The sequence below is a fragment of the Aeromonas sp. QDB23 genome (assembly GCF_027707745.1).
GTDB classification, from domain to species: domain Bacteria; phylum Pseudomonadota; class Gammaproteobacteria; order Enterobacterales; family Aeromonadaceae; genus Aeromonas; species Aeromonas allosaccharophila.
Genome location: NZ_JAPCJA010000025.1, coordinates 1 through 57,671, shown reverse-complemented (window position 1 = coordinate 57,671; position 57,671 = coordinate 1). Strand labels below are relative to the sequence as shown.

The window sequence follows — 57,671 nt, the reverse complement described above, 5'->3', positions numbered from 1 at the left end:
TTTATCCCCATCGTCGAGCAGAAGAGCTTTCGCACCACCGCGCCCCAGACCTGGCAGCAGCAGGAGCAGCTCCGGCAGGGGGACAAGCGCCTCAATCCGTGGCACAAGAACTCGGTAGTCGAGCCCTGGTGCGTCTCGGCCGAAGGGTGGGGGGATTTTCTCATCACCATTTTCAACGAGTGGGCAGAGCGGGATCTGGGTCGGGTCTTCGTGCAATATTTCGAGGCGTGTGTCGAGACCTGGATGGGACGCAAGAACCCCCTCTGTACCTTGGGGGAGATCTGCGGCAAGGGGCTGGCAATGGAGCCCAACGGCGATGTGTTTGCCTGCGACCACTACGTCTATCCCAAGTACAAGATCGGCAATATCCACCATCAGCCGCTCAGCGAGCTGGCCTACTCCCCCGATCAGCAAGCGTTCGGTTTTGCCAAGTCACGCAGCCTGACCCGTCAGTGCCAGCAGTGCGACTACCAGTTTGCCTGCTATGGCGAGTGCCCGAAGAACCGCTTTATCCGCACTGACGAGGGGGAGGCGGGTCTGAACTACCTCTGCGCGGGATGGCACAAGTTCTTCAGCCACATCGATCAGTCGATGGCCTATATCCTGCGCCGCGCCGGTTATCCGGTGGCACATGGCAAATACCGCGATGCGGTGATCAACAAGCCGCTGGCGAAATAAGGGGTGAATATGTTGAAGATGCGTGATGGCCGTCGTCCGTTGGCGGGGGCGGTGCGCCCCCTGTGGTTGGCCCTTGGGCTGGTTTGTGCGGGTCATGTGCTGGCAGCCGAGCCGTCGGCTGCAGTGGTGCAGACGCCCCCGGTGGCTGCACAATCTGCGGCGGCACCCTCGGCAGTACAGATCTCGGCAGCGCAGATCCAGCAGTGGGCCTATAGCGCCCAGGATATCTCCCTGCCAGCGCTGGAGCGGGCCGATGCCCTGCGCCAGCTGGCTGCTTACCCGAACCAGAACAGTCTGGTGGCGGTGGCCAGAAGCCTGCGTGATGAGAATGCATTGGTGCGCGAAGCGGCGGTGATTGCCGCCGATCCTTATCAGTTTGCGCACCGCTGGCGGCTGCTCTCGCCGCTGCTCACTGACAGCAGCGCCGAGGTGCGCCGTGCGGTCACAATCAATCTGGCCCGTGATTATGGTGCCATGGATGAGGGCCAACTGCGCGCCATGCGCCAGCCGCTGGCGGAGGTGAGCGATTATCTCGCCAAACAGCCGGATCCGGCGCTGCAGCCGTTGCAGGCGGATCTCTATCGCTGGACCCGCCAATGGGCCAAGGCGCAGGCGAGCTACGAACAGTTGCTTGCCAATCAGCCTGACAATCCCCAGCTCTGGCTTGGCCTCTCTGACAACTTGCGGGCTCAGCAACGGGATGCCGAGGCGCTGGTGGTGCTCGACAAAGGGCTCACCGCGCTGCCGGAGCATGCTGGCCTTCATTACGCCAAGGCGCTGACGCAAGTCCGGCTCGGCGATAAAACCGCGGCTGCGGCGACCATGGAGCAGGCGGCGGAGCTCGCGGGCACTAACAGCTACTTCTGGTATCTCAACGGAGTGCTGCAAGAGCCGCTGGATCTCGACAAGGCTATCGGTTCGTTCGAGTTGGCCTACCGGATCTCCGGTGCGCCGGAGCAGCTCTATGCGGTGTGCGACATCTATCTGCGCCACGCTCACCCCAAGAGCGATGCCTGCATGGGCGAACTTGGCAAGATAGTGCCCCCCGAAGTGCTGGCCGAGCTTAACGGCAAGCGCGCGGGCCAAGCGGGCAATCCTTCGGTTTTTGCTGGCCAATAACGGCTGCGCTCTCTTTTACTGCACAGGTCAGATGATGAACAACACGCCATTCAAACTTGCAATTCCCTTGCTGGCCACCACCCTGCTGGTGGCGGGCTGTACCCTCTGGCACCATGCCAACAAGCCGATCCATCCGCTGCAGCAGAAGATTGAAGCGGACATGGTGTTGGTGGAAGGAGGCCGTTTCGAGATGGGTTCAGAAGAACCGGGCGCCAAACCCGCTGACGGGCCGGTACACACGGTGGCGGTCAACAGCTTCTACATGGCCAAATTCGAGGTGACCCAGGCCCTGTTCGAAGCGGTGATGGGGCCCTCCATCAGCTACTTCCAGTCACCCAGCGTACCGGTCAACAACCTCAGCTGGCAGCAGGCCAATCTGTTTGTGACGCGGCTTAACGCGTTGACCGGTGGCACTTACCGTCTGCCCACCGAGGCGGAGTGGGAGTATGCCGCCAGGGGGGGCAAGCTCAGTCGGGGTTATCGTTACAGCGGCTCCGATCAGATTGACGAGGTGGCCTGGTATAGCGACAACGCCAAGAACCGCGCCTATCCGGTGGGGCTGAAAAAGCCCAACGAGCTGGGGATCTACGACATGACCGGCAATGTGGGGGAGTTTGTGGCCGATGCCTTTGAAGAGACCTTCTACCGCCACAGCCCGCAAGATAACCCGAACAACGCTCAGGAGAGCAAGATCCACCTCGCCCATAAGTCGGTGCGAGGGGGCAGCTACTCCTACGAGGCAGAGCTTTGCGAGAACTACCGGCGCGATTTTGCCAGCCAGTCGGTGATGATGGCTGACATGGGGTTGCGCCTGGTGCGTGATGCCCGCTAGGGCTGATCGATGGAGGGGGTCAGCCCCAGCTCGCTGACCACCTCGAACAGCTGCTGGCGCAACCAGCGGTGGCCCGCCTCGGCCGTCCGGCTCGGGTGCCAGATGGCCGACAGACTGAACACCGACTCATCAAATGGAAAGGGGAGTACCCGCACGTCATAGATGCCGGCAAAGGTCTCTATGGTGGAGTGGGGCAATACCCCGATGATCTCGCTGCGCGCAATGATGGGCAGCATCTCCATGGCGCTCGGTACCCGCACCACGATATTGCGATTGGCCATTTGCGGCAGGTGTTCGGCGGTGATCATGCTGCCCCGTACCTGCCACTGGGCCAGCGCCACATGCTCCTCGGTAAAATACGCCTCCACCGTCAGGTCGCTGCCCAGTCGCGGGTGGTTGCTGGCACACACCACCTTCACCTGCTCGGCATAGAGCACCTCGCTCTTGAGCATGCTGCGCCCGCTCTGGGTCATGTCGATGATGAGGTCATAGCGCTGCATCCGCAGATCGCTCTCCATATCTTCGGTAAAGAGGGGATGAACCTCCAGCGCGATGCCGGGAGCCTGCTCGCGGATCTTGCACAGCAGGGCCGGGATCAGCCGGGCACTGACCAGGGTGATGCAGGCAATGGAGAAGACCCGCTGGGAGGTGCGCGGGTTGAAGGCTCGGGAGGTAGAGAGGGTCGAGCTGAAGTTCTTCAGCGCTGCCGCCATGGCCGGATAGATGTCGATGGCAAAGGAGGTGGGCTCCATCCCCGCGACCTTGCGATGAAACAGGGGATCGTCGTAGATCTCCCGCAGCCGCTTGAGGGCCTTGCTGACGGCGGGCTGACTGATCTCCATGCGCGTTGCTGCCCGCGAGAGGCTGCGCTCTTCATAGATGGCGACAAAGATCGGGATGAGATTCAGCTCGGTACTGCGGATATCAAGCAAAGGGGGCCTCGTTACATGTCCGTGGGATCGATCACGCGGCCGCAAAGGTTGCTTGGTAGCAAGGGAGAGAAAGCGTGCCACACCAATCACTTGGCGCGGCCCGCTGGCCGGTATCCAGTTCCGGCAGTGTAATGAAGAGCGCCTGCAGGTACAACCACAGAAGGGGTTGCGGTTATCCCTCTTTCTTGCCGCTATTGCTGGTGGCCGAGTTGTTGGCCGAGTTGCTGGCGGATGCGTGGCTGGCAGAGTGATCGCCGGTCGTCGTGCAGCCATCTGGCGTTGCCAGGCTTGGCAGGGCCGCTCGCCAGCCAATATAGCGGCGCAGCCGCGCGCCACGCAGGCCTTTGGGCAGTTGCAGGTGCGCCAGCAGGCGCCACCCCATCCTGAGCGAGCCAGCCCGATCGAGCGTCCCTTGCTGGAAGGCGGCCTGCTGCTGTTGCCACGCTGGATCGCGGCTGACTCGGCCCAGCTCCAGCACCCCGCGTCTGGCACGCAGATAGCGATAGGCCAGCACCCGTACCGTTCCCCACTGTTGGCGCCAGATGGCGGCGCCGTATTGCCAGCCGAGCGGACGAGGGCGGTGGCGGTAGTAGCGGGCGATGGCCAGAAGCATCAGCACAAGCAGGGCCAGCGCGCCCGCCACCGCAGCCAGCCCGGGCCCATAGGCCGCCAGCCAGGAGGCGGGCGTGTGGCGCACCCGCAAGGTCTGGCCGGGGAGCGTCAGGGTCTCCAGTTGGCGGGTCTGGCTGTTCCACCATCTCAGCTCCAGCGCGGGCAGGGTCAATTCACCGCCGCGCTGGACGATATAGGTGGTCTGATCTTCGCGCGACGAGAGGTACTCCCCCCGCTCCTGACTGTCGTCTAGCCGGGCTTGCGCCGGATAGGCCTGCACCCGCTCATCGTTATCGATCACCGGGATCAGCGGCGGGATCAGCACCGAGAGGGTATCCTGCCCGCTGGCGGTGACGGTGCGGGTGATGGCATCCCCCACCCGCAGCTCGCCGTCGGCCTGGTCATCTGCAGAGTTCTGCCAACGCTGGCTCAGGGTGAAGTTGCTGGCACTCAGCCAGCGACCGCCGACCGTCAGGGCAGGGTCGGGCAGGGCGGCGGCAAAGCGTTGGGGGCGGGTGGTGAGGGTGAGCGGCTGCGATCGCCCATCAGGCTGGGCGACCGTGACGCGCACCGCAATGGCGGGGATCTCGAACTGGCCGGATTGCTGGGGATAGAGGGTCAGCTCCCAGCGCTGGTGCGACCAGGTTTCGCCATCTTGGCGCTGGGTGAAGTTGGTGGCCAGTGTGCTGCGCTGTTTGACCATGACCCCCGGCAGCTCGAACTGACCGATGCGGGTGCCGGCGGTAAACCAGCGGTTGGTCGCCAGCTCCAGATAGAGGGTGATCTGCTTGTTGACGGCATAGGGGGCGTTGTTTTCTCCCTGATCTTTCAGCCAGCTCTTGAGGGTCACCTGAGCCGCTGGCGCGCGCTCGAGTGCGGCGGCAGTCGCGGGCAGCAGCATGGCCGCGAGCAACATAGTCCCGAGAAACAGGGTGATGGCGAGTGGCGCCCGGTAGTTAGTGCGCATGGGCAGGCTCCTCGTGGCTGGCGACCCGCGGTTGACGTGATCGCTTACGCTGTTGTTGCTCCTGCAACTGCAGGCGGAATTTGGCCTGCAGGAAGTCGCCCGGGTCGGATTCGACCCGGCGTAGCCATTTTTCGGCCTGGGCCGGATTGGCCAGGATCTGATCCGCCGTCAGGGTTTCCCGCTCCATCAGGGCGGCGGGGACTTTCTCTTCGGCCCCCTCGGCGGTGCGCGGTTCATCCTCGGGCAGTTCACGGGAGTGATCCGGGCCGTCCGGGGTGCCGGTCTGGCTCTGGCTGGCACGATTGATCTCGTCGACGATCCCGCACATCACCCGATAGTTGTTGGCGGCTGCATTGCGCACCACGGGGTTGCTCGCCTCATCCGCCAGTTGCCGGAACAGGCTGCGGGCGGCCAGATATTCGCGCTGTCTGGCGAGGGCGTTGCCGGCATAGAGCAGCGCCTGTTCGGAGTCGGCTTGCAGGAAGGCAGACTGGGCCAGCGCAAACTCGGCGCCATAGTAGTAGGCCACCCCTTTGTAGAAGGGATCCGCATAGTGTTTCGCCGCTTCCAGATAGTCGCCCTGCTGGAAGTACCACTGTCCCTGTTGATCAGGGGTGAGCCAGAGATCGAGCCACTGCTGTTTCAGCCCCTGTGCCCAGTGGTTGCTGGTTGGCGCTTGCGGCTCGGGCGGAGCCAGCGAGAAGGTGGTGGCCTGCGCTGGCGTAGTCTGCAACAGGGAGAGACCGACCGCCGCCACCAGACTCCACTGCACCAGCCAGCCCTTGCGAAACCACAGTAGCAGCAGGGCGACCACTGGAAACAGCAGATAGTAGCCCATGTCCTGCCAGGGCATCAGGGAGTCGCTGTGGATCTGAAAGTGGCGAGCCACTGCGCGGTTGATGTCCGCTACGTCCCCGTTATCGACCGTCATGGTAAACAGGGAGCCATCGCTGTCGCTAGCCAGCTGCCGCAGGGAGGCGAGCTCCAGCGGACGTTTGCCGCGTTGCGCCGGATCGCCGGCAGCCAGGATCAGCAGTTGGTGGGATTGGCCACGGAAATAGTCGGCCAGCGGGGCGATGGCGGACGGGCTGATGCCGTCGCTGATCAGCAACACGGTACTGCCTCGCTCATCGGCCAGCAGATCGGTGAGCAGGGGGATCACCTGCTCGGTATGCTTGCCCGCTTTGGGCATGATTTCGGGGCGAATGGCGGCGAGAAAGGGGGCAAACACGGCGGTGTCGCGGGTCAGCGGCATGGCGGTGTGGGCCGAGCCGGCAAACACCACCAGACCGCTGCGTCCGCCGCCGCGGGTCGCCAGCAGGTCGTTGATCTTGTGCTTGGCCCGCGCCAGCCGGTTGGGGGCGATATCCTCTTCCAGCATCGAGTCGCTGTTATCGAGCAGGATCAGCAGCGCCCCCTGATCTTCGCCAAAGGGGGAGGGCTCGCGGCTCCAGGTCGGGCCGGTGCAGATCAGGATGGCGAGCCCCATCAACAGCGCCAGCGCCTTGAGGGGCAGATTCTTTTTCCAGCCGGTTTCACCCAGCGTCAGCGCCTTGCGCAGATGTGCAGGCAGGCGCCGTTGCCAGTTGCCCGCCTCGTCCATGCGCCAGCGCACCACCATGATGGCGATGAGGGGGAGATAGGCCAGCAGCCACCAGGGACGCAGCAAGTGGGCATTCAACCAGAGTTGTTGCCAGAACAGGGTGTCAATCATGGGTGTCTCCTTGGCGAGCAGGGCGCAGGCGATAACGCCTGAGGGTCAACAGGGAAAAGAGACCGAGATAAAGGCCGACGCTGGCGGCGATCAGGTAGTGATGCAGGCTTTCGCGGGTCTGAAAGCGGGTACTTTCGTAGCGTTGTGGCTCCAGTTCACCGATCACTTGATAGGCGCGCGTCAGTTGCGTCTGATCGAGGGCCTGAAACAGCTGGCCACCGGTCAGGGTCGCCAACTGCTGCAGGGTGTCGAGATCGAGGGCCTGTTCGCCGACGGTGGCCGGATCCCCCATGGCGATGGTGTGCAGCCGCACCCCGTTGACCGCCGCCACCCGGGCCGCATCGCGGGGACTGACAAAACTGCCGGTGTCGTTGCCATCGGTGAGGATGATGACGACCTTCTCCCGTTTGCTGGCCATCTGGGCATTCGGTTCATTGCGATCACTTTGGCGAAAGACCTTGATCGCCAGCCCGATGGCGTCCCCCAGATGGGTGCTCTGACCCGCCATGGCGACATCGGTCTCCTGCAACAGGGCTTGCCAGGTGTCGAGATCGGCGGTAAACGGCGCCTGGATAAAGGCGGCATCGCCAAACAGGATCAGCCCGAGTCGATCCCCCTCGCGCGTTGCCGCAAATTGTTCAAGCACGCCTTTGGCTGCGTCCAGTCTGCTGATCGGCTTGCCGGGATCGGGGGAAAAATCGGTCTCGGCCATGGAGCCGGAGAGATCCAGCACGATCATCACATCCCGCCCGAACCGCTCGCGTACTTGCGGGGGGCCATAGATGGTGGGCTTGGCCAGCGCCACCACCGCCAGCAACCAGACGGTGATCAGGGCGACCCGTTGCCACCAGCTGGGGGTGAGCTGGGTCGCCCCCTCTTGCGGCGGCTCATCCAGCAGCTCTATCAGCAGAGTGAAGAAGGGCACCTTGATGGCACTCTGCCGGGTGCGATAGGCCGGGATCAGGCGAAACACCAGCAGGGGCAGGGGCAGCAGCCAGAAGCAGTGGGGATGGGCAAACTCGAGACCGGCATCAAGCATGGCGGGCCTCCGCTGCCCGCGAAGCGGTGTGAACGGGGGGCTGGTGATGGGCAAGCCAGTCGCTGCACAGGGAAACCAGACAGAGCTGATCACTGACGCTCAACACCACCTGATCACACACCAGCGATACCAGCCAGCGCTCCCCCAACTCGGTGGCGAAGCGGGGCTGCCGATCGGGCAGGGCGTTGTCGAGGGTCTGCAGCAGGGCCATGCCAAACAGTTTGGCGTGCCGGGGATCAAGGTGGGTCAACACCGCCTTGATGATATGAAACAGCCCCAGACTGGCCCCGGCATCAGACCAGTTGAGGGCGCGCAGGGCCGCCAGTGCTTCTCGGCGGTAACGCTGCTGCCACCAGCGCTGCACCCTGTGATAGAGCCAGAGCAGCGCCAGTGCGCCCAGGAGCAGGGCAAGCAGCAGCCAGCCTGCGGTTTGCGGTTGCCAGCTGATGGCGTCAGGCACGGTCACATCCTGCAATTCGCGCAGCATATAGGTGCCGGGTAGCTTGTGGATCGTCACTGAGTTCCTCCCAAGGCGGTAATGAGATGGGCGAGGTGGTGGCCACTGGTGTCGAGGCTGATGAGTGGCAAGCCCTTGAGCGCCATCAAGCGCACCAGTTGATCTTTTTTCAGCTGTTGCTGGCGAGCCAGCCCCTGATCCAGCATGGGTAACTGATGGGGGGCGATATTGAGCTGGTACTGACCATCCCCGACCACCCAGGGGGCATTGGCGGTGGTGGTTGTCGAGAGCGTCGCTTCGAGAGGATCGGCGATATGCAGGGCCAGCACATCGTTGTGCTGCTGCAGGTAGTTGAGGCGGGTCAGCTCGGCCTCGGTGACGCCTGCCCAGTCGCTGAGAAAGATCAGGGTGGCATTTTTCAACTTGAGGCGACCCAGCATCGCCAGCAGCGAGCCCAGCCCGCCTGCCTCGCTGTCATGGCTGGTCACCGAGAGGGCATGATTGGCGGCGCATAGCTGGCGCAACCTCGCCAGCCAGTGGCCACGGGATCGCTGGCCACGCAGCCACTCCACGCCGTCGCAACGCAGAATGGCGAGTCCGACCCGATCGTTTTCTTTCAGTACCTGCCAGCCGAGCAGGGCGGCCGCTTCGGCGGCCACCACCGACTTCATCACCTCCACCGAGGAGAAGAACATGCTGCTGCGCTGATCGACACAGAGGATCACATGGCGATCTTTCTCTTCGCTGTAGCTGCGCACATGGGGGCGACCGGTACGCAGGGTCACTTTCCAGTCCAGGGTGCGAATGTCATCTCCCTGCTGGTAGTGGCGCAGCTCCTAGAAGTTGAGCCCCCGGCCGCGAAAACGGGACTGGTGGCGGCCGCATAGGACACTGCCGCTATTGAGCCGTGGCAGCAGCGAAAACTGGCCGACCAGCCCCTGTAGCCGCACCAGCGTCAGGTAATCACAATGAATGCGCGGATCGCCACCGGGCGGCTGCCCGCCATGGGCCAGCCCGTCATGAGATAAGGTGCGAGGATTCATGGCGTCACTTATCCGATGACGACGTGATCGAGCAGCGCCATCACCACCTGCTGGTGATCCACCCCTTGTGCCAGCGCGTCATAGCTGAGGGTAAAGCGGTGGCCAAGCACGCTGGGCACCATGGCGCGCACATCGTCGGGCAGTACGTGATTGCGCCCTTGCAGCCAGGCATAGGCGCGGGCGCACTTGTCGAGCGCGATGGAGGCGCGGGGGCTGGCGCCGACCGCAAGCCACTGCGCCAGATCGGCGTCCGGATAGCGGTCGGGATGGCGCGTCGCCATCACCAGCGCGATGATGTAGTGCTCCACCAGCGGCGAGATGGTCATGGCCGAGAGCTCGGCCCGAGCCTGCAGGATCAGCTCGGGGGAGAGGGGGGCGAAATGTGCGCCCTGCTGGCTGTTGCCACGCTCTTCGGCCCGCACCAGCCGAATGATCGCCAGTTCGGCCTCGTCGTCGGGATAGGCCACCGACACCTTGAGGGCGAAGCGATCCATCTGGGCTTCCGGCAGCGGGTAGGTGCCCTCCTGCTCGATGGGGTTCTGGGTGGCCAGCACCATAAAGAGTTCCGGCAGGCGGTGGCTCTTGTCACCGACGGTGACGGTGCCCTCGGCCATGGCTTCGAGCAGCGCGGCCTGCACCTTGGCCGGTGCGCGGTTCACCTCGTCGGCCAGTACGATGCTGTTAAAGATGGGGCCTTGCTGGAAGCGCAACTGGTGGGCCCCCTCGTGCTCCTGATACATCTCGGTGCCGGTCACATCGGAGGGGAGCAGGTCGGGGGTGAACTGAATGCGGCCAAAGCTGGCGTTGAGCGCCTCGACCAGCGCCTTGACCGAGCGGGTCTTGGCGGTACCTGGCAGACCTTCGAGCAGCACATGGCTATTGGTCAGCAGGCCGATGACCAGGGCGCGGATCACATGGGACTGGCCGACCACGCTTTGACCAACCTGTTCGATGAGTTGAGAGATCTGTTGTTGCAAGGGGTTCATAGCGGTTTCCACTGAGTGCGTATAACGAGGCAAAGCGAGGGGGCTGGCAGGGGGCCAACCGGTTTTCACTTTCCGCACGGTTCGGGGGGAGCGGTGCGGAAAGTGAAAACGCCCATCAATACATTGATGGGCGTTGGCGTCAGCACCTTACTTGATGGTGGCGACTTTTTGCTTGAGTGCGTCCAGCTCTGCCAGCTTGCCCTGCAGCATCAGGCTCTGGGAGCTGATGTTGGCCGGGTTCATCTGGAAGCTCTGCTGCATCGGGTAGCCCGGCAGGGTGTCGAAGAACCCTTTCAGGATGCCCTGTACCGGTACGAACAGCCACATGTTGTCAGCCATCCAGCGCATGTACATGCCTGACTCGTGCGGTGCCTTCTCGAACGGGTCGGCACGCAGGTTGATGATCTGCGGCCAGTTCGGGATCTCGCGGGTGGCATCGGAGATGTTGCCCTGCATGGTGGCGAAGTTCAGCTTGAAGTCATTCCAGCGCACGGCGTTCAGCTCGCCGTTGGCAGAGAAATAGAGCATGGAGTTGCGCGGTGCAGTCTCGGTTTTACCAGACAGGTACGGCATGAAGTTGTAGCCGTCCAGGTGGACGCGCCACTCTTTGCCGTTGGCCTTGTAGCCTTTGGCCAGCTTCTCTTTCACGTCAGGTACGCCGGCGGCGGCCAGCAGGGTCGGCATCCAGTCCTGGTGCGCCATCATGGCGTTGACCTTGGTGCCCGGCTTGATCACGCCCGGCCAGCGAACCAGCTGGGGCACCCGCATTCCGCCTTCCCAGGTGGTGCCCTTCTCGCCGTAGAACGGCGTGGTGCCGCCATCCGGCCAGCTGCCGGTTTCGGCGCCGTTGTCGGTGGTGTAGATCACGATGGTGTTGTTGGCGACACCCAGCTCGTCCAGCTTGTTGAGCAGGATACCTACGTGGTCATCATGCTCCAGCATGCCATCGGCATAGATGCTGATGCCGGATTTGCCCTGATACTTCTCTTGCAGGCGGGTCCAGACGTGCATACGGGTGGCGTTGTGCCAGATGAAGAAGGGCTTCTTGGCCTTGACCGCTTTCTCCATGAAGGCCAGGGAGGATTCGAGGAACTCCTCGTCAGCATGTTCCATGCGCTTGCGGGTCATGGGGCCGGTATCTTCAATCTTGCCGTCGGCAGAGGACTTGATCACGCCACGCGGGCCGTACTTCTTCTTGAACTCCGGATCTTTCGGGTAGTAGTAAGTTTCCGGCTCCTCTTCCGCGTTCAGGTGGTAGAGGTTACCGAAGAATTCGTCGAAGCCGTGCTTGGTCGGCAGGTGCTGATCGCGGTCACCCAGGTGGTTCTTGCCGAACTGAGCGGTCATGTAACCCTGTTCCTTGAGCAGATCACCGATGGTGGGAGTCCACTCCGCAATACCTTGGGTAGAGCCCGGCATGCCGATGGTCAACAGACCGGTACGGAACGGCTCTTCACCGGTGATAAAGGCGGCGCGACCGGCGGTACAGGATTGCTGACCGTAATGATCGGTAAAGACCGCACCTTCGCTGGCGATACGGTCCAGGTTCGGGGTCTGGTAGCCCATCATGCCCTGGTTGTAGGCGCTGATGTTCCAGTAGCCGATGTCATCACCCATGATCGCAAGAATGTTGGGTTTGGCGGCGGCTGCGGCACTCCCGGCAGTGGCCATTAATGCAAGGCTCATTGCTATTTTGTTTAAATTAATGGCCATTATTGGCTCAACTCCTAATCTGATGTGAATGTTTACACAAAGCGGTCTGATGAAAACCGGGAATACCTATCGACAGGGCGGAAATATCAGCCATCACCAATAACATAGGCAGGCGTGGTGTTATCTCGAGGCTCACCTTAACCGGAAAATAGCGGGGTGAAATCCGTCGCGGATGACCCATCAGCTTCCACAAAACAGCGTTCAACAGTTTCACTCTATTGAGCGGTTATCTCCCTGTCGCCTTATAGCGAATATAACTGGTGGTTATCCGGTGTGTTTTTAGCCAATTCGGGTGCGCTACCCCATACAACACAAGGGGCACGGGCTGTGCGGGGCTCTGTCGTCACCAGGGGACTGCTTGATGGGCGGGGTGACGGGGCTCACATCTCGGGTAATAAAGAGGTATTCAAGCCAGGGGAAATAAACAGCCATGTTTATTGGGTATTTTTGCCAGAGCGACACTTTAATTTAAATTAACTGACACTTAAGCAAAGCGGGGTGGTGGTTTATTAAGCTCGCCCGCGTTTTTAAATATGAGTCAGTTAGCCATCGAACAGGCTGCATGGCACGTTCATTATTTAACTGAAAAAGAATGGACAGATTGAGAATGCGGTTTATCGCAAGCCGTGCGCTTCAGTGTGAGTGCGAGGTTGTGAGTGTTGGGGCTGATATCCGCCGAAAAGGGTGAGGCAAAGGCGCGTGCCATTGACTAAATTGATAGACAGTAAGGAGCAAAACGACTCCAACCTTCAACTATCACATCCCATGGGATACGGATCATGGACAGAGTACAACGCGCAGCCCCCTTTTCGTTGCAAGTGGACCTCAGACAGGTGGTTTATGCCCTGTCAGCCTCACTGGATCTGGTGGGCATTGGCGATGTGGCCCACGGTAAACGCGTCGGGATCATGGCCGCCGAGTGCGGTCGGTTTCTGGGGATGAGTGACGCCGAGCGCTGTCTGCTGTTCGAGCTCGGGGTGTTGCATGATATCGGTGTCTCCTCGACCACTACCCATCACCATCTGGTCAGCGAGTTCGATTGGGAGTCCTCCCAGCACCACTGTGAGGTGGGGTATCAGCTGCTCAAGGATTTCCGTTTGCTGGCCCCGCTGGCGCTCCCTATCCGTTATCACCATACCCACTGGTACCTGTTGCGCGAGATGGCCGATGTGGACTCCAGGGTTGCCCGTCAGGCCAACCTGATCTTTCTGGTGGATCGCTGTGATGCGCTGGCAGCACCTCATTACGCGGACGGCTCGCTGTTGATGCACACCGACGAGATCCGCGCACGGCTGCAGGATTGTCGTGACGAGTTCTTTGCCCCCGAGTTGGTGGAGGCCTTTCTCAAGGCATCCTGCTCGGAGGCATTCTGGTTGCAGCTGGAGGCTCGATCCATCAATGACTACATGCTGGAGATGTTGCAGGTGCGGGAGCCCTGTCTGACCTCGAACGGGGAGCTGAAAGCGCTGGCGCGGATCTTCTCCGGCATCGTCGATGCCAAGAGCCCCTTTACCATGACCCACTCTCTCGGGGTGAGTCGCTTGTCTCGTGCGTTGGCGGAACAGATGGGGGTGGGGGCCATCCACTGCGACATGCTGGAGATCGCCGGGTTATTGCACGATCTGGGCAAGCTCAGGGTCCCGGACGAGATCCTCGACAAGCCTGCCAGCCTGACGAAAGAGGAGCGTGCCGTCATCAAGGCCCACAGCTTCGAGACCTACCAGATCCTGCGCCACATCGAGGGATTTGAAGAGATTGCCTGCTGGGCGGCCTATCACCATGAGGAGCCGGACGGGGAGGGCTATCCGTTCCATCTGCCAGCATCCGCCATGGCGCTGGAGGCGCGTATTTTACGGGTGGCCGATATCTTTCAGGCGATGGTGCAGGACCGACCTTATCGGCGCGGGTTGCCAGCTCGTGATGCGCTGGCCTTTTTGCAACAACTGGCGGATCAGGGACGGGTCGATCCCGCCGTGGTGGCAGTGCTGACTGACCACCTGCCGCAGATGATGATGGCGGCGATCCCGACTCGCGAGGAGGTGCATGCAATATGTTGAGGGAGGCTTGGTCACTGAACCATCTTGCAGTGAGCCAGCTATGCTTGGAACAAGCCGTGCAGAATGCCGTATCGGTATGCAGAAGAGAGCTGGAATGACCATTAGGGGACAGATATGGAATCGCTAAAAGCCAAGGATTATATGCAGAGCAGACCCATCACCTTCACAGCCGACATGATGGTGCAATCTGCGGTCGAAAAATTTCTGAACAGCCATCAGCTGGGGGGCCCGGTGGTGGATGAGAAGGGCCATCTGATCGGCTGGATCTCCGAGCAGGACTGCATCGCCGTGATGCTCAAGGAGGCCTACCACTGCGAGCAGGTGGCACAGGTCAAGGATGTGATGCGCAAAGAGGTGCTGACGGTGAGGCCCGATACCAGCATTTTGACCCTGGCAGAGATGATGATGGGGCAAAAGCCGAAGATCTATCCGGTGGTAGAGGAGGGACGCCTGCTTGGGGTCATCAATCGCCACAACGTGATGCAGGCCATTCACGCCCAGCTCACCACCTGTTTTGTCCACAACACTCACGGTTGATCCTCTTTCCCTCTCTTCCAAGGCAAGCTGCGGCTTGCCTTGATTATTTGGAAAACCGCACACTTTTCATGTTATGCCATCTTACTAGGAACGTTTTTCCAGGTATGAGGATCGGCCAATCACGCTGCATTCCCATGACTTGCACTACGTTAAGGCTTGCACCGTCCCCACTCGCTCTTTAGGATCGCTCCCAGCTTATCGATATGGCCCCTCTGGGCACCTATTTAAGGAATTCGTACCTTGTCTCTCTCTATCGAGGCGCTGCGCCGCCGTCTCTCTGCCTGCATGAATCTCGACGCCCGCCGCCTCTCCAGCCGTCTGCACGGGGTCAAGAAGCTGCCTGAAGGCAAACAGGCCGCCGTGCTGGAGACCATCGCCGCCGATCTGGATGCCGCGCAAGCGCGCTATCAAGCCCGTCTGGCCGGTGTACCCAGGGTCACCTATCCGGATAACCTGCCGGTCAGTCAGAAGCAGGCGGAGATCACCAAGGCGATCAGTGAGCATCAGGTGGTGATCATCGCCGGCGAAACCGGCTCGGGCAAAACCACCCAGATCCCCAAGATCTGTCTGGCGCTCGGGCGCGGGGTGAAGGGCTTTATTGGCCACACCCAGCCACGCCGTCTGGCGGCTCGCACCGTGGCGGCCCGTATTGCCGAGGAGATGGCGTCCGAACTCGGCCACTACGTGGGTTACAAGGTGCGCTTTACCGATCAGGTGAGCGAGCAGACCCACATCAAGCTGATGACTGACGGTATCCTGCTGGCCGAGATCCAGAATGACCGGATGCTCACCCAGTACGACACTATTATCATCGACGAGGCCCACGAACGCAGCCTCAACATCGACTTCATTCTGGGCTATCTCAAGCAACTGCTGCCACGGCGCCACGATCTCAAGGTGATCATCACCTCGGCTACCATAGACCCGCAGCGTTTCTCCCGTCATTTCAACAAGGCGCCGGTGATCGAGGTCTCCGGCCGCACCTATCCGGTAGAGGTGCGCTATCGCCCGCTGTTTGCTGATAAAAAGAGCGGCGACAAGAGTGAGGCGCTGGAGGAGCGCGACGAGCTGCAGGGGATCTTCGATGCGGTGGAGGAGCTGGCCCGCGAGGGGCTCGGGGACATCCTCATCTTCATGAATGGCGAGCGGGAGATCCGCGATACTGCCGATGCCCTGCGCAAGCTCAACCTGCGCGATACCGAGGTGCTGCCGCTCTACGCCCGCCTCTCCAACGCCGAGCAGAACAAGGTGTTCCAGCAACACGCAGGTCGGCGCATCGTGCTGGCCACCAACGTGGCGGAGACCTCGCTGACGGTACCGGGCATTCGCTACGTCATCGATCCGGGTACCGCCCGTATCAGCCGCTACTCCTGGCGCACCAAGGTGCAGCGCCTGCCTATCGAGCCGGTCTCCCAGGCCAGTGCCAACCAGCGTAAAGGGCGTTGCGGCCGGGTGGCGGACGGTATCTGTATCCGCCTCTACTCCGAGGAGGATTTCAACAACCGCCCGGCCTTTACCGACCCCGAGATCCTGCGCACCAACCTGGCATCGGTCATCCTGCAGATGCTGGCGCTTGGCCTTGGCAATATGGAGGCCTTCCCGTTCGTCGAGCCGCCGGAGTCACGCCATATCAAGGATGGCCTGACCCTGTTGAAAGAGCTGGAGGCGGTCAAAGAGCTGCCCGGCACCCGGGATCAGGAGCCGAAACTGCAGTTGACCGAAACCGGTCGCCAGCTCTCGCGCATCCCCCTTGATCCACGGCTTGCCAAGATGGTGATCACGGCGGCGCAAACCGGCTGCCTGAGCGAGGTGGTGGTGATCACTGCGGGGCTCAGTATCCAGGATCCCCGCGAGCGGCCCATGGAGAAAAAGCAGGCCGCCGACGAGCAACACAGACGCTTTGAAGACAAGGATTCCGACTTCCTCGCCTTCGTCAATCTGTGGAACTACTTGAAAGAGCAGCAGGATCTCCTTGGCAGCAACCCGTTCCGCCGCATGTGCCAGAAGGAGTTCCTCTCCTACCTGCGGGTGCGCGAATGGCAGGACATTCATTTCCAGCTGCGCCAGACGGTCAAAGAGCTGGGTTTTAAAGCCAACCATGAACCGGCGGATTTCAAGACGGTACATTGCGCGCTGCTGACCGGCCTCTTGAGCCACATCGGCAACAAGGATCTGGAAAAGCCGGAGTTCCTTGGCGCCCGCAACGGCCGCTTCCACCTGTTCCCTGCGTCGGGTCTGTTCAAGAAGCCGCCCAAGTGGGTGATGGCCGCAGAATTGGTGGAGACCTCGCGCCTCTACGCCCGTATCAACGCCCGGATTGAACCCGAGTGGGTTGAGCCGCTGGCGGGCCATCTCATCAAGCTGCACCATAGCGACCCCCACTGGTCGAAGAAAAATGGCGCCGTGATGGCCAAGGAGAAGGTGACGCTTTATGGCCTGACGCTGGTCAATGAGCGCACCATCAACTTCAGCCGCCTCGATCCGGCGCTATGCCGCGAGCTGTTTATTCGCCGCGCGCTGGTGGAGGGGGATTTCGAGACCCGCCACCGTTTCTTTAGCGATAACCGCAAGCTGTTGGCCGAGGTGGAAGCGCTGGAGCACAAATCCCGTCGTCGCGACATTCTGGTGGATGACGAGGATCTCTTCCGCTTCTACGATGCCCGCTTGCCGGAGGAGGTGATCTCCGCCCGCCACTTTGACAAGTGGTGGAAAGAGGCGCAAAAGCAGGATCCAGAGCTGCTCAACTTCGAAAAAGAGATGCTGATGAAGGGGGATGCCGCCCATATCAGCGAACTCGACTACCCCAACTTCTGGCAGCAGGGGCGACTCAAGCTCAAGCTGAGCTACCAGTTTGAACCGGGGGAGGCGGCGGACGGCGTCACGCTGCATATTCCGCTGCCACTCTTGAATCAGGTGGAGGTGAAGGGGTTCGAATGGCTGATCCCCGGGCTGCGTCATGAGCTGCTGGTGGCCCTCATCAAGTCGATGCCAAAGCCGATGCGCAAGAACTTCGTGCCGGCGCCGAACTACGCCGACGCGCTGCTCGCCACCCTCAACCCGGAACAGGGGCCGCTGTTGGACGAGATGGAGCGCCAACTGCGCCGCATGACCGGCGTGACCGTCCCCCGCGAATCCTGGGACTGGGCTGCGGTGCCCGATCACCTGAAACTCACCTTCCGGGTGGTGGATGACAAGCACAAGAAGGTGGCGGAAGGCAAAGATCTGGAGGCGCTGAAAGAATCCCTGCGTGGCAAGGTGCAGGAGACCCTGTCACAAGTGGCGGACGACGATATCGAGCAGTCCGGCCTCACCCTCTGGAGCTTTGGCGAGCTGCCTCAAGAGTACAGCCAGAAGCGCGGTGGTTTTGAAGTGAAAGCCTATCCGGCGCTGGTGGATGAGAAAGATTCGGTCTCCATCCAGTTGGTAGAGAGCCCGGTGGCTCAGCAACAGCTGATGTGGGCCGGCCAGCGCCGACTGGTGCTGCTCAACGTGCCGTCGCCCATCAAGTATCTGCAGGAGAAGCTGCCCAACAAGGCCAAGCTGGGGCTCTATTTCAACCCGTTTGGCAAGGTGGCGGAGTTGATTGACGACTGCATCGCCTGTGGTTGTGACAAGCTCATTGAGCAGCATGGCGGGCTGGCTTGGGACGAAGCCGGTTTCGAGGCGCTCAAGGAGTATGTCCGCGCCGAGCTCAACGATGCGGTGGTGGAGGTGGCCAAGCAAGTGGAAGCCATACTGACCCTCTCCCATGAAATCAAGAAGCGGCTCAAGGGCAAGATGCAGCTCGACACCGCCTTTGCCATGTCGGATATCCAGCTGCAGCTGAGCAATTTGATCCACAAGGGCTTCGTCACCGAGACCGGTTGGCAGCGGCTGCCTGACTTGCTGCGCTACCTGCGTGCCATCGAGCGGCGTCTGGAGAAGCTGGCCATCGATCCCAACCGGGATCGGGTCTACATGCTCAAGGTGCAGAGTGTGGAGTCAGAGTACAAGGCGCTGCTCGCCAAAATCCCCAAATCCCAGCTGATCCCGGCCGAAGTAGCCAACATCCGCTGGATGATTGAGGAGCTGCGGGTGTCGTTCTTTGCCCAGAATCTGGGGACTCCGTATCCGGTCTCCGATAAACGGGTGCTTAACGCCATCGCTCAGTGCTAAGCTGCTATCTAACTGTTTTAACAGCACGATAGCGCGTGATGAGAAGGGGTTGCCAGTCAGTTGGCTCCCTTCAAACCGCAAGTCAGGGAGGCAAGGATGCTGGGGATCTGGTTGAGTGTGGCGCAGGTGGTGATCAGCGGTTACCAACCCATCGCGGAACAAACCTGGGTGCAGTTGAACCCGGAATATTACCCGCTGGCGCGTACCCCGCCTGCGATGTTTGTGGCCTGGCGTGGCAATCAGTTCCCGCCGCTGGCCCAGAAGCAGAAGCATGGTCGCTGGCAGATCCTCTTTCCCGCCCGGCTGGTGCCTCCTTTCGATCTGTTCGAGGGGGAGGCGCAGCTCTCCAAAACTTATCTGGCAAGGCTGCGGCGCATCGACGAGATGGCTTACGGGGTAGCCCCGGGCCAGGCAGTTGCGGCTGGTGCAATCGTGCAGCAGGGGAGTGGTTTCCCTGGTTATAGCGCGCAATCCATCGCGCCTTTTATTGCCGAGTTCCGTACTCCCCAAGACGCGTTCGGTGGTGTCGATATTCCCACCGACACCGACGAGAGCGAACCTCTGCTGGCTCAGCTAGGCGTGACATTTCGCACCGCGGGGATGACTGGCGCAGATGCGTTGATTGGGGGGGGAATGGCGCTCGCCAGCAGCACGGCCAGCTTATCCGCAGGCAGTGACGCCATGCTCACCCTCTCGGATCCGGCAGCCGGCGGCCCACAAACCGTGTGTCATCAGGTCGCGGCAGGGGAGACCTTGTGGCGCATTGCCAATCAGCTCTCCAGTACCCAGGGGGTCGATACTTACAGTTATTTGCTGGCGCTGGTGGCGGAGAATCAACCGCGGCTTGGCAAGAGCATTCGGGTCAGAACGGGGGAGGGTCTTTACTGCCCGCGCGCCGAGACCCTGGCGCAGTTTGATGCCCTGAGCCCGGCCCAGCGTCAGCAGCAATTTGCCCGACTGGAGCAGGGGCGCTAAATGCAGAGTCGGTACCTTGTATCCGAATTTGGCCCGTGGTAGTATTCGCGCTCGTTTTGCGAGGTGCTGACCGGTCGCAGTTAGCACCATAAATTCATCCAAAAGAGATACACACTATGTCTTTCGTATTCCAAGCTGAAGTCCGTTCTGACCTGGGGAAAGGTGCGAGCCGCCGCCTGCGTCAAGCTGACCAAGTTCCTGCCATCGTTTACGGTGCAGGCAAAGAAGCCCTGTCCATCACTGTTGACCACAAGAAAATGGTTCTGGCTCAAGAGAAGCCGGAATTCTATGAGTCTGTACTGACTCTGGTTATCAACGGTGAAGAAGTTAACGTAAAAGTGAAAGCTATCCAGCGTCACCCGGTACGTTACAAGCTGATCCACCTGGACTTCGTTCGCGTTTAATAGCGAACCGTCAGGTTGAAGAAAAGCCACTCTCAGGAGTGGCTTTTTGCTATCTGGCATCTGGTGAGAGGGCTACCTGATCAGTGACAGCAATCCGGTTATCCCAGCTGACTCAGCGCCTGTTGGCAGCGCTGCTCGGCGGCATCCAGCTCCAGCAGTACCATCCTGATATCTTCCATCTGCTGTTGCAGTGTTTCCCGTTTCTCCTCGACCAGTCCCAGCATGGTCTGCAGCTGGGTGCGGCTGCTCTTGTCGGCATCATAGAGATCGAACAGCTCGCGGATCTCGGCAAGGCTGAACCCGAGCCGCTTGCCGCGCAGGGTGAGCTTGAGGCGAACCCGATCCTGCTTGCTGTAAATGCGGGTCTGTCCCTCTCTGGCGGGATTGAGCAACCCCTGATCCTCGTAGAAACGGATACTGCGCGTCGTAATATCAAATTCCCGGGCCAGCTCACTGATGCTGAAGCGCCGTCCTTCATCCTTGTTGTTCATACAGACTTCTTGGCGAACTAAATCCTGTCTGCACCTTACCTAAACGTAAACTGCACTGCAACTCTTGTTCCATCGCGTCAGAACCCCTATGTTATGGCCATGTAACAAACAGAGGCAGGCAAATGGATATTGCAATTGTGGCGGCGAAACGGACTCCGATGGGGGCATTTCAGGGGGCATTGGCTGAGGTAACGGCGCCTGAGTTGGGAGCCTGTGCCATCGAGGCGGCACTGCAGCAAAGCGGGCTGCGTCCGGAGCAGGTCGATGAAGTGTTTATGGGCAATGTGCTGGCGGCGGGCGTGGGGCAAGCGCCAGCCAGGCAGGCGCTGTTGAAAGCGGGGCTGCCAGATGGTGTGCCCGCTACCACCATCAACAAGGTGTGTGGCTCCGGCATGAAGGCGGTGATGCTGGCGGCGGATACCATTCGTCTGGGGGATAACCGGGTGGTGGTGGCGGGGGGGATGGAAAGCATGAGTCGTGCCCCCTATCTGCTGGATAATGCCCGCAGCGGCTTTCGGATGGGGCATCAAAAAGTGCTGGATCACCTCTTCCTCGACGGTTTGCAAGATGCCTATGATGGCCAGCTGATGGGGATACATGCCCAGCGCAGCGCCAATCAGGCCGGTTTGACCCGCAGTGCCATGGATGAGTTTGCCCTTGCGTCGTTGCAGCGTGCCCGCGACGCACAGCAAGCCGGTGCGTTTGTGTCCGAGTTGACAAGCGTCTATCGCGGTGATCGCGTGTTGCTGGCCGAGGATGAACAACCGGGCAAGGGCAGGCCGGAGAAGATCCCGACCCTGAAGCCTGCGTTTGGTAAAGATGGCACCATTACGGCAGCCAATGCGAGCTCTATCTCGGACGGCGCGGCGGCGTTGATATTGATGGATGGCGCCACGGCGCAAGCCTGGCAGGTACCTGTGCTGGCACGGATTGTCGGTTATCAGAGCCACGCGGCATTGCCCGCCGAATTTACCTCCGCGCCCATTGGCGCCATTTTACGGTTGCTGGCGCGTCTGGCATGGTCGGTGGAGGAGGTGGATCTGTTCGAGATCAACGAGGCCTTTGCCATGGTCACTATGCTGGCCATGAGCGGGATCGGCATCCCTCATCACAAGGTCAATGTGCATGGCGGGGCCTGTGCGCTCGGTCATCCGCTGGGGGCGAGTGGCGCGCGCATTCTGGTGACGCTGATCGCCGCGCTGCGGCAACGGGGTTTGCGGCGAGGCGTGGCCGCGCTCTGTATCGGTGGTGGGGAGGCGACCGCCATCGCGGTCGAGGTGAATGACGAGACGAATTAGTCGGTGGCTTCCATCGCCAGCAGCTGTTCGTTGACCCAGGTGGTGGCGGCCAGATAGAGGTGACTCACCTTATCCTCGTTGAGCCCTAACTTCGCGGTTCTGGCCGTGACTCTTGGCCAGTTGGCATTTTCGTAATCTTCACAAAACGCGAGGTAGAAACCGAGATTGCCTTTGCGTTCCAGCAGCGCCAGCCGAATATCCTCGATAAGGGGGATAGTGCCCAGCAGCTTGTCCATCGGTTGCTCCATCAGCACATCCAGCAGGGAGAAGAGACCGGTGATAAAGGCCTGTTGTGCCTGTTGGGTCGGGGCGTGAGCATGGGCCAGCAGCTCACAGAATCGGGCGCGGATCATCGACATCTGGTAGAGCTCGGCGCTCTTGCCCTTGCCCGCACTGGTTGCCGCCACCAGCGAGACAAAACGCTTTAGCTGGGTGTTGCCCAGATAAATGGCCGCTTGGCGAAATGACGAGATGGGGTTGGTGTGGCCTTTGAGATGGTTGACGTAGCGCAGCAGCTTGAGGGAGAGGGAGATATCCTGACCAAGTAGCTGTTCAATCTTGTTGATATCAGGCTCTGTCTCGTTGACCACATTGAGCAACTGCATCACCACGACCTGCGCTGGCTCCATGGTCGCTTGCTTGACCATCTCGGGGCGACTGAAGAAAAAGCCCTGGAACAGCTGGATCCCCAGTTGTTTGACCCGTTCGAACTCAGCCTTGTCCTCTACTTTTTCCGCCAGATAGGTGAGCCCCAGCGTTTGATGCCGCTGGATAAACACCTTGATCTGCAGCAGGGAGGTGGCGCGCAGATCAAACTTGATGATGTGGATAAAGGGGAGGAATCGTTCCCAATCCGGTGACATGGTGAAATCATCGAGTGCCAGTTGATATCCCAGCTTGTGCAGCTGTTTCACCTTTTCCAGCAGGGCATCATCCGGTGGGGAATCTTCCAGGATCTCAATCACCACTTTTTCGGGCGGCAGGCACTCTGCCAATCCCTCCAGCAGCAGTGAGTGGGGGAAATTGATAAAGCAGGGGCGGCCTCCCAACAGCTGATCGATATTTTGTTGGAGGAACTGTTCGACCACCAGGCGTGACGTCGCCTGCTGGGAGGAGATGCTCGGGAAGACATTATTCAGACTATCGCGAAAGAGCAGCTCATAGGCATGAGTTTTGAGGTCTCTGTCGAGGATCGGCTGTCTTGCTACGTAGGAATACATACCTTGCTCCAGTATGGGTACTGGGTTGATTTTATGGTGTTGCAGAACACTATGCCAGTATTCACCTTATTAAGTAAGGCAATAATTGGCATAGCGTTTTTCTGCAGGGCTGGAAGTTAGAAGAAATAGCTCAATTGTGCACCAGCCAGCCAGGCATCCCCTTCGGAAGTGCCCTGGAAGGTGGAGGTCGTCAGCGGATTGTCCGGTTGCAGCTCCATTTTTTCGGTGACATCCACCTTTTTGCCATCGATCAGGGTCAGCCCCAGATCCACGGTCAGGTTGGGCGTGAACTGATACCCCATCCCCAGGCTGTACCAGAGTCGATCGGCATCCGGGATGGAGATGGTTCGACGATCGGCGGGCACCGGGCTGGCGTCATAGGCCACTCCGGAGCGCAGTTGCCACTGGGGAGTGACCTGATAGGTCATACCGACGGCATAGCGCCAGCTATCTTCCCAGTGCTCATCCTTGATGTGCATGCTCTGCAAATTGTTGAGATCAGCTTCCAGCTGAACGAATTTGCTCCAGTTGGTCCAGTTCAGGCTGCCGTGGAGAGCCAGTTTGTCAGTCAGTTGATGGAATGCTGCCAATTCTGCCGTCGCGGGTAGTGGCAGATCCAGACTGCCGGTATCTCTGAGCTCGGTAACGGAGCCGTCTGCATTGGATCGGCCCACAATAGCGTCACCCGAGAGCGTCAAATTGACATCGTGACGATAGGAGAGGCCGAGCCGGGTTTGCTCCGACAGTTCCAGCAAGGTGCCGACATTCCAGCCCCATGCCCAGCCATCCCCTTGCAGATGTTTTGCGATCAGGTTGCGAGAGGGGAAGGTGCCGCCGACCTCGCCTTCGCCCTGAATAGCGGAGATCCCGGCACCGATTGACCACATCTCATTGATCCGATAGGCGAGTGAGGTACCCAGATCCATGGTCTTGATATCGGAGACATTGCCAAAGTGTCCGGCGCTGTAGTTATCCGGCATCTTGACGCCAAGACCGTAGTAAGAGGTTGCCGAGAAGCCGAGGCGCCACTGTTCGTTGAGTGGAATGATGAGATAGGCGTTAGGAACCCAGGCCGCGGCTGCAATATCGTGTGCACTGGCATCGGAAGTGACGATGCCGGGTTTGGTCGGCAAGCGGGTGTTGCCTTCAATATTGACATCAGGACTGACATAGATGGCGCCGCCAGAGAGCGCCATCTGATTGAAGCGGGTCATGGCAGCCGCATTGCGGGAGAGCACGCTGGCGTTATCCGCGATGGCGGCCTCACCGGCAAAGGCGCGTCCCAGGCCTGTAGCGGACTGTTCAGCCAGCTGGAACCCGGCGGCATGGGTCTGACCCGCGATCACCAGCAGGGCGATGGCGGACGGTTTGATGATGGGATGCATGACAAAATCCTTGCTGTTACCCGAAGGTTAAATAGGTCATATGAATGGAGGCAGGATTTTATATGGTATGACCAGCAAGGCAACGGACATGGTGGGTCTCAGGACAAAACAAGATTTAATGCTGGGGAGAAGCACTCTAATAGTTTGATTAAAAAAGAAAAATAAACACGTGTGTGCTACATCTGTGCGCTGAAATGGATTTTATGGACAAAAAAAGAGCGCCTGATGGCGCTCTTTCCATTTTATCAATAATCAGAACTTCATGTTGAACTGAGCAGAGGCCAGGAAGGCGTTGCCGTGGGAAGTACCCTGCCAGCGAGTAGTGCTGTCATGTTTTGGCAGACCTTCGTTGACGTCAACTTCTTTGCCGTCCAGATATGCCATACCAAAGTCAACGCTCATATCGGTGTTGATGTGGTAGGTGGCACCTGCGCTATACCAGATACGGTCTGAGTCGGGGATACTCAGGCTACGGTATTCGGCTTCGATCGGGCTATTGTCATAGGCAAAGCCCAGACGAGCTTCCCAGGCCGGATTGATATACCAGGTACCACCGATGGAATAACGGAGGGAATCTTTAAAATTCTCGGGTTTTTGCAAGCATTGGCCAACAATTGCGCCATCTTTACAGCCACTGCTGGTTGCTTTCAGTTCTTCAAACGCACTCCAGTCTGTCCAGTTGACGGAGTAATGAACTGCAAATTGCGGATTAAGACGGTGATAACCCGCAAATTCTGCCTGAGCTGGCAAATCCAGCTTCAGGTTACCATCTACGGTTTTAAATACAGGCTTGCCATTCTGGAGACCTGCTACGCCGGCAGTCGAGCCCTGAAAATCACCATCAAAGCTCATATCCACTTGTGAGCGATAAGTCAGAGCAAAACGGTGGTTTTCGTTGACTTCATAGAGAGTTCCAACGTTCCACCCGAAGCCCCATGTGTCACCTTTGAGATGTGCGACATTTGTATCTTTCGGGAGCCCGCTTAGATTAAAACCGGCAAAACGGTTGAGCTCCGCAGCACCGTAAACAGCGTTAATACCTGCACCAATGCTGAATTGTTCGTTGATACGATAGGCAATATTAGGGTTGATATTGAAGGTGACCAGCTCTGTATTGCCTGCCGCTGAACCCGCATTGAATGCCTCAGAATATTCGGTAGACAGGCCGTAATTTGAAAATAGGCCGATACCCCAAGCCCATTGGTCATTCAGCGGCTGAATAAAATAAGAGGCGGGGACGAAAGCGGCAGGCGCAATACCACTTTCACTGGCTGGGAGAACCCCACCTATTTTGCCCTCAACATCCACATCCGGTTTGATGTAGGTGCCGGAGACAGAGACCGCCATCTTGTCGAAGGTGGTCATGGCTGCAGGGTTACGGGCCAGTACGGAGGCGTTGTCGGCGATAGCCGCTTCACCGGCATAGGCGCGACCCAGACCGGAGGCCGAGTGCTCGTTCAACTGGAATGCCGCGGCATGGACTTGACCGGTGGCCAGCGCGATGGTGGCGGCAATCAGGCTCTTCTTGAAAATAGTTGTCGTCATGGTGTTCTCTCTTGTAGGCAGATTTTTTTGCCGATATTGGCTGCACGTTCAATGCAAACCCCGACAAAATCCGTTTTTATTTCAGCTTCTTCCCAATCAATTCTGGCGTGATTCTATGGATCTGGTAGGAGGTAAGAAATCAGACCAGTGACAGCAGAATACATAAAAGTGATCGATGTGTTAATCATTTGTTTTAACTTGCTGTTTAATTCATCAGTTTCATAGGGTAACGGCGGATTATTGACCTGGATTGCCGATCCAGGTCACAAAAATAATTTTGCCGATTTTTCGATATTTTGAGGCAAATGAGCGACAACGCGGGGGAAACGGTGGGAAACAGGCAGCCGCTCGTGACGGCTGCCTGTCATTCAGGTCTGATCAGGCTTTGTTAAATGGCCCACTGCAGCTGTGACTGTAGTGCGCTGGCAACGGGTGCAAGTGGCTCTTTCATCTCGCCAATCAGCACCATATTGGCCCCTTTTAGCCGGACTATCTCCCCTTTGAGGGTGCCATCTTCAAAGTTGGCCTGTTGCAGGGTTAGCGGGACATGTTTGGGCACGATAAAGAGGGTGACTGGCCCCATCTCTCCCCTGATCACCATATGCAAAGCTGGCCCCTGATAAAACGAGCAGTGATTGACATAGGTCACCTTCAGTCCATCCATCTCCTTCAGGGTTACTCCGTACATCTCCAGCTTGGCATTGATGCTCTGCAAATTGACCCGTTCGTCGATACCCTGGATAAAGGGCGCTTCGCCATAGACGTGGGCCATGGCCACTTGTGCGAGGGAGAGGGCCGTGGGCGTCGTCTCTGGCAGCGAAATCCAGCGGGTGCTCATCCCCAGCAGGAAGGCGACCGATGCGGCCAGGGCGATCTGGCGCCAGGATGTCGATGTCCGGATCTTGACTGGCACTGTACCAAGGGGTCGGGATGGCGGCATATCATCTTGCGTGTCACTGTCTTGCAGCATGGCTTGCCTGAGCAGGATCCGCTCGGCCAGTCCGGCGGGGACCTCTACCTGCATGGCGCGCTTGAGGCTTCTGTCGAACTGCTTCATCTCGTCGAGGTAGTTCCGATTGGCCTGGCTGACTTCAGCGGCTTTGAGAAAGTCCGGCTGTTGATCGTTGGGCTGGATCATGGCGTTGCGGCGAAATTCGAGTTCATCCATGTCCGTGTCCTCTTGCTTGGTTCTTCTGCTCCATCGCCTCCTTGATCTGGTTGCGGGCGCGAAACAGTCGGGTCATGACGGTGTTCTTGTTGAGGCCGAGCATCTCGGCGATCTCTTCACCACTGAATCCTCCCACGACTTGCAGCAGCAGTGGCTCCTGATACTCCTCGGGCAGACGGGCGATGTGACGGTGCAACCACTCGTGCTCCATCTGCTGTTCGTTGTGCAGCGTGTCGTGCTGGGGCTGAGGGTGATCGTCGAGATCCACCAGCTCCAGCTGTTTGCGTTCGAAGCGGCGGGCGTTCTCCCGTCTGAGGATGGTGATCAGCCACCCCTTGGCCGCCTTGTCATCTTGCAGGGTATCGATCGCCTTCCAGGCACGCAGGAAGGTCTCTTGCACCAGATCTTCCGCCATGTTGGGATCCCGGGCCAGCCAATAGGCATAGCGGTAGAGATCGCCGTGCAGTGCATGAACCAGTGCTTCAAATTTGGTTTGTTTGTCAGCCATGGGATCAGAGACCGGCGAAGTGGCCGGATCATTTCCACCAATATGCTGCCGAGCACGTTTTTTTCTAAAAAACAGCAGTGCCATAGGGCAATCCTTGTCAGGGGGCGTGGCGGCGGGAGCGAGCACTCCCGTGCGCCAGCAGGTAAATCAGGTGCGCAATACCGGCGCTTTCATCAGCCCTGAGGGTACGCGCCAGAGTGCGCCACTCGATGGGCTGGCCAGAAGAGGGCCGGGAAAAACAGGCTCGCTCGAGTTCACCAAGCGCGTTGCCGACCCGATTATGCCCAGCGCCAGGCAACTGGCCTGATTGATAACAGGGGACTTGCCAGCGCAAACTCGCCCACTGGATCAGCGCCTTGCGACTGGCATCCGGCTGATGTTGGCCAAGGGCGCGCTGCAGTCTATAGAAGGCGTGCCAGCGGGGCCCGTGGCGCCATAGTGCACGCAGTGCCAGGGCCAGTACGACCCACCAAAGGCTCTCTCGCAGCGGCATCTGCGGGCGCTGAGCATCAGGTTGCGAACGTGTCGCTGGCTGGAACGTCAGCGTGATGGCGGGCAGGCTGGCCTGCTCAATCCGGCCACTTTGGGTATTAAACCAGGGAAGGTCAATGGGGGGGAGCTGATAGTCGCCGCTCTGCTCCGCGACCAGGGTCTGGCGCCATTGTCGCTCAAACAGCAGCTTGCCTTCGCGGTAACGCTCCTGCTGTTGCTCACCATCGGGATGAGCCTGCACACCCGTGGGCAGTTGATGGGCCAGCAGGGGGGTAAGCTGGATCTGGCCGCTGTCACCATTTTCCATGGTCAGGGTGAGGATCCGGATCAGCGGTTCACCGACTTCTCCCGTGGTGGCCGGTTCAAGCCGCTGGCTCAGGATCAGCCGGGTGGCCACAGGCGTGGCGGGGGCCTTGTCCACCCTCACCTCGAGTGGTGCTGCGCGGGCCGAGAGCCGTTGCGCTTTTCCCCCTTGCTGCGCGACCTGCCCCTGCAAGCGGGGGGAGTCGAGGTGCCAGAGCCCCGGCGCCTTTGCCTGAACGAGCCAACTGCGGGTGAGCCTGCCGGGCAGACCTGCCTGAGCGGGGGGGATCCACTCATCGCTACCGAGGCGACGGATGGTGAAGTGGGCAGAACTGAGCTCGCTCAGCGCCGGGTTTTGCATACTGGTGGGCAGCCACAGGGTCAGCCGGTAGATCACTGGCTGGCCGGGATAGAGCGGGCCCTGATGATCAAGGCTTGCCTGCATCTCGAGGGGCGAGGGGGCTGCGGGCTGTGGCAGCGCGGCTGTTTTCGCCTCTCTCAGTGGCAGGGTGAGCGAGGGGGTGAACTCATTTCCCAGCTTGAGCGGGGCAATCACCACCTCTGTATCAGTGGGTGAATTGCTCTGGTGCAGCGGGATCTGCCAGCGAGTCAGTTGTTGTACCGGGGTCGTGACCCGGCTCATGGTCACTCTGCCCACCGCAAACTGGCGCAGTAGGGGGGTGATCTCCAGCTCGCTACTCTGGCGCTCGCCATCCGCTTCGATGATCAGCAGCCAATCGCTGGGGTCGGCCCCCGGCAGCAACTCTGCCCGAGGGGGCAAGGCCCAGCAAAGTGGACTCGCCAGTGCGAGCAACAGTCCCCATCCTGCCCGCGTCACCAGGGCTCCTCCACCTTGATCAGATCCCGGCGTAGTGCCTCTTTGCGCAGTCGCTGCTCCAGCAACAACACCGGGGGAGAGGGTGGCAGGGGCATTGCGGTCACCTGCTGATCCGCCGCTGGTTCGGGCTGCTTGCTGCTGTTGCTGGTGTCGGGAGCGGCCGCCGCACCGCCTTGTAACAGAGAGAGGTTATAGAGCGCATCTTCATGGCCGGGCTCCAGCGCCAGGGCGGCCAGATAGGCCTCCTTGGCTGCCGCAAACTCACCCAGTTGCAGCAGGGCATTGCCGCGGTTGTAGTGGGCGGTGGCGCTCGCCGCTTGCTGATAGGCTGTGATGGCTTGCCGGTAGGCACCGGCCCGATACCAGGCATTGCCGCGCCAGACCGGATCATTGAAGGTGCGGGCAGCCCGCTGAAAATCCCCCTCTTGATAAGCCTGCATTGCTTGCAGATCCCCTCTCTCTACCGCTTGCAGATCTTGTGGCGCAAGCAGCTGCGCTCCCATCATCAGCACCACCATCAACCGGGCACCGACTCTGGCCAGCAAGGCCAGCGGTAATAAAGGGATCAGCAGCCAGGGGCCAAGATCCAGTGGTGCCGGGGTGAGGGCCGAGGTCGTAGTGGGGAGGGAGGCAAATCGGGGGACGTCGCTGCCAAGCCACTGCAGCTCACCGCCGAGGCGATTGGCCAGGGCGGCAATCGCCTGACTATCAGGGGCGGGTAATTGCGCGGGCATGCGGGTGGCAAACCCCAACTCATTGGCCGGGATGGCTGGCATGGGGGCCGGTTGACCGCTGTTGGCGAGCAGAATATCGAGGCGTGCCGACTGGGTGTCGCGGCAAAGAAGGCGCTGCTGGCAGGGCCATAGCGCGGCGATTTGGGTCATCTGGTTCGTGGTGAGGTCGTCGGTGATCAGCAGCAGACGCGCCTGTTCACCGGGAGCAATCTGCTTCATGGCAAGTTCCACAGCCCTTGCCGGGTTGCTGCCCTGCAGCGGCATGATATCGGGGCGCAAGTCGGGCAGCAGCAGCGAAAGGGCTTGATGATCCCGGGTTGGCGGCATGGCGAGGTAGGCATCGCCCGCGTAGAGGATCAGCGCAATGTGTTCACCCTTGGCGTGGCTCAGCAGCTGCTGTAACTGCCATCTGACCCGGGTCGCCCGATCCGGTTTGAGGTCGATGGCGGTCATCGAGCGTGACAAGTCCAGCAGCCAGATATCGAGCGGTGCCGCAGGCTGCTGTTGCAGCTCACCGCGCAGTGCCGGTCCACTCAGGGCCAAAATGACGGGCAGGGTTGCCAGCCAGAGCCAGGGGCGCTGAGGACGGGATGCTGGCAGCAGATAAGCCTGCATCGCAGGCGCGAGCAGCGGGGGCTGGCGACGACGACGCCACCCTTGCCAGAGCCAGGGGATGAGTGCGATCAGCCACAGGGGGCGAAGCAAGATCAGCTCCATCTGCGCGCGCCTCGTGCCAACCCGCTACGCACCTTGCGAAACTCCAGCCTGCCGCGCCCTGATGGCAGAATCAGCAAACCACAAAGCAGTGCCAACGGCCAGGGGTAGAGCTCGATCACCGGCTGGTAGTGGGCAACCGGCATGGGGGCCGGTTCCAGGGTATTGAGGGCTGCGTTGATGGCATCGAGATCGCTTTGGGTTCGCGCCCGAAAGTAGCGTCCCTGGCCTGTCTGCGCCAGCGCTTGCAGAAGCGGCTCGTCCAGTTCGCTGCTGGGATCGGCCTGACCGCTGCCCGCTTCATCGTAGGGTTGGATAAAGGTATCGGGATCGGCACCGACCCCCAGCGTATAGATCCGTATTCCCTGCGCCGCGGCGAGTTTGGCCTCTTGCAGCGGATCCGCATTGCCTGCGGTATTGCGGCCATCGGTGACCAGCAGCAGGGCCGTGGGGCGACCAGGATCCCCATGCTGATGTGCAAGCTGGATCGCTTCGCCAAGGGCGGTGGTACGGCCAACCAGATCAAAATCGAGCTCGTCGCTCAAGGTCAACAGCGCCGGGATCTCCTGAGTGAGGGGAGAGAGCAGGTAGGCGTGATCGGCAAAGACGATAAGACCAACCCTGTCTCCGGCCCGTTTGGCGATCAGCGCCTTGATCTGCTGGCGCACCGCCGTCAGCCGCGCTTGTTGCTCGCCGTTGTCGAGCATATCAGGGGTGCGCATGCTGTCTGACAGATCCACCGCCAGTAGAAGATCCCGACTCCCTTCATATTGGATAACCGGTTCTCCCCACCACTGGGGGCGGCAGAGGGCGAGGATGAGGGCACCCCAGAGCAATATAGCGCGCCAGAGTGGCAATCCGGCGTGGGGACGCAGCAGCGCAAACCCGGGGTGAGCCAGATAACCGCGGCGTAGGGGCGGCAATCCGAAGCGCACCAGCAAGGGCAGCACCAGCGCCAGCGCAAACCAGGGCCAGGCCAGGATCATGAATGCCTCCGCGTGGCTTTGCGCCCCGAGCGAGGGGAGAGCTGCAAAAAGAGGGTTTGACCCCAGCGGCGATAATATTGCCGCAACTGTTCGCACTGCTCGCGGCTCGGGTTCTGGCTGCCATAGAGCCAACTGCGCCAGTGAGGGGCGAACAGGCTGAAGTCGCTGCCGCCGTGACGATCGACAAAGGCGAGCCACGCCTCTCCCTGCAGCTTGCGCGCTTCGGGCCAGCGTTGCAGCGCTTCATGACGCAGGGCTTCCTGTATGCGTGCAACCAGCAGCGCCGGATCCCCCTCCAGCTGGCGGCACCAGCGGCGGTAACGTATCACCCTGAGGGCAATCAGGACGATCAGTAGCAGCAATAAGCCGGTGATCAATAGCCACAATAGCGCCTGTACCCGAGGATCAAGACTCTGTTCAATCAGATCAGGCCCCGGGTGGATGTCGCGCATCAGGGCGGTCAGCGGCGGGGTAATGGCCTCGGAGGCGGGGCTGGCGCTGTCGAGTTCGGCGGGCATGATCATCCCTGATGACATAACCCCTCCTGCCACTGTTGTTGCAGCGTCTGGCTGTTATCGAGCAGGTATAGGCGCTGTACCAGCGGCAGCAACTGCTGCTTGCTGTGGGCCAGCTGCTGCTCGGCGGCTTGGCGGTAGCGGCGGGAGAAACCGGCATGGCCTCCATCCAGCCAGCCCTGATAGTGTTGCCCGGGCCGATCGATGGCCACCGGCAGTTGGCCGCCTCGGGGAAGGGCTGCCTCGAGGGGATCGCGGATCTGCCAATAGTGAATATCGTGGCGCCGCGAGAGCAGCTGCAGCTGCTGACAGAGCGCCGACTCGCAGGGCCTGTGATCGGTGATGATCGTCAACTTGGCTCCGTGAGGCAGCTTCAGGCCGGACAAGGTAGCGCCCAGCGAATGGGATAGTGCTCGACGTGCCAGTCCTTGCTGATAGTGATGGCAGAGGGATTCGAGCAGGGGCAGCACGCTGCCGCGCTGGCTCTGGTGTTGGGGAATAAGCCCGTGGCAGATCAGGGTATTGTGCTGCTTCATTCCTTGCCAGATCAGGGCTGCCGCCAGCTCGCACCCCAGGCGCGCCTTGAGCTGCAGCGTAGAGCCAAAATACATGGCGGGAGAGAGATCGAGCAGCAGCCAGTGCGCCTGATCGAGCTCCTCGCTATAGAGGCGGGTATAGGGACGACCGAGGCGAGCCGTCACTCGCCAGTCGATGTGGCGTACCTCGTCACCAGCCTGATAGGCGCGCAGCTCCCGAAACGTGAGCCCGGGGGATCGGCCCGGTTTGCCCCGTTCGCTGCTGCTTTTGCCTGCTCTCGGTCTGGCTCTGGCATTGGCCCAGAGCCGGATATTGAGCAGCCGTGGCAGTGACAGGGCAATATCGGGATGCAGACCGGGATCTAGGGGCATGGCACCTGATCCAGCAGTTGGGCGATCAGGATATCGTTATCCAGATTGTCGGCCAGTGCCTGATAGCTGGGAATAAGGCGGTGGCGCAGCACCGGATAGGCCTGCAGCTGGATATCTTCCGGCAGCACATAATCACGTCCCGCGAGCCAGGCACGGGCGCGGGCAGAGCGAGCCAGCCCCAACGTGGCGCGGGGGCTGGCCCCCACGGCAATCAGCGGTTCAAGCGCCGGGCACAGACCGCTGCCCGGGCGGGTGGCACAGACCAGCTCCACCAGATAGTGCTCCAGTCGGCTTTGCATGGTGACCGTCAGCACGTCGCTGCGGGCACGTTGCAAGGTGGTCTGGCTCAGGGTCACCGGCGCCTCGCCAAGCTGCTCGCAGCTGGCGTTGAGCTGCAAGATGGCCAGCTCCATGGTGGGGCTCGGGTAGTCCACCATCAACTTGAGCAGAAAGCGGTCGAGCTGAGCCTCCGGCAGGGGATAGGTGCCCTCCTGCTCGATGGGGTTCTGGGTCGCGGCCACCATAAAGAGCGGCGGCAGCCGCCAGCTCTTTTTGCCCACGGTGATCTGGTGCTCGGCCATGGCTTCCAGCAGCGCCGATTGCACCTTGGCCGGTGCCCGGTTGATCTCGTCTGCCAGCACCAGATGGTTGAACAGGGGGCCTGGCTGGAATACAAAACTGGCATCCTGCGGGTGGAACACCTCGCTGCCAGTCAGATCGGCGGGGAGCAGATCAGGGGTGAACTGGATGCGAGCGAAACGCCCCTCGACAGCGCCAGCAAGCGCCTTGACGGCGCGGGTTTTGGCAAGCCCGGGCGCCCCTTCGATTAACACATGTCCTTCACATAACAGGGCGATCAGGAGCCCTTCGATAAGCTCCTCCTGCCCCAGAATCTGACTGCCAAGATAGTCCCTAAGTGCGCTGAACTCGGCCGCTGCCATGCGATAAACCCGTTGTTTTTATGGAAGTTGATCTTTTTATACTCCAGTTGCTCCCCAAGGGCGAGCAAAGGGGCCTTGCCGTGCTTAATTTAGTTTCAATCAGCTGTATGAAACTTGTGATTGGATTGTTAAGATGTGGCGCAATGAGGTCAGACCTCTGCCTTTTAAACCAAGGAGCCAGGATGAAACAGCCATTGAAACTGACGACTCGCCAGGGCGAACGGATTGCCGTCGTGGCGGGGCTGCGAACCCCCTTTGCCAAGCAGGCCACCGCCTTTCATGGCGTGCCTGCAGTCGATCTCGGCAAACTGGTGGTGAGCGAGTTGCTTGCCCGTACCGATCTCGATCCCATGCTGATCGACCAGCTGGTGTTTGGTCAGGTGGTGCAGATGCCGGAAGCCCCCAACATTGCCCGCGAGATCGTGCTCGGGACCGGCATGAGCGTCACCACCGATGCCTATAGTGTCTCTCGCGCCTGCGCCACCAGTTTTCAGGCGGTGGCCAACGTCACCGAATCGATCATGGCCGGAACCGTGGGTATCGCCATCGCCGGCGGTGCCGACTCCTCTTCCGTGCTGCCCATCGGGGTGAGCAAGACGCTGGCGCGCGCCCTGGTGGATCTCAACAAGGCGCGCAATCTGCAGCAGCGCTTCAATATTCTGCGTCAATTGCGGGTCAAGGATCTGCTGCCGGTGCCGCCTGCGGTGGCGGAATACTCCACTGGTCTCTCCATGGGGCAGACCGCCGAGCAGATGGCCAAGAGCCACCAGATCAGCCGTGAGGCGCAAGATGCGCTGGCTCACCGCTCCCACACCCTGGCCGCGCAGGCTTGGGCCGATGGCAAGCTCAATGGCGAGGTGTTTACCGCCCATGTGCCGCCCTACAAGTCACCGCTGGAGCGGGACAACAACATCCGTGAAAGCTCGGATCTCGCGAGCTACGCCAAGCTCAAGCCGGTGTTTGACCGAGTCCATGGCACAGTGACGGCGGCCAACGCCACGCCGCTTACTGATGGCGCCGCCGCCGTGCTGCTGATGCGCGAAGGTCGGGCGAAAGAGCTGGGTCTCGAACCGTTGGGTTACATTCGCAGTTTCGCTTTTTCGGCCATTGATGTCTGGCAAGACATGCTGATGGCGCCCTCCTATGCCACACCGCTGGCGCTGGACAGAGCCGGTATCACGCTCAGCGATCTGACCCTGATCGACATGCACGAAGCCTTTGCCGCCCAGACTCTGGCCAACCTCAAGATGTTTGCCAGCCACGAGTTTGCCCGTGACAAGCTGGGCCGCGATCAGGCCATCGGCGAGGTAGACATGGACAAGTTCAACGTCCTCGGCGGTTCGCTGGCTTACGGCCACCCCTTTGCCGCGACCGGTGCGCGGATGATCACCCAGACCCTGCACGAGTTGCGTCGTCGCGGTGGGGGATTGGGGCTCAACACTGCCTGCGCAGCGGGTGGATTGGGCGTGGCTATGGTGTTGGAGGTTGAATGATGAGCGCTAAGACTTTTTCCCTGGATGTTCGCAAAGATGGCATCGGAATCCTCACCATGGATGTGCCGGGCGAGAGCATGAATACCCTCAAGGCCGCCTTTGTGGAGGAGATCCGCACCGTACTGGCCGAGGTCAAACGCAACAAGGATCTGATCGGTCTGGTGATCACCTCCGGCAAGAAGGACTCCTTCATCGCCGGTGCCGATATCACCATGCTGGCCGCCTGCACCAGTGCCAAGGATGCCGAGACCCTGTCGCGGGAAGGGCAGGAGATCTTTGCCGAGATCGAGGGGCTGACCATTCCGGTGATCGCCGCCATTCACGGTCCCTGCCTCGGTGGCGGGCTGGAGTTGGCGCTGGCCTGTCATGGCCGGGTGGTGACCGAGCACGGCAAAACCGTGCTGGGATTGCCGGAAGTGCAGCTCGGTCTGCTGCCGGGCTCTGGCGGTACCCAGCGTCTGCCGCGCCTCATCGGGGTAGCCAAGGCGCTGGATCTGATGCTGACCGGCAAGCAGGTGCGGGCCAAACAAGCCAAGAAATTGGGGCTGGTGGACGATGTGGTGCCGCCTTCCATCTTGCTGGATGCTGCCATCAAGCTGGCCAAGAAGGGTAAACCGCGTCATCAGTTGAAGCGGGATCTGCAGGGCAAGGTGCTGGAGACCAACAAGCTGGGTCGCAAGGTGCTGTTCGATCAGGCCAGCAAGGGGGTGAAAGCCAAGACCCGCGGCAACTACCCGGCGCCGGAGCGGATCCTCGAGGTGGTACGCATCGGTGTGGAGGAGGGGATAAAGGCCGGTCTGGCTGCCGAATCCCGCCACTTTGGCGAGCTGGTGATGACGGCTGAGTCTGCTGCACTGCGCTCCATCTTCTTTGCCACCACCGAGATGAAGAAAGAGGTTACCTATCAAGGGGCCGAGCCGCGCAAGGTGGCCCATGCCGCCGTGCTGGGCGGTGGGCTGATGGGGGGCGGGATCGCGTTCGTCACCGCCACCAAGGCGGGCGTACCGGTGCGGATCAAGGATGTAGCCAGCAGTGGCATCGGTAATGCCATGCGCTACAGCTACGACATTCTGGCCAAGAAGCTCAAGCGCCGTCACATCCTGCGCAGCGAGCTGGAAAAGCAGATGAGCCTGCTGACCGGTACCCTCGACTACTCCGGTTTCCACCGGGTCGACATGGTAGTGGAGGCTGTGTTTGAAGATCTCAATCTCAAACACCAGATGGTGAAAGACGTGGAGCGTGAGTGCGGTGAGCACACCGTGTTTGCCTCCAACACCTCCTCCCTGCCCATCAACCAGATTGCGGCAGAGGCGGCGCACCCGGAGCGGATCGTGGGGCTGCACTACTTCAGCCCGGTCGACAAGATGCCGCTGGCGGAGATCATCCCCCACGCTGGCACCAGTGCCGAGACGGTCGCCACCACCCTGGCCTTTGCCCGTGCTCAGGGCAAAACGCCCATCGTGGTGAAGGACGAAGCCGGTTTCTACGTCAACCGCATCCTCGCGCCCTACATGAATGAAGCGGCGCGACTGGTGCTGGAAGGGGAGCCGGTGGAGGTGCTGGACAGCGCACTGCTGGACTTTGGCTTCCCGGTTGGCCCCATCACCTTGCTCGATGAGGTGGGGATCGACGTGGGTGCCAAGATCTCTCCCATTCTCGAAAAAGAGCTGGGTGGCGAGCAGTTCCAGGCACCCAAGGCGTTCGACAAGCTGCTGCAAAACGATCGCAAGGGACGCAAGAACGGCAAGGGCTTCTACCTCTATGGCAAGGCAGCACCGCGCAACAAGCTGACCGGTAAAGAGGGCAAGAAGACGGTGGACGAGAGCGTCTATGGCGTGCTCGGCATCAAGCCTTCTGCCAAGCTGGCCCGTCAGGAGATCGCCGAGCGTTGTGTGCTGCTGATGCTCAACGAAGCGGCCATGGCGCTGGATAGCGGTGTGGTGGCGTCGGCTCGTGATGGCGATATCGGGGCCATCTTCGGCATCGGCTTCCCGCCCTTCCTCGGCGGCCCGTTCCGTTATATGGACACGTTGGGGATCGATCATCTGGTTGGCCGTCTGGAGTATTACCAGAAGCGCCACGGCGACCGGTTTGCCCCCTGTGCCCGTCTCAAGGCGATGGCCGCAGAGCAGCAGACCTTCTACTGATAACCGCTGCAGATTGACCGCGCAAGGCAAAGAGGCCCGCACACCATGCGGGCCTCTTTCTATGTGGTGGTTTGTTCGGGTTGTATGGCTTGGGAAGCGCTCATGCTGGCAGGGTTAAATGCCGATAAAAAAACGGCCCACCGAAGTGGGCCGCCGAAATATCGGGTCACGGGTCAGATCCCCGGTTTGCGCTCCGGGCAGCGGCCGATGATATCGGGTGGCAGATCGCCGTTATCCTGCTCCAGCACCACGTCGAATCCCCACAGTTGATGCAGGTGCTTGAGCACCTCGTGGCGAGAGTCGCCAAGGGGGATGCGGTTGTGGGGCACATAGCGCAGGGTGAGGGATCGATCCCCTTTTACCGCTACGTTGTAGACCTGAATGTTGGGCTCCAGATTGCTCAGGTTGTACTGGGCCGACAGGGTATTGCGCACCTGACGATAGCCTTCGTCATTGTGGATGGCGGAGACCTTCAGATAGTTCTTCAGATCGTCGTCATCGATGGCGAATAGCTTCATATCCCGCATCACCTTCGGGCTTAAGAACTGGCTGATAAAGCTCTCATCCTTGAAGTTCTGCATGGCAAAATGCAACGTTTCCACCCAGTTGCTGCCAGCGTAATCGGGGAACCACTGTCTGTCCTCCTCGGTCGGGTTCTCGCAGATGCGGCGCAGGTCGGTAAACATGGCAAACCCCAGCGCATAGGGATTGATCCCTGAGTAGTAGCGGCTGTTGTAAGCCGGTTGATAGACCACGTTGGTGTGGCTGTGCAGCACCTCCATCATGAAGCGATCGCTCAGCTTGCCCTCGTCATAGAGGTGATTGAGGATGGTGTAGTGCCAGAAAGTGGCCCATCCCTCGTTCATCACCTGGGTCTGCTTTTGCGGATAGAAATACTGGCTGATCTTGCGCACGATGCGCACCACTTCTCGCTGCCAAGGCTCCAGCAAGGGAGCATTCTTCTCGATGAAGTAGAGAATGTTCTCCTGGGGCTCTGCGGGGTAGCGCCTGTCCTCCACACCAGCGGCTTTATGCTGCTTGGGCAGGGTACGCCACAGCTCGTTGACCTGAGTCTGCAGATAATCTTCCCGCGCCTTCTGGCGCCGTTTCTCCTCTGCCATCGAGATCTTCTGGGGACGCTTGTAGCGATCCACCCCGAAGTTCATCAGGGCATGGCAGGAGTCGAGCAGCTGCTCCACCGCCTCGATGCCATGCTTCTCTTCACACTGGGTGATGTAGTTCTTGGCGAACAGCAGGTAGTCGATGATGGAGGAGGCATCGGTCCAGGCCTTGAACAGGTAGTTGTTTTTGAAGAAGGAGTTGTGGCCGTAGCAGGCGTGTGCCATCACCAGCGCCTGCATCGGCATGGTGTTCTCCTCCATCAGGTAGGCGATGCAGGGATCGGAGTTGATGACGATCTCGTAGGCCAGCCCCATCTGGCCGCGCTTGTAGTTGCGCTCGGTATGGATAAAGCGCTTGCCGAACGACCAGTGCTGATAGCCGATGGGCATGCCGACGCTGGAGTAGGCATCCATCATCTGCTCGGCGGTGATCACCTCGATCTGGTTGGGGTAGGTGTCCAGCTTGTAGAAACGGGCGACCCGGGCGATCTCCTGGTGATAGGTCTCCAGCAGATCGAAGTTCCAGTCTGGTCCGTCATCCAGTGGCGCTACACGTTTTTCTGTTTCGATCATGTGACCTCCTCACGCCGCTTGTTTCTTGAACAGCTCGCGGAACACCGGATAGATATCCTCGACCTTGCGAATGTGCTCCATCGCAAAGTGGGGGAACTGGCTGGCTACCGACTCATATTCGTGCCACAGGGTCTGGTGGGCACGGGTGGTGATCTCGATGTAGGAGTAGTACCGCACCCTTGGCATGATGTCCCGCGCCAGAATTTCACGGCACTGCGGTGAGTCATCAGCCCAGTTGTCACCATCCGATGCCTGCGCCGCATAGATGTTCCACTGGTTGGCGGGATAACGCTCATTGATGATGTCATTCATCATCTTGAGGGCGCTGGAGACGATGGTGCCGCCAGTCTCCTGGGAGTAGAAGAACTCGTGTTCATCCACCTCCTTGGCCTGGGTATGGTGGCGGATATAGACCACTTCTACGTTCTTGTAAGTCCGGCTCAGGAACAGATAGAGCAGGATATAGAAACGTTTGGCCATCTCCTTGGTGGCCTGATCCATGGAGCCCGAGACGTCCATCAGACAGAACATCACCGCCTGACTGGAAGGGACGGGCCGTTTGACGAAGTTGTTGAATTTGAGGTCGAAGGTGTCAATAAACGGCACCGCATCGATCCGTCGTTTCAGCTCCCTGATCTCCTTCTCGAGCAGGGCTATTTCGGCAAAGTGCTCGTTGGGATCGGCGGCCAGCAGTGCCAGTCGCTCTTCCAGTTCATGCAACTGGCGCTTTTTGCCAGCTTGCAACGCCATGCGCCGTGCCAGCGAGTTTTGTAGCGAGCGCACCACGTTGATGTTGGCGGGCACCCCGTTTGAGGTGTAGCCCGCCCGATAGGTTTTGACCTCCATCAGCTGATTGAGCTGGGTTTTCTGCAGCCTAGGCAGCTCCAGATCTTCAAACAGCAGATCGAGATACTCATCCTTGGAGATCTGGAACACGAAATCATCGGCCCCTTCACCCTGATTGGATGCTTGTCCCTCGCCGGAACCCTGTCCACCGCCCCCTCCTTTGGGGCGGTCAATCTTGTCGCCGGAGACGAACTGGTCATTGCCGGGATGCACCATCTCCCGTTTACCACCGTGCCCCTGATGAAAATGGGGCTCGCCGATATCCTTGGTCGGGATGCTGATGCTCTCGCCCTTGTCTACGTCCTGAATGCTGCGCTTGGAGACAGCATCCGAGACCGCTTGTTTTATCTGCTTCTTGTAGCGGCGGATGAAGCGCTGCCGATTGACAGCGCTTTTGTTTTTGCCGTTGAGCCTGCGGTCGATAAAATGCGCCATAACTCCCCCTTGAACAGTCAGGGTCAGGATGACTTGCGTACCCTGAGATACCATTCGGAGAGCAGTCGCACCTGTTTGCGGGTGTAGCCTTTCTCCATCATCCGTTCGACAAAGTTATCGTGCTTCTTCTGCTCCTCGGCCGAGGTTTTGCTGTTGAAGGAGATAACCGGCAGCAGCTCTTCCGTGTTGGAGAACATCTTCTTCTCGATCACGGTGCGCAGCTTCTCGTAACTGGTCCAGTTGGGGTTACGGCCTGCATTGTTGGCCCGGGCACGCAGCACGAAGTTGACGATTTCGTTACGGAAATCTTTCGGGTTGCTGATCCCGGCGGGTTTTTCAATTTTCTCCAGCTCGCTGTTGAGGGATGCTCTGTCAAACAGCTGGCCGGTTTCGGGATCACGGTACTCTTGATCCTGGATCCAGAAGTCGGCGTAGGTGACGTAGCGATCGAAGATGTTCTGACCGTACTCGGAGTAGGACTCGAGATAGGCAGTCTGGATCTCCTTGCCGATGAACTCCACATAGCGCGGGGTCAGATAGCCCTTGATGAACTCAAGGTAGCGATCGTGCAGCTCTTGCGGGAACTGCTCGCGCTCGATCTGCTGCTCCAGCACATAGAAGAGATGCACCGGGTTGGCGGCCACTTCCGCATGGTCGAAGTTGAAGACGCGGGAGAGGATCTTGAACGCGAAGCGGGTTGAGAGACCATTCATCCCCTCGTCCACACCGGCGTAGTCGCGATACTCCTGATAGCTCTTCGCCTTGGGATCGGTGTCCTTCAGGCTCTCGCCATCATAGACCCGCATCTTGGAGTAGATGCTGGAGTTTTCCGGCTCTTTCAGCCGTGACAACACAGAAAACTGGCCCAGCAGCTCGAGGGTGCCCGGGGCGCATTTGGCCTCGGTCAATTCGCTGTTGATCAGCAGCTTCTCGTAGATCTTCACCTCTTCCGAGACGCGTAGGCAGTAAGGCACCTTGACGATGTAGACCCGGTCGAGGAAGGCTTCGTTGTTCTTGTTGTTGCGGAACTGCTGCCATTCGGATTCGTTGGAGTGAGCCAGCAGAATGCCGTCAAAGGGGAGGGCTGAGAGCCCTTCGGTACCGTTGTAGTTACCCTCCTGGGTTGCTGTCAGCAGCGGGTGCAGTACCTTGATAGGCGCTTTGAACATCTCCACAAACTCCATCACACCCTGGTTCGCCTTGCACAGCGCACCCGAGTAGGAGTAGGCATCGGCATCATCCTGGGCGAAGTGCTCCAGCATGCGGATATCGACCTTGCCGACCAGTGAGGAGATATCCTGGTTGTTGTCATCACCCGGTTCCGTTTTGGCGATGGCAATTTGATCGAGGATGGAGGGGTTGACCTTCTCCACCTTGAACTTGGTGATGTCGCCGCCGAACTCGTGCAGGCGTTTGGCCACCCAGGGGGACATGATGGGACGCAGGTAACGGCGTGGGATGCCGTACTCTTTTTCCAGGATCTCCCCATCCTCTTCGATATCGAACAGGCAGAAGGGGTGATCGTTGACCGGTGAGCCCTTGATGCGATAGATGGGCACCTTCTGCATCAGGGATTTGAGTTTCTCTGCCAGCGAGGATTTACCGCCGCCAACGGGGCCCAGCAGATAGAGGATCTGTTTCTTCTCCTCCAGCCCTTGGGCGGAGTGTTTGAGGTAGGAGACGATCTGTTCGATGGCCTCTTCCATCCCGTAGAAATCCTTGAAGGCGGGATAGCGTGCCACGACGCGGTTGGAGAAGAGTCGGCTCAGTCTGGGGTTGGCTGAGGTGTCTACCATCTCCGGCTCACCAATGGCGGTCAGCAGACGTTCGGCTGCGGAGGCGTAGCAGGCTTTGTCCTGCTTACACATATCCAGGAACTCCTGGATGGTATATTCCTCTTCTCTCGCTTTTTCATATCGCTGTTGGTAATGCTCGAATATGCCCATAACTTTGCCCTCGTTATAGTCGCTTACCCTGAAAAAAGTGGATGACTGCTTTTGTGTTGTGCGCTTTTAAAGCCTAGTCAACAGACTCCAGTAATCCATCACGGTTGATAGGTTAAATTCTGAAGAAACCTGCCCGATCCTTGTGCGGGGAGGGTCAGTCAACAACACCGCTATGTTACTGACTGTTAAATTATTTTTGCCACGATGGTGAGGTAAATGTCAAAGACATAAAAAATAAATGTTTATGGGAAACAGGGAACTTATTGCGAAAAGATTAAGGGGTTTGACGAAAGGCAATGGGGCTGCGGGTTGGCGGGGTTATGAATGAGAATACCATTACGTGAACGTCAACGTAAATTGCCTTGTTTGGAGTTTAGACTCTAATTTTTACATTGACGCTACATTTTGAGTGCCATAGATTGGCGATGTGTGAGCAGCAAGACGCTTTAGCAAGAGAGTTGACTGTTGCCTCACCAAGCTCTGTTTAAGCACGTTTCCGTTGGCTTGACCCTCGCAACCGCGAGGGTCTTCTTTTTCTGTGTCAGTAAACGCTTGTTTCTGCTGGTGGCTATTGACGCCGTCAGCACTCATCTAGCAAGGGTAGGCTTGTTGCACTGCCGCCAAGACGCGGGCAAACGGGTGCGCGGCCAACTGGCCTGCACCCGCCAGCGATTTGGCTTTGACCCGGCTGGTCAGCGGTGTGGCGATACCACACAAAAAACGGGCCAGAACACGAGCATCCACGGAACCGGTCTTGGCAATCAGCGGATCGCACCAGGCGCGGATCCCCGCCTCGTTTGGCATGGCCAGTTGGGGCAGGGGAGGGAGATGTGCCACCTTGCCACGACAAACCGAACAATGGCCACAATGAACCGGTGCCACCTCATCGGCAAAATAGCGGGCGAGGCGGTGACTCAGGCACTCACTTGAGGTGAAAAAGTCGAGCATGGCTTGCAGTCTTGCCAGCTCGCTCTGCTCTTTTTGCTGGAACAGGGCGTGCAGGGCATTTGCTTCCTGCTCGTTGTCCCACCCCTGACGGGTGATCCGGTAGACCTCGGTCATCTGTTTGCTTTCAAGCTCGATCCAGCCTTGATGTTGCAGGTAGTCGAGCGCCGCAACGGCCCGCTGCCGCTCCCCCTGATAGCTCTGCCAGAGGGCATCAAAGTCCATGGTGCACCAGCTGCGAGCTTGCGGGGCGCAGGCGAACAGCTGCTCCAGAAACTGGCGGCGATCCTGATTGAAGCGACTCACTATCTCGCCTTTATCCAGCACAAACTTGAAGCGGTAGTCGGCGTAGTAGCTGTAGGCCGGGGTGATGATGCCCGCCATCTCCAGATAGACCAGCAGGGTTTTGAGGGGCAGTTGGCGAATGTTGGTGTCGTTAGATAGGCGCAGTAGGGTGAATTCCCACTCGGCCCCGCTCTGCTTGATGATGGCAAGGAGCTGGAGGATGGCACTCAAATCCGGCGTATCGCCGTAGACGAAGTTCTCCAGCACCGGCAGCTGGCTCTGGTTGGCCAGCACGATACAGCGCGATGGCTGGCCATCTCGTCCGGCGCGGCCAATCTCCTGGCTGTAGTTTTCGATGGATTTGGGCAGATCGTAGTGAATGACCCGCCGGATATCCGCTTTGTCGATCCCCATGCCAAAGGCGATGGTGGCGACGATGCAATCCACCTTGCCCGCCATGAAGTCGTGCTGGATCTGACTGCGCAGCGCCGAGTCGAGTCCGGCATGATAGGCGCGGGCGTTGATCCCTTCTCTAATGAGTTGCTCGGCGCAGGCTTCGGCGGTGTGTTGCAAGGTGACGTAGACGATAGTGGGGGCCGCCGGATCGTTTGCCAGCTCCTGCGCGAGCCAGCTATCCCGCGCATCGGGCGCCAGGGGAATGACCGCCAGATCAAGATTGGAGCGGTAGAAACCGGTGACCACGACCCCCTCCGGCGCGATGCCGAATTTGGTCTGCATATCCTGAATCACCGCCGGCGTGGCGGTAGCGGTCAGCAGCAATACCTGCGGGATCTTCAGGTCATGGCGATAGCTCGGCAGCTTGAGGTAGTCGGGGCGAAAGTTGTGGCCCCACTCCGAGATACAGTGCGCCTCATCGACGACCAGCAGCGAGAGCGGTACTTGCTGGATAAAGCGGCGAAAACGCTCGTTCTTGAGTCGTTCCACCGAGATCATCAGGATCTTGAGCTGGCCATCCAGCGCCTGCTGCATCACTCGTCGGCTCTCCTCCGGGCTCTGGCTCGAGTCGAGGGTGGCGGCGCTTATTCCCTTGCTTTTAAGGAAGGCGAGCTGATCGTGCATCAACGCCAGTAGCGGAGAGATCACAAGGGTCAGGTGAGGCAGGGCGAGGGCCGGCAGTTGATAACAGAGCGACTTGCCGGAGCCGGTGGGAAAGATGGCGGCGGCACTCTGACCAGCCAGCACCCGGCTGATCACCGCTTCCTGACCTGGCCTGAGTGCGGAGAAACCAAAATATTGGTTGAGCAGGGATGGGATCATGGCAAGGCTCCGCGGCAAATGGGGGATGATAGCACAGCGACGCCGATCACGGATGACACAGGAATGGTCGTGAGGGTAAGGGCAGAGAGTGTCGATAAAACGTACAAAAATGGGTGGTTGCGCTGTGGTTAAGGTTTTGTTGCGGTTTTTTGTGATGGAAACGGGATATTTTTTGGTGAGTCTCTGGAAAAAAAAGATGGCGAATGGGATATTCCGTCATGCAATCCGGTGACTGGCGGATCGGCCCGACAGAAGGCTGGCCACAGACACCACATTCGGGCGACAGGGGTCTCCCGATGAGTGGTTGCAGACAGGACTCATGATTCATGCACTACGGTGCTTAGGGACTTTTTTGATGACACAACAACACCCCCTCCTTCGGCTGGTCAATAGCACCAGCCTGGTCAGCCAGATCCTGGTTGGTCTGGTATTCGGTATCTTGCTGGCACTGTTTGCGCCCGAGTGGGCGAAAACGGCAGGTCTGCTTGGCAGTCTGTTCGTTGGTGCACTGAAAGCGGTAGCTCCGCTGCTGGTATTCGTACTGGTGATGGCGGCCATCATTGGTCACAAGCAGGGTCAGAAGACCAATATTCGCCCGCTGCTGGCGCTCTACCTGTTTGGTACCTTCTCTGCGGCCGTGGTCGCGGTGATTGCCAGCTTCCTGTTCCCCTCCAACCTCCATCTGGTGGCCAATACTGCCGAGATCACCCCGCCCGGCGGGATCACCGAGGTACTGCAGACCCTGCTGTTCAACGTGGTGACCAACCCGGTCAAGGCGTTGATGGATGCCAACTATATCGGGATCCTTGCGTGGGCCATCGGTCTGGGTATCGCCATGCGCCATGCCAACGAGAGCACCAAGGCGCTGATCACTGACCTGTCTCACGGTGTATCCGCCATCGTGAAAGCGGTGATCCGCTGTGCTCCGCTCGGGATCCTGGGTCTGGTTGCCTCCACTCTGGCAGAGACCGGCTTCGATGCCCTGTTTGGCTATGCTCAACTGCTGGTGGTGCTGATCGGCTGCATGCTGTTTATCGCCTTTGTGGTCAACCCATTGATCGTCTTCTGGAAGATAAAGCGCAACCCCTATCCGCTGGTGCTGACCTGCCTCAAAGAGAGCGGCGTGACCGCCTTCTTTACCCGCAGCTCTGCCGCCAACATTCCGGTCAACATGGCGCTGTGTGAAAAACTGCGCCTGCCCAAAGATACCTACGCGGTCTCCATCCCGCTGGGTGCCACCATCAATATGGCGGGTGCAGCTATCACCATCACTGTGCTCGCCATGGCGGCGGTACATACCCTGGGGATGGAAGTGGACATGGCAACGGCCATTCTGCTCTCCGTAGTCGCCACCATCAGTGCCTGTGGCGCTTCCGGTGTGGCGGGCGGCTCCTTGCTGCTGATCCCGCTGGCCTGTAGCCTGTTTGGCATCAGCAATGACATCGCCATGCAGGTGGTAGCAGTCGGCTTTATCATCGGCGTGCTGCAGGATTCTGCCGAGACGGCGCTGAACAGCTCCACCGACGTACTGTTCACCGCCGCTGCTTGCATGGCCGAAGATGAAACCCTGCTGGAACCTTCCGCGCTGCCCAGCAGCGAGGCGTGAGCCGGTAGCTCGATTTTTCGATTCAGCCCCTCTCTGTGAGGGGCTTTTTATATCAGCGGGCCTAAATGTGTTGAGGAGAGGAGTGCGCAAGAAAACATTCATTTTGATGAAATGTTTGGTTACAAATAGCCGACAGACAGTGCGGGTGCTGCCCCGTTAAAATAGCTGCGGAATAATAAGGTTCAGGCTAAAAAACGAGATTAAATAATGAAAAAAACTACGCTTTCGTGGGCAATTATTGGTGCATTAGGTTTGGTTGGTTGCGGTGGTGGTGGCGGAGATAGTGGTGGTGGTGGTACCACGCCACCGGAGCCGCAACCGAGGGCGCTGCCGGTGGCTGGCGTCTATCTCCCCGTCCTGATGGACGCTCAGGGGCAGTTAATCAACCGTCCGGTCAACAACAGTTATCGTGCGGTCGGCCTTGTCTATCCGGCGTCCACAGAGGGCACGGGTTGGGCGATGAACATTGCTGAGAAAAGAAGTGCCACAGTCAGCACTTATACCTTCCCTCAAGGCTTCTCTTCTCTGAATAAAGGTGAGGGTTACCCACTGACGTTGTCGTTGCTGGTGAACAAAAGCCAACCCAGTACCTTCGACTCGGCTGAGCAAAAGTCCAATACCAATGTCGATGGGTTGGTCAAGGTGGCGTCTGTGCCAGATACGGCGGGAAGCAGCCAGTCACTCTGGGTACTCGATTATCGACCCGTCAAAGCCAAAATCGATTCTGCACTCACTATTCAGAATTGGGGCGGCCAAGTGGCATTGCAGCCGATGGTCACTGCGCCTATCAACGCGGACTCCTGGTACAACCTTGGGGAGAGTGCACTGTTTCAAGATTTCAAAACCGAGCGCAGCAACAATGGTTTGGGGATCAAGCTGACCATCCTGTTTAAAGAAGGGTGTTCTGTAAGCGGTGAGACAGAGGCCAACACTCAAGGTTTGAACAAGCTGACGTTGACTGGTTGGAACAATCGGTCATGCAGTTTCAATACCTTGACAGGGCCTGCTGATATCAAAGAGGGAAAAATTTATGAGGGGCTCTGGGAAAAAAGGATGCGCGAATTTGCCGATCGCAACGCCAGTGTCACTGCATATCTGACCATGAAACCGGGTAGCAATGGTCAGAAAGACACCCTGGTGCTCGGTATTCCGGAAATCACCGGTATCACACCGTTCCTGTTGGAAGCGCAACCACTCTAATCAGCCAGAGATAGTGCGTGTTTATCAAGAGATGCCAGTCGCTTACCCGACTGGCATTTTTGTTGGTCGAGGTTCGGTGCGAAGCCCTGAAACATCATGATGTGGTTGCCGGATAAGGGTTGTTTCCTTGGTTGTTGTGTGAGTTCAGGTGCTGTGGCTGCAATAACTGCGTGATGAGTGGCAAGACTATTCAGGACGGGACAACGCAATAAAAAAAGCCAGCCGAGTGTTCGGCTGGCTTTTTGCTATCAGCGGCAGGTAGGGGATTAACCGACCAGCTGATAGAGGATGGCGGAGATGGCGATCATGCCCATGGTTGCAACGAAGACGTTGCTGATATGGCCCTGATATTTCGCCATAGCCGGTACGCGCTTGATGGCGTACATCGGCATGATGAACAGGATGGTAGCGATGATCGGGCCGCCCAAGGATTCAATCATGCCCAGGATGGAAGGGTTGGCAATAGCAGTGCCCCACAGGGTCAGGATGAAGAAGGCGATGATGAACATCTCGACTTTCTTGGCATTCGGCTCTTTGCCAGAGTTGCGCATGTTCTGCACGATCATCCCTTTCAGACCTTCACGGGCACCCAGATAGTGACCGAAGAAGGAGGAGACGATGGCCACGAACGCAACCAGCGGACCGAAGTAGGAGATGATGGGGCTGGCATGCTGGTTGGCCAGATAGGATAGCACGGCGATGTTCTGGGCCTTGGCTTCTGCCAGCTGGGCCGGTGTCAGGCTCATGACGCAGGAGAAGACGAAGAACATCACGAAGCCCAGCAGCACCATGGCGGTACGCTTGAGGATGGCATCGGCTTTCTGGACGGCGTGATCACCGTGATCGCGGCGCTGTGCCAGCGAGAAGCTGGAGATGGCCGGGCTGTGGTTGAAGGAGAAGACCAGTACCGGGATGGTCAGCCACAGTGTGGTGGCGAAATCCTTGGCGGAGGGTACTTGCTCCAGCGCGGCGCCGGTCCAGTCCGGAATGAGGTACAAAGAGATACCGGCCAGAATGACGATCAGCGGGTAAACCAGCAGCTCGGTGACTTTCAGCATCAGCTTCTCACCGGCCAGCATCACCGACATCATGCCCATGATCAGCACAATGGAGAGGATCCAGCGCGGCGGGGCACTCATCTGCAGCTGATTGACCATGAAGCTTTCAACGGTGTTGGTGATACCCACGCCGTAGATCAGCACGATGGGGTAGATGGCGAAGAAGTAGAGCAGGGTGATTAATTTACCGGCCCCCACGCCAAAGTGCTCTTCCACCACTTCGGTGATGTCTGCATTGGGCTTTTTGGAGGAAAGCACGAAGCGGGCCAGACCACGGTGGGCCAGATAGGTCATGGGACCCACCAGCAGCGCCATGACGACCAGCGGCCAGAAACCGCCCATACCCGCGTTGATCGGCAGGAACAGGATACCCGCGCCAACCGCGGTCCCGAACAGGCTGATGACCCAGGTAGAGTCGCGTTTTTCCCAACGAGTGGTTTGAGTAGAGCGGATCCCTTGCTCCGTTGACGCCGCAACTCCCTGCGTGCCAGTGACTGTGTTTGACATCTATCTCACCCCGAATGTGTGGTTCTTATTAAGTCGGCGCAAGGATACGGTTTTTTTAATCAAAAATGTTGATCAAATTCATCTTTACGGCACAGAAAACCGCACTTTCTTATGGAAATGTGATCAAAACAAGAAAAGTTCAATTTTTGTTTATCATCTGGCACGTTAGTTTAGTGTTAACGGACAAATTTTGCGCATGGAAATGTAAGCGAGATGTTATCTCGCGAGGTGTCGGGCTAGCTGGTTGATCATGCTGGCGGTGGCTCCCCAGATAAAGTGCTGTTGCCAGGGGATCCAGTAGATGGTGTGCTGTTTTCCGCCTCTGGCAAGGGTCAGGGGGATGTGGTTGCGCCGATCCAGCAGATGGGTCAGCGGCACTTCGAAGGCATGATCCACCTCGTCCGGACTCAGAATAAGGGGATAGTCGCCATCGAGCAGCCCCAGCACCGGCAGCACCTCGAATCGTGACACCGTATTGAGCGGGTTGAGGGTGCCGATCACCTCGATCAGCTGCGCCGGAATGCCGAGCTCCTCTTCGGTCTCCCGCAGCGCCGTGGCGATCAGGCTCTCGTCGCCGGGCTCCTGTCGCCCACCGGGGAAGCTTATCTGCCCCCCATGATGACGCAGCCGGGGGCTGCGTCGGGTCAATAACACGCTGAGCCCCTCGTCGCGCATCACCACCGGGATCAACACCGCCGCCGGGCTGAGCCCGCCAATGGCTAGGCGGTGGGCCGGGGCGGGTTGCTGCAACTGGAAGCGGGTCAGCAGTTCGTGGCGATCCATGGGAGGCAGCTCCATCTTTGATGCGGTTGCTGGTCGGGGTTACAGCGCCGAGAGGGGCGGCAGGATGCGGGCGACCTTGTCATAAGTCTCCTGATATTCGCTGTCGGCATCGGAGTCGGCAATGATACCGCCACCCGCCCAACAGTGCAGACGACCCGCTTCGGCGATCAGGGTACGAATGCAGATGCTGGTATCCATCCGGCCATGCTGGCTGAGATAGCCGATGCTGCCGCAATAGGCATTGCGGCGCTGGGGCTCCAGCTCCTCGATGATCTCCATGGCGCGGATCTTGGGGGCGCCGGTGATGGAACCGCCCGGGAAACAGGCGCGCAGCAGATCGACCCCTTGCCAGCGTGCATCGAGCTCACCGTGGATGGTAGAGACCAGATGATGCACCGCTGGAAACGACTCCACGCTAAAGAGATGAGGCACGCTGACCGAGCCAGGCCGGCTGACCCGCCCGATGTCGTTGCGCAGCAGATCCACGATCATCAGATTCTCTGATCTGTCCTTGTCGGCCTGTGCCAGCTCCAGCGCGACTTGCCGATCGGTAGCCGGATCAGGGTGGCGAGGGCGAGTGCCCTTGATGGGCTTGGTTTCGATATGGCGGCCATCGAGCAGCAGGAACCGCTCGGGGGAGAGGCTCAGCAGCGCGCTGTCCGGCAAGCGGATAAAGGCCGAGAAGGGGGCCTTGTTGGCGCTGGCTAGCAGGCAGTAGGCCTGCCACTCATCCCCCTGATAGGGGGCGCTGAAACGCTGGGTCAGGTTGATCTGGTAGCAATCCCCCGCGGCGAGGTATTCCTGAATGCGGGCAAACTTCTCGCCATATTCCGCGCGGCTCATATTGCTCTGCCACGATCCCTGCAAGGAAAAAGCGGGGAGCGGGGCGGCCTGTTGTTGTTCAAGCCAGGCCAGCCGCTTGGCAAGGCCCGCTTCATCTCCCCAGTGCACCAGCTGCCAGTCGCCGCTCGCCACATTGCGCAGCAGCGCCCAGTCGTAGATACCCACCGCCATGTCGGGCACTGCGATATCGGCGGCAGCCTGCACCGGCAGTCGCTCGAAGCGGCGGCCCAGATCATAGCCAAACAGACCGAGGGCGCCGCCAATAAAGGGAAGGCGAGTGGCGCACAGATCCAGCTCCCCCAGCAGTTGTTGCTGGGTATGGGCCAGCAGGGCGAGGGGATCTTCATGGTGCTCGCTGGTCTCGTCATGCCGGGTGAGTGTGGTGACAAGACCACGGGTCTCTAAGGTCGCCAGCGGATCGGCGCTGATGATATCAACGCCGTTGTCGGCGCCGAGTGGCCCTGCCGATTCCAGCAACATAGCCCATGGCTGATGTTGCAGGCGGGCAAAAAGCTGATGGAGTTCAGCGCGATGGTCTAGATGATGGATATGAAGTGTTGGCGTCATTTTATGTTACACAGGCAACAGTTTAGTTCCCGAACCCTAGTCGGTGCTGGTGGGCAAGCGTATCATAGGTGCCGGTGACTTAAGAAAAAACTGCCGTGTCGTACGTTTTTTGCTGGTTGATAGTTTTTAGCCAGCACGTCAGCATGGCCCATCATATGGAAGCCCTTGCTCTGCCTTTTGGCAGGGATAAGGACCAGTGAGGATGATATGAGCATTATAAAAAAACAGGATTTCATCGATTCTATCGCAGATGCCCTCCAGTACATCTCCTATTACCACCCGTTGGATTTTGTCCAGGCAGCCAAAGCGGCCTATGACCGCGAGGCCAACCCGGCCGCCAAAGATGCGCTGGCCCAGATCCTTATAAACTCCCGCATGTCCGCCGAAGGCCATCGTCCGCTCTGCCAGGACACCGGCATCGTGACCTGTTTCGTCAAGATCGGCATGCAAGTCCAGTGGGACAGCGACATGACGGTGCAGGAGATGGTGGATGAAGGTACTCGCCGTGCCTACACCAATCCTGACAACCCGCTGCGCGCCTCCGTGCTGGCCGATCCGGCCGGCAGTCGCAAGAATACCAAAGACAACGCCCCTGCCGTGGTGCATATCGACATGATCCCCGGCAACAAGGTGGAAGTGAGCATCGCGGCCAAAGGCGGTGGCTCCGAGAACAAATCCAAGATGGTGATGCTCAACCCCTCAGATGATGTGGTCGAGTGGGTGCTGAAAACCGTGCCGACCATGGGCGCAGGCTGGTGCCCGCCCGGTATGCTGGGCATCGGTATCGGCGGTACCGCCGAGAAAGCAGCGGTGCTGGCCAAAGAGGCGCTGATGGAGCACATCGACATTCAGGAGCTGATCGCCCGTGGTCCCGAGACCACCGAAGAGAAGCTGCGGGTCGAGCTCTACGACAAGGTCAACAAGCTGGGGATCGGTGCTCAGGGTTTGGGCGGCCTGACTACCGTGCTGGATGTGAAGGTTAAATCCGCGCCGACTCACGCCGCCTCCAAGCCGGTGGTGATGATCCCCAACTGCGCCGCCACCCGTCACGTTCACTTCGAACTGGATGGCTCAGGCCCCGCCGAGCTGACCCCGCCGAAACTGAGCGACTGGCCGGAGATCACCCGTGAAGCGGGTGGCAACGTGCGCCGCGTCAACGTCGATGGCATCACCAAGGCCGAGCTCGCCAGTTGGAAGAGCGGCGATACCGTGCTGCTGTCGGGTAAGATCCTGACCGGTCGCGATGCCGCCCACAAGCGTATCGCCGACATGCTGAAAAATGGTGAAGGGCTGCCGGAAGGGGTCGATTTCACCAACCGCTTCATCTACTACGTAGGTCCGGTCGATGCGGTACGTGACGAAGTGGTTGGCCCGGCGGGCCCCACCACCTCCACCCGGATGGACAAGTTCACCGATATGATGCTGGGTGACACCGGCCTTATCGGCATGATCGGCAAATCCGAGCGTGGCCCGAAAACCGTCGAAAGCATCAAGCAGCACAAGGCCGTCTATCTGATGGCGGTGGGCGGCGCCGCCTATCTGGTGGCGAAAGCCATCAAGAAGGCGCGCGTGGTGGCCTTTGCCGATCTCGGCATGGAAGCGATCTACGAGTTTGAAGTGGAAGATATGCCGGTGACCGTTGCGGTCGACTCCGAAGGCAACAATATCCACGAAACCGGCCCGGCCTACTGGTCTGCGAAAATTGCAGAGCTGGACGGCAAACTCTCCTCCTGAGTGACCGTTCCCGCTGCCGGTTAACGGCAGTGGCCAGGTAAACAAGGCGCGTCCATCCGGATGCGCCTTTTTGCTTTGGCTGGCCTGCTATGGGCTCAGGTTGACCGTTTGTGGCAAGCAGATATAAAAAAGGATGGCGTGACGCCATCCTTTTTCGTTGTGTTTGTGCTCTGTCTGCAGCGCAATCGAGCTTGGATTAGGCTTTTTTCAGGTAGGCGGCAACCAGTACGATCTGCACGCCGTTGACCTTGCCTTCGATATGGAGCGGGTTGTTGGTCAGACGGATGCCCTTGACCAAGGTACCGCGCTTGGCGGTGAAACCGGCGCCCTTCACGTCCAGATCCTTGATCAGGGTGACGGAGTCGCCCTCTTGCAGCACGGCGCCGTTGGAGTCGACGGTCGGCGTGCTGTCGTCATCTTCGTCAGCCAGTCCGGCTTCGGCCCAGGCCTTGGCTTCGTCTTCCATGTACATCATGTCCAGCAGATCCTGAGCCCACACCTCACCCTTGCCGGAGAGAGCTTTGAGCTGGCGCCATGCCATTACCTGCACCGCAGGCACCTGGCTCCACATGCTGTCGCTCAGGCAACGCCAGTGGTTGACCACCAGGGTATCCGGTTGTTCCAGCTGACCACGGCAGGTATCACAGATAGCAACGCTGTGATCATCGTCGCTGGCGGGGGAGTGAGGCACCACTAAGGCGGTCAGCGCCTGCTCGGCGCTGCACAGTTCACACTTGGCGCCCGCGCGCGCTTGCAGAATGGCGTTGATGGTCATGTTGTTGGTCCCATAGCTAGTGTAAAGCGACCCGCGTTGGCGGGGCGCGTGAAAGAGGGGGCGGAATATAGCATAAAACCCCGTACTTTGTCAGGTCTGCCCTGGGTCACTGGTTGGCCGTGTTGTCGCGTGGCACTGATGACAAGGTATTGAGGGTGCAATTTGAAGCGGGATCGCTAGAATGAGCCTCTTTTTTGACTGCAAGGCAGGGGCATTCGTGCTGGCTCAACGTTTTCAACAACTGGATCGACTGCTCACCCGCTACCGGCGCTGGTGGCAATATCAGCCATATCATCATCTGACCATGGCCTTTGCCGATGAGGCGCCCGAACTGGCGGCGCAGCTCGATGGGCTGACTCTGACCCAGCTGGCGGAGCTCGATGCGGATATGGATGCCCTCAGCACGCTGCTTGCCCCCTGGATTGCCGAGGGGGCCCAGCTGCAGCAACTCAGCCAGCTTGCCCCTTTTACCCCGGAGCCCATCAACTGCAGCAAGGAGATGGCGCTGCATATGCCGGGGCGCAAGCAGGCCCAGATCGAGTCGTTTACCGCCTGCCTGCCTGCCCATCAGGGCCCCTATCTGGAGTGGTGTGCCGGCAAGGGCCACCTCGGGCGGCTGGTGTCGCTCCATCGACAGGCTCCGATCCTCAGTCTGGAGCTGCAAGGGCAGCTCTGTGACGAAGGTCGGCTGCTGGCCGAGCGGGATGGCGCCAATATGACCTTTACCTGCGCCGATGCCTTTGCCCCCGAGTCGGCGGCGCTGATTGCCCCCGAACACCACGCCATGGCACTTCATGCCTGCGGAGAGCTGCACACCCATCTGCTGGAGCGGGTGGCCGAGCGCAGTGCCAGCGGAGTGACTATCTCTCCCTGTTGCTACCACCTGATCCGCTCCAGCCACTATCGCCCGCTGTCGGCAGCGGCCAACGCCAGCGAGCTGGTGTTGAGCAAGGCGGATCTCAAGCTGCCGCTGCAGGAGACGGTCACCGGCGGCGCGCGGATCGCCCGCCTGCGGGAGCAGGAAGTGGTGTGGCGGCTCGGGTTTGACTGTCTGCAGCGGCAGGTGCGCGGGGTTGATGAGTATCTGCCGGTGCCCAATATGCAAAAGAGCCTGCTGACCGGCACGTTCGAGGCATTCTGCGGCTGGGCTGCCGAGCGCAAAGGGATAGCGCTGTCAGCCGGACTCGACTATCCCGCCTTTTTGGCACACGGGGAGCGCCGCTTTGGCGATGTCGCCCGGATGGAGTTGGTGCGCCACCTGTTTCGCCGTCCTCTCGAGATCTGGCTGGCGCTGGATCGCGCGCTCTTTTTGCAAGAGCAGGGCTATCGGGTCGAAGTGGGGGAGTTCTGTGCCAAACCCATGACCCCGCGCAATATCCTGATCCGTGCCGTGCGCGCCTGACGTCCGGCTCTCTCGAGCATTCTTCTTGAACATTGATGATGGCTGACAGGCTGAGCGTGTCAGTCATTTTTTTCATCACGAACAATGAATGGATGGCAGGTCACCTGGCCGTCTCATCCTTCCAAAAAGTCGCGACAGATCACGCTTTAAGGTTTTCGTTTGGGTTCTTTTTATTTGTTTCAGCTGCCCTGAATATCACAAGGTGAAATGGCTCACAAATTCCGCCTATTTCTTAATTCTCATCGTGAATTTAGTGGTTAAAACACCTAATCTTGGAGCGCGTTATTCTCAAACAAGGACGGTAAACATGTTCAAACCCAAGCGTTGCGCCTGGCTGATCGCCGCTGCCTGCGCATTGCCAAGCTATGCCGCAATGAGTGCAGCCATGAATATTCAACCCGATCCGCAAAATGCGGGGGGATATGTCATTGCGGCACCGGATCTGGCCGCCATGGAAAAAGCCAAGACGGCCAATCCCATGTATGCAATATGGGCCAAGGCATTGGCCACTCGGTCTAATAAAATAGTCGATGCCATTGAACCGGGTCTGGCAAGCAATCCTGACAACGTAAAACGGGTTGAACGGGTATTTCCCCAATCTGAATGGGAATATTTAACCCAGATGGCGGCGCCGGAATATACCTATGTCCGCTTCTTGCGGGCTATCGGCAAATTCCCTGCGTTCTGTGGCGAATATACCGACGGGCGTGATGCCGATGCCATCTGTAAAAAATCCATCGTGACGGCCTTTGCCCACTTCTCTCAGGAGACTGGCGGCCATATCGCCAAGGAGAACGTCTCCGACAACCCGCTGGGGTTGGAAGAGTGGCAACAGGCGCTGGTGCATGTGCGGGAGATGGGCTGGTCAGAGGGGCAGACCGGTTACACCACCGGCTGCGGTCAGAACGATTGGCAGAACAAGAAGTGGCCCTGCAGCACTGGTCAGGGGTATTTCGGCCGTGGCGCCAAGCAGCTCTCCTACCACTTCAACTACGGCGCCTTCTCCGAGGCGATGTTTGACGGCGATGCCTCGGTGCTGCTCAACAACCCGGGACTGGTAGCTGACTCCTGGCTCAACCTCGCTTCGGCCATCTGGTTCTTCCTCACCCCGCAGGCCCCGAAACCGGCCATGCTGCACGTGATTGATCGCACCTGGGTACCTTCCAAACGGGAGGCCGATGCCGGTATCGGCTATGGCTTTGGCACCACCATCAACGTCATCAACGGCGGTATCGAGTGCGGTGAACAGAACAAGGACAAGGGGCAGCCGGTCAATCGCATCCGCTACTGGGAAGGGCTGGCCAACCACTACCAGATCCCGATCAAGGCGGATGAGAAGAATACCTGCTGGCAGCAGACTCCTTATGGCAGCCTCAATCTCAACGGCGCCACCGACGTGCTCTACACCAACTGGGATGGCAACTGGAAATACTATCCGGATCGCCCGGGTGGATACTCCTTTGAGTGCGAGCTGGTGGGCTTCCAGACCGCATATTCCGCGTTGGTACCGGGTGATTACGAGAAGTGTGTGACCAACTTCTATGGCTCCCACGCCAACTGGCCGAAAGTGCGGATCGTCGCCAAGCTCGATCCCGCCCCGGTCGATCCGGTTGACCCGCCCGTTGATGGTCAGCCTGCCTGGGAGGCCAGAAAGGTCTATACCGCTGGCAACAAAGTGAGTTACAAGGGGGCCGTCTATCAGGCCAAATGGTGGACGCAGGGGGATGATCCCGCCAAAGGTGGCCCCTGGGCGTTGGTGACAACCAAATAAAGAGATAGTCCATCCTGATTACCCATGATTAGCAGCCACCACGAACTATACTGATCTTACGTACAGTTATCGAGGTGCGAGATCATGGCC

Annotated in this window: 45 protein-coding genes (1 of these 45 running past the window's edge); 16 read left to right on the top strand and 29 right to left on the bottom strand. The window is 59.4% G+C overall.

What is annotated here, in order from left to right; translation table 11 throughout:
• The 3 genes in view from PG888_RS12385 to PG888_RS12375 are tightly spaced (at most 34 nt apart) and all read left to right on the top strand, a layout consistent with a single transcriptional unit that may run on beyond the window.
• On the top strand, positions 1-678 hold the 3' portion of the coding sequence (locus PG888_RS12385) for an anaerobic sulfatase maturase (RefSeq protein ID WP_270693428.1). 621 nt of this gene lie to the left of the window's left edge; only the last 678 of its 1,299 coding nucleotides appear in the window; the start codon falls outside the window, past its left edge; its stop codon occupies positions 676-678.
• A gap of 9 nt (positions 679-687) precedes the next feature.
• Complete coding sequence (locus tag PG888_RS12380; protein WP_270693429.1) at positions 688-1,797, top strand: hypothetical protein; 1,110 nt, start codon at positions 688-690, stop codon at positions 1,795-1,797.
• A 34-nt stretch (positions 1,798-1,831) separates the two neighbouring features.
• The gene (locus PG888_RS12375; protein WP_139405514.1) at positions 1,832-2,629 is read left to right on the top strand and encodes a formylglycine-generating enzyme family protein; all 798 of its coding nucleotides are present in this window, start codon (positions 1,832-1,834) and stop codon (positions 2,627-2,629) included.
• Here the strand turns inward: PG888_RS12375 and PG888_RS12370 are convergent.
• The 9 genes from PG888_RS12370 to PG888_RS12330 all read right to left on the bottom strand — a co-directional run bounded on the left by PG888_RS12370 (position 2,626) and on the right by PG888_RS12330 (position 12,065).
• The gene (locus PG888_RS12370) at positions 2,626-3,561 is read right to left on the bottom strand and encodes a LysR family transcriptional regulator (protein WP_058051905.1); all 936 of its coding nucleotides are present in this window, start codon (positions 3,559-3,561) and stop codon (positions 2,626-2,628) included. The genes PG888_RS12375 and PG888_RS12370 overlap by 4 nt on opposite strands.
• A gap of 172 nt (positions 3,562-3,733) precedes the next feature.
• Positions 3,734-5,140 carry a BatD family protein gene (locus PG888_RS12365; RefSeq protein WP_270693432.1) on the bottom strand — a complete coding sequence of 469 codons (1,407 nt, stop codon included), beginning with the start codon at positions 5,138-5,140 and terminating at the stop codon, positions 3,734-3,736.
• Positions 5,130-6,854, bottom strand: coding sequence for a VWA domain-containing protein (locus tag PG888_RS12360; protein WP_182937542.1), 1,725 nt, complete (start codon positions 6,852-6,854; stop codon positions 5,130-5,132). The genes PG888_RS12365 and PG888_RS12360 overlap by 11 nt, the downstream gene beginning before the upstream one ends.
• Entirely contained in the window at positions 6,847-7,893 is a 1,047-nt protein-coding gene (locus PG888_RS12355) for a vWA domain-containing protein (RefSeq protein ID WP_182937541.1), read from the bottom strand. The genes PG888_RS12360 and PG888_RS12355 overlap by 8 nt, the downstream gene beginning before the upstream one ends.
• On the bottom strand, positions 7,886-8,410 hold the full coding sequence (locus PG888_RS12350) for a DUF4381 domain-containing protein (RefSeq protein ID WP_232093537.1): 525 nt from the start codon (positions 8,408-8,410) through the stop codon (positions 7,886-7,888). The genes PG888_RS12355 and PG888_RS12350 overlap by 8 nt, the downstream gene beginning before the upstream one ends.
• Complete coding sequence (locus PG888_RS12345; RefSeq protein WP_270693466.1) at positions 8,407-9,183, bottom strand: DUF58 domain-containing protein; 777 nt, start codon at positions 9,181-9,183, stop codon at positions 8,407-8,409. The genes PG888_RS12350 and PG888_RS12345 overlap by 4 nt, the downstream gene beginning before the upstream one ends.
• A gap of 3 nt (positions 9,184-9,186) precedes the next feature.
• A complete protein-coding gene (locus PG888_RS12340; RefSeq protein WP_270693433.1) occupies positions 9,187-9,393 on the bottom strand; it encodes a hypothetical protein in 207 nt (68 codons plus the stop codon).
• Between the two features lie 8 nt (positions 9,394-9,401).
• Positions 9,402-10,379, bottom strand: coding sequence for an AAA family ATPase (locus PG888_RS12335; RefSeq protein ID WP_270693434.1), 978 nt, complete (start codon positions 10,377-10,379; stop codon positions 9,402-9,404).
• Between the two features lie 147 nt (positions 10,380-10,526).
• Positions 10,527-12,065 carry an arylsulfatase gene (locus PG888_RS12330; RefSeq protein ID WP_231554892.1) on the bottom strand — a complete coding sequence of 513 codons (1,539 nt, stop codon included), beginning with the start codon at positions 12,063-12,065 and terminating at the stop codon, positions 10,527-10,529.
• 806 nt (positions 12,066-12,871) lie between these two features.
• Here PG888_RS12330 and PG888_RS12325 point away from each other — a divergent pair.
• The 5 genes from PG888_RS12325 to rplY all read left to right on the top strand — a co-directional run bounded on the left by PG888_RS12325 (position 12,872) and on the right by rplY (position 20,220).
• A complete protein-coding gene (locus PG888_RS12325) occupies positions 12,872-14,149 on the top strand; it encodes an HD domain-containing phosphohydrolase (RefSeq protein WP_270693437.1) in 1,278 nt (425 codons plus the stop codon).
• A gap of 114 nt (positions 14,150-14,263) precedes the next feature.
• Positions 14,264-14,686 (top strand): CBS domain-containing protein, encoded by a 423-nt coding sequence (locus PG888_RS12320; RefSeq protein WP_042060467.1) that lies wholly within the window; start codon positions 14,264-14,266, stop codon positions 14,684-14,686.
• Between the two features lie 240 nt (positions 14,687-14,926).
• A complete protein-coding gene (hrpA, locus tag PG888_RS12315) occupies positions 14,927-18,841 on the top strand; it encodes an ATP-dependent RNA helicase HrpA (protein ID WP_270693438.1) in 3,915 nt (1,304 codons plus the stop codon).
• A 96-nt stretch (positions 18,842-18,937) separates the two neighbouring features.
• The gene (locus tag PG888_RS12310; RefSeq protein WP_182937533.1) at positions 18,938-19,816 is read left to right on the top strand and encodes a hypothetical protein; all 879 of its coding nucleotides are present in this window, start codon (positions 18,938-18,940) and stop codon (positions 19,814-19,816) included.
• 116 nt (positions 19,817-19,932) lie between these two features.
• Entirely contained in the window at positions 19,933-20,220 is a 288-nt protein-coding gene (gene rplY, locus PG888_RS12305; protein WP_033136429.1) for a 50S ribosomal protein L25, read from the top strand.
• 98 nt (positions 20,221-20,318) lie between these two features.
• On the opposite strand, the gene PG888_RS12300 is transcribed toward rplY, so the two are convergent.
• Positions 20,319-20,711, bottom strand: coding sequence for a MerR family transcriptional regulator (locus tag PG888_RS12300; protein ID WP_005360322.1), 393 nt, complete (start codon positions 20,709-20,711; stop codon positions 20,319-20,321).
• Between the two features lie 122 nt (positions 20,712-20,833).
• On the opposite strand from PG888_RS12300, the gene PG888_RS12295 reads away from it, so the two are divergent.
• Complete coding sequence (locus PG888_RS12295; RefSeq protein WP_270693440.1) at positions 20,834-22,009, top strand: thiolase family protein; 1,176 nt, start codon at positions 20,834-20,836, stop codon at positions 22,007-22,009.
• On the opposite strand, the gene PG888_RS12290 is transcribed toward PG888_RS12295, so the two are convergent.
• From PG888_RS12290 to PG888_RS12240, 11 genes are all read right to left on the bottom strand, one after another.
• Positions 22,006-23,229 carry an EAL and HDOD domain-containing protein gene (locus PG888_RS12290; protein WP_270693441.1) on the bottom strand — a complete coding sequence of 408 codons (1,224 nt, stop codon included), beginning with the start codon at positions 23,227-23,229 and terminating at the stop codon, positions 22,006-22,008. The two genes, PG888_RS12295 and PG888_RS12290, sit on opposite strands and share 4 nt — an antisense overlap.
• Before the next feature lie 116 nt (positions 23,230-23,345).
• Complete coding sequence (locus tag PG888_RS12285) at positions 23,346-24,614, bottom strand: OmpP1/FadL family transporter (protein ID WP_270693442.1); 1,269 nt, start codon at positions 24,612-24,614, stop codon at positions 23,346-23,348.
• A 252-nt stretch (positions 24,615-24,866) separates the two neighbouring features.
• Positions 24,867-26,159: an outer membrane protein transport protein gene (locus PG888_RS12280; protein ID WP_075113546.1), complete on the bottom strand. Its 1,293-nt coding sequence runs from the start codon at positions 26,157-26,159 to the stop codon at positions 24,867-24,869.
• A gap of 388 nt (positions 26,160-26,547) precedes the next feature.
• Positions 26,548-27,327, bottom strand: a complete 780-nt coding sequence (locus PG888_RS12275) for a DUF3379 domain-containing protein (protein ID WP_182937529.1) — start codon at positions 27,325-27,327, stop codon at positions 26,548-26,550.
• Complete coding sequence (locus PG888_RS12270; protein WP_182937527.1) at positions 27,320-27,919, bottom strand: sigma-70 family RNA polymerase sigma factor; 600 nt, start codon at positions 27,917-27,919, stop codon at positions 27,320-27,322. The genes PG888_RS12275 and PG888_RS12270 overlap by 8 nt, the downstream gene beginning before the upstream one ends.
• A gap of 13 nt (positions 27,920-27,932) precedes the next feature.
• The gene (locus PG888_RS12265; protein ID WP_182939752.1) at positions 27,933-29,444 is read right to left on the bottom strand and encodes a BatD family protein; all 1,512 of its coding nucleotides are present in this window, start codon (positions 29,442-29,444) and stop codon (positions 27,933-27,935) included.
• A gap of 20 nt (positions 29,445-29,464) precedes the next feature.
• Positions 29,465-30,919, bottom strand: a complete 1,455-nt coding sequence (locus PG888_RS12260; protein ID WP_270693443.1) for a VWA domain-containing protein — start codon at positions 30,917-30,919, stop codon at positions 29,465-29,467.
• Positions 30,910-31,902, bottom strand: coding sequence for a VWA domain-containing protein (locus tag PG888_RS12255; RefSeq protein WP_270693444.1), 993 nt, complete (start codon positions 31,900-31,902; stop codon positions 30,910-30,912). Before PG888_RS12255 ends, PG888_RS12260 begins: the two co-directional genes overlap by 10 nt.
• Positions 31,899-32,438 carry a DUF4381 domain-containing protein gene (locus PG888_RS12250; protein ID WP_234602230.1) on the bottom strand — a complete coding sequence of 180 codons (540 nt, stop codon included), beginning with the start codon at positions 32,436-32,438 and terminating at the stop codon, positions 31,899-31,901. The genes PG888_RS12255 and PG888_RS12250 overlap by 4 nt, the downstream gene beginning before the upstream one ends.
• Complete coding sequence (locus PG888_RS12245) at positions 32,423-33,325, bottom strand: DUF58 domain-containing protein (protein ID WP_234602232.1); 903 nt, start codon at positions 33,323-33,325, stop codon at positions 32,423-32,425. Before PG888_RS12245 ends, PG888_RS12250 begins: the two co-directional genes overlap by 16 nt.
• Positions 33,316-34,266 carry an AAA family ATPase gene (locus PG888_RS12240; RefSeq protein ID WP_270693446.1) on the bottom strand — a complete coding sequence of 317 codons (951 nt, stop codon included), beginning with the start codon at positions 34,264-34,266 and terminating at the stop codon, positions 33,316-33,318. Before PG888_RS12240 ends, PG888_RS12245 begins: the two co-directional genes overlap by 10 nt.
• 182 nt (positions 34,267-34,448) lie before the next feature.
• Here PG888_RS12240 and fadI point away from each other — a divergent pair, with 182 nt between their 5' ends.
• Complete coding sequence (fadI, locus tag PG888_RS12235; RefSeq protein WP_270693449.1) at positions 34,449-35,759, top strand: acetyl-CoA C-acyltransferase FadI; 1,311 nt, start codon at positions 34,449-34,451, stop codon at positions 35,757-35,759.
• A complete protein-coding gene (gene fadJ / locus PG888_RS12230) occupies positions 35,759-37,906 on the top strand; it encodes a fatty acid oxidation complex subunit alpha FadJ (RefSeq protein ID WP_270693467.1) in 2,148 nt (715 codons plus the stop codon). The genes fadI and fadJ overlap by 1 nt, the downstream gene beginning before the upstream one ends.
• Before the next feature lie 173 nt (positions 37,907-38,079).
• Here the strand turns inward: fadJ and PG888_RS12225 are convergent, their stop codons facing one another.
• The 4 genes from PG888_RS12225 to PG888_RS12210 all read right to left on the bottom strand — a co-directional run bounded on the left by PG888_RS12225 (position 38,080) and on the right by PG888_RS12210 (position 45,335).
• Positions 38,080-39,600: a SpoVR family protein gene (locus PG888_RS12225; protein WP_270693450.1), complete on the bottom strand. Its 1,521-nt coding sequence runs from the start codon at positions 39,598-39,600 to the stop codon at positions 38,080-38,082.
• 9 nt (positions 39,601-39,609) lie between these two features.
• Positions 39,610-40,881, bottom strand: coding sequence for a YeaH/YhbH family protein (locus tag PG888_RS12220; RefSeq protein WP_236562613.1), 1,272 nt, complete (start codon positions 40,879-40,881; stop codon positions 39,610-39,612).
• 23 nt (positions 40,882-40,904) lie between these two features.
• Positions 40,905-42,827, bottom strand: coding sequence for a PrkA family serine protein kinase (locus PG888_RS12215; protein ID WP_005333223.1), 1,923 nt, complete (start codon positions 42,825-42,827; stop codon positions 40,905-40,907).
• A 591-nt stretch (positions 42,828-43,418) separates the two neighbouring features.
• Positions 43,419-45,335, bottom strand: coding sequence for a RecQ family ATP-dependent DNA helicase (locus tag PG888_RS12210; protein ID WP_270693453.1), 1,917 nt, complete (start codon positions 45,333-45,335; stop codon positions 43,419-43,421).
• A gap of 355 nt (positions 45,336-45,690) precedes the next feature.
• On the opposite strand from PG888_RS12210, the gene sstT reads away from it, so the two are divergent.
• Both sstT and PG888_RS12200 read left to right on the top strand, forming a co-directional pair.
• On the top strand, positions 45,691-46,941 hold the full coding sequence (gene sstT, locus PG888_RS12205; protein ID WP_005351744.1) for a serine/threonine transporter SstT: 1,251 nt from the start codon (positions 45,691-45,693) through the stop codon (positions 46,939-46,941).
• Between the two features lie 207 nt (positions 46,942-47,148).
• On the top strand, positions 47,149-48,141 hold the full coding sequence (locus tag PG888_RS12200; RefSeq protein ID WP_182937513.1) for a hypothetical protein: 993 nt from the start codon (positions 47,149-47,151) through the stop codon (positions 48,139-48,141).
• Positions 48,142-48,407: 266 nt separating this feature from the next.
• Here PG888_RS12200 and PG888_RS12195 read toward each other — a convergent pair whose 3' ends face one another.
• From PG888_RS12195 to pabB, 3 genes are all read right to left on the bottom strand, one after another.
• Positions 48,408-49,706 carry a serine/threonine transporter gene (locus tag PG888_RS12195; RefSeq protein ID WP_270693457.1) on the bottom strand — a complete coding sequence of 433 codons (1,299 nt, stop codon included), beginning with the start codon at positions 49,704-49,706 and terminating at the stop codon, positions 48,408-48,410.
• Between the two features lie 216 nt (positions 49,707-49,922).
• Complete coding sequence (locus PG888_RS12190; protein ID WP_270693458.1) at positions 49,923-50,489, bottom strand: CoA pyrophosphatase; 567 nt, start codon at positions 50,487-50,489, stop codon at positions 49,923-49,925.
• 39 nt (positions 50,490-50,528) lie between these two features.
• Positions 50,529-51,812 (bottom strand): aminodeoxychorismate synthase component I, encoded by a 1,284-nt coding sequence (gene pabB / locus PG888_RS12185; protein ID WP_270693459.1) that lies wholly within the window; start codon positions 51,810-51,812, stop codon positions 50,529-50,531.
• A 294-nt stretch (positions 51,813-52,106) separates the two neighbouring features.
• Here pabB and PG888_RS12180 point away from each other — a divergent pair, with 294 nt between their 5' ends.
• Complete coding sequence (locus PG888_RS12180) at positions 52,107-53,633, top strand: fumarate hydratase (protein WP_163128360.1); 1,527 nt, start codon at positions 52,107-52,109, stop codon at positions 53,631-53,633.
• A gap of 196 nt (positions 53,634-53,829) precedes the next feature.
• On the opposite strand, the gene PG888_RS12175 is transcribed toward PG888_RS12180, so the two are convergent.
• Entirely contained in the window at positions 53,830-54,408 is a 579-nt protein-coding gene (locus PG888_RS12175; protein ID WP_270693462.1) for a PhnA domain-containing protein, read from the bottom strand.
• 181 nt (positions 54,409-54,589) lie between these two features.
• On the opposite strand from PG888_RS12175, the gene PG888_RS12170 reads away from it, so the two are divergent.
• Both PG888_RS12170 and PG888_RS12165 read left to right on the top strand, forming a co-directional pair.
• A complete protein-coding gene (locus PG888_RS12170) occupies positions 54,590-55,810 on the top strand; it encodes a methyltransferase (RefSeq protein ID WP_270693463.1) in 1,221 nt (406 codons plus the stop codon).
• 307 nt (positions 55,811-56,117) lie between these two features.
• Complete coding sequence (locus PG888_RS12165) at positions 56,118-57,581, top strand: chitinase (protein WP_270693465.1); 1,464 nt, start codon at positions 56,118-56,120, stop codon at positions 57,579-57,581.
• The last annotated feature ends 90 nt before the right edge of the window (positions 57,582-57,671 follow it).

Bases quoted from the DNA above. Each gene is read 5' to 3' on its own strand.
- PG888_RS12380 (WP_270693429.1), top strand. From the start codon at position 688: ATGTTGAAGATGCGTGATGGCCGTCGTCCGTTGGCGGGGGCGGTGCGC.
- PG888_RS12375 (WP_139405514.1), top strand. From the start codon at position 1,832: ATGAACAACACGCCATTCAAACTTGCAATTCCCTTGCTGGCCACCACC.
- PG888_RS12365 (WP_270693432.1), bottom strand. From the start codon at position 5,140: ATGCGCACTAACTACCGGGCGCCACTCGCCATCACCCTGTTTCTCGGG.
- PG888_RS12360 (WP_182937542.1), bottom strand. From the start codon at position 6,854: ATGATTGACACCCTGTTCTGGCAACAACTCTGGTTGAATGCCCACTTG.
- PG888_RS12355 (WP_182937541.1), bottom strand. From the start codon at position 7,893: ATGCTTGATGCCGGTCTCGAGTTTGCCCATCCCCACTGCTTCTGGCTG.
- PG888_RS12340 (WP_270693433.1), bottom strand. From the start codon at position 9,393: ATGAATCCTCGCACCTTATCTCATGACGGGCTGGCCCATGGCGGGCAG.
- PG888_RS12335 (WP_270693434.1), bottom strand. From the start codon at position 10,379: ATGAACCCCTTGCAACAACAGATCTCTCAACTCATCGAACAGGTTGGT.
- PG888_RS12330 (WP_231554892.1), bottom strand. From the start codon at position 12,065: ATGAGCCTTGCATTAATGGCCACTGCCGGGAGTGCCGCAGCCGCCGCC.
- PG888_RS12325 (WP_270693437.1), top strand. From the start codon at position 12,872: ATGGACAGAGTACAACGCGCAGCCCCCTTTTCGTTGCAAGTGGACCTC.
- PG888_RS12320 (WP_042060467.1), top strand. From the start codon at position 14,264: ATGGAATCGCTAAAAGCCAAGGATTATATGCAGAGCAGACCCATCACC.
- PG888_RS12310 (WP_182937533.1), top strand. From the start codon at position 18,938: ATGCTGGGGATCTGGTTGAGTGTGGCGCAGGTGGTGATCAGCGGTTAC.
- rplY (WP_033136429.1), top strand. From the start codon at position 19,933: ATGTCTTTCGTATTCCAAGCTGAAGTCCGTTCTGACCTGGGGAAAGGT.
- PG888_RS12300 (WP_005360322.1), bottom strand. From the start codon at position 20,711: ATGAACAACAAGGATGAAGGACGGCGCTTCAGCATCAGTGAGCTGGCC.
- PG888_RS12295 (WP_270693440.1), top strand. From the start codon at position 20,834: ATGGATATTGCAATTGTGGCGGCGAAACGGACTCCGATGGGGGCATTT.
- PG888_RS12290 (WP_270693441.1), bottom strand. From the start codon at position 23,229: ATGTATTCCTACGTAGCAAGACAGCCGATCCTCGACAGAGACCTCAAA.
- PG888_RS12285 (WP_270693442.1), bottom strand. From the start codon at position 24,614: ATGCATCCCATCATCAAACCGTCCGCCATCGCCCTGCTGGTGATCGCG.
- PG888_RS12280 (WP_075113546.1), bottom strand. From the start codon at position 26,159: ATGACGACAACTATTTTCAAGAAGAGCCTGATTGCCGCCACCATCGCG.
- PG888_RS12275 (WP_182937529.1), bottom strand. From the start codon at position 27,327: ATGGATGAACTCGAATTTCGCCGCAACGCCATGATCCAGCCCAACGAT.
- PG888_RS12270 (WP_182937527.1), bottom strand. From the start codon at position 27,919: ATGGCACTGCTGTTTTTTAGAAAAAAACGTGCTCGGCAGCATATTGGT.
- PG888_RS12260 (WP_270693443.1), bottom strand. From the start codon at position 30,919: ATGGAGCTGATCTTGCTTCGCCCCCTGTGGCTGATCGCACTCATCCCC.
- PG888_RS12255 (WP_270693444.1), bottom strand. From the start codon at position 31,902: ATGATCCTGGCCTGGCCCTGGTTTGCGCTGGCGCTGGTGCTGCCCTTG.
- PG888_RS12250 (WP_234602230.1), bottom strand. From the start codon at position 32,438: ATGTCATCAGGGATGATCATGCCCGCCGAACTCGACAGCGCCAGCCCC.
- PG888_RS12245 (WP_234602232.1), bottom strand. From the start codon at position 33,325: ATGCCCCTAGATCCCGGTCTGCATCCCGATATTGCCCTGTCACTGCCA.
- PG888_RS12240 (WP_270693446.1), bottom strand. From the start codon at position 34,266: ATGGCAGCGGCCGAGTTCAGCGCACTTAGGGACTATCTTGGCAGTCAG.
- fadI (WP_270693449.1), top strand. From the start codon at position 34,449: ATGAAACAGCCATTGAAACTGACGACTCGCCAGGGCGAACGGATTGCC.
- fadJ (WP_270693467.1), top strand. From the start codon at position 35,759: ATGAGCGCTAAGACTTTTTCCCTGGATGTTCGCAAAGATGGCATCGGA.
- PG888_RS12225 (WP_270693450.1), bottom strand. From the start codon at position 39,600: ATGATCGAAACAGAAAAACGTGTAGCGCCACTGGATGACGGACCAGAC.
- PG888_RS12220 (WP_236562613.1), bottom strand. From the start codon at position 40,881: ATGGCGCATTTTATCGACCGCAGGCTCAACGGCAAAAACAAAAGCGCT.
- PG888_RS12215 (WP_005333223.1), bottom strand. From the start codon at position 42,827: ATGGGCATATTCGAGCATTACCAACAGCGATATGAAAAAGCGAGAGAA.
- PG888_RS12210 (WP_270693453.1), bottom strand. From the start codon at position 45,335: ATGATCCCATCCCTGCTCAACCAATATTTTGGTTTCTCCGCACTCAGG.
- sstT (WP_005351744.1), top strand. From the start codon at position 45,691: ATGACACAACAACACCCCCTCCTTCGGCTGGTCAATAGCACCAGCCTG.
- PG888_RS12200 (WP_182937513.1), top strand. From the start codon at position 47,149: ATGAAAAAAACTACGCTTTCGTGGGCAATTATTGGTGCATTAGGTTTG.
- PG888_RS12195 (WP_270693457.1), bottom strand. From the start codon at position 49,706: ATGTCAAACACAGTCACTGGCACGCAGGGAGTTGCGGCGTCAACGGAG.
- PG888_RS12190 (WP_270693458.1), bottom strand. From the start codon at position 50,489: ATGGATCGCCACGAACTGCTGACCCGCTTCCAGTTGCAGCAACCCGCC.
- pabB (WP_270693459.1), bottom strand. From the start codon at position 51,812: ATGTTGCTGGAATCGGCAGGGCCACTCGGCGCCGACAACGGCGTTGAT.
- PG888_RS12180 (WP_163128360.1), top strand. From the start codon at position 52,107: ATGAGCATTATAAAAAAACAGGATTTCATCGATTCTATCGCAGATGCC.
- PG888_RS12175 (WP_270693462.1), bottom strand. From the start codon at position 54,408: ATGACCATCAACGCCATTCTGCAAGCGCGCGCGGGCGCCAAGTGTGAA.
- PG888_RS12170 (WP_270693463.1), top strand. From the start codon at position 54,590: ATGAGCCTCTTTTTTGACTGCAAGGCAGGGGCATTCGTGCTGGCTCAA.
- PG888_RS12165 (WP_270693465.1), top strand. From the start codon at position 56,118: ATGTTCAAACCCAAGCGTTGCGCCTGGCTGATCGCCGCTGCCTGCGCA.